The 54,877-nt window shown below is 67.8% G+C and carries 55 protein-coding genes, 1 tRNA gene and 4 pseudogenes; 34 read left to right on the top strand and 26 right to left on the bottom strand.

Going from position 1 to position 54,877, the window contains the following annotated elements; all coding sequences use genetic code 11:
• Positions 1-265: 265 nt before the first annotated feature.
• Positions 266-1,468 carry an IS110 family RNA-guided transposase gene (locus IF78_RS0137790; RefSeq protein WP_031487584.1) on the top strand — a complete coding sequence of 401 codons (1,203 nt, stop codon included), beginning with the start codon at positions 266-268 and terminating at the stop codon, positions 1,466-1,468.
• A gap of 253 nt (positions 1,469-1,721) precedes the next feature.
• Here IF78_RS0137790 and IF78_RS0137795 read toward each other — a convergent pair whose 3' ends face one another.
• Positions 1,722-1,943, bottom strand: coding sequence for a hypothetical protein (locus IF78_RS0137795; protein ID WP_031487585.1), 222 nt, complete (start codon positions 1,941-1,943; stop codon positions 1,722-1,724).
• Between the two features lie 319 nt (positions 1,944-2,262).
• Between IF78_RS0137795 and IF78_RS0137800 the strand changes: the two genes are divergently transcribed.
• Positions 2,263-3,294, top strand: coding sequence for an SCO1860 family LAETG-anchored protein (locus IF78_RS0137800; RefSeq protein ID WP_051828495.1), 1,032 nt, complete (start codon positions 2,263-2,265; stop codon positions 3,292-3,294).
• A gap of 136 nt (positions 3,295-3,430) precedes the next feature.
• Here the strand turns inward: IF78_RS0137800 and IF78_RS50725 are convergent.
• From IF78_RS50725 to IF78_RS0137815, 5 genes and pseudogenes are all read right to left on the bottom strand, one after another.
• Positions 3,431-3,599: pseudogene (locus IF78_RS50725) on the bottom strand (cold-shock protein); the annotation flags it as partial.
• Positions 3,600-3,710: 111 nt separating this feature from the next.
• Entirely contained in the window at positions 3,711-3,908 is a 198-nt protein-coding gene (locus IF78_RS49015; RefSeq protein ID WP_078662739.1) for a helix-turn-helix domain-containing protein, read from the bottom strand.
• Entirely contained in the window at positions 3,905-4,321 is a 417-nt protein-coding gene (locus IF78_RS50730; protein ID WP_324617306.1) for a recombinase family protein, read from the bottom strand. Before IF78_RS50730 ends, IF78_RS49015 begins: the two co-directional genes overlap by 4 nt.
• Complete coding sequence (locus tag IF78_RS44270) at positions 4,312-5,055, bottom strand: recombinase family protein (RefSeq protein ID WP_234439978.1); 744 nt, start codon at positions 5,053-5,055, stop codon at positions 4,312-4,314. The genes IF78_RS50730 and IF78_RS44270 overlap by 10 nt, the downstream gene beginning before the upstream one ends.
• Positions 5,056-5,434: 379 nt before the next feature.
• On the bottom strand, positions 5,435-6,778 hold the full coding sequence (locus IF78_RS0137815) for an erythromycin esterase family protein (protein ID WP_051828513.1): 1,344 nt from the start codon (positions 6,776-6,778) through the stop codon (positions 5,435-5,437).
• Between the two features lie 122 nt (positions 6,779-6,900).
• Here IF78_RS0137815 and IF78_RS0137820 point away from each other — a divergent pair, with 122 nt between their 5' ends.
• Together IF78_RS0137820 and IF78_RS46960 are read left to right on the top strand one after the other, a co-directional pair.
• The gene (locus tag IF78_RS0137820) at positions 6,901-7,491 is read left to right on the top strand and encodes a TetR/AcrR family transcriptional regulator (RefSeq protein ID WP_031487588.1); all 591 of its coding nucleotides are present in this window, start codon (positions 6,901-6,903) and stop codon (positions 7,489-7,491) included.
• A gap of 12 nt (positions 7,492-7,503) precedes the next feature.
• Positions 7,504-7,770: pseudogene (locus IF78_RS46960) on the top strand (IS5/IS1182 family transposase); the annotation flags it as partial.
• A gap of 17 nt (positions 7,771-7,787) precedes the next feature.
• Here the strand turns inward: IF78_RS46960 and IF78_RS0137825 are convergent.
• The gene (locus IF78_RS0137825; protein ID WP_037642200.1) at positions 7,788-8,150 is read right to left on the bottom strand and encodes an antibiotic biosynthesis monooxygenase family protein; all 363 of its coding nucleotides are present in this window, start codon (positions 8,148-8,150) and stop codon (positions 7,788-7,790) included.
• Between the two features lie 267 nt (positions 8,151-8,417).
• Between IF78_RS0137825 and IF78_RS46965 the strand changes: the two genes are divergently transcribed.
• The 3 genes from IF78_RS46965 (at position 8,418) to IF78_RS0137845 (ending at position 11,989) form a co-directional block, all read left to right on the top strand.
• Positions 8,418-9,959, top strand: a complete 1,542-nt coding sequence (locus tag IF78_RS46965) for an ISL3 family transposase (RefSeq protein WP_107050097.1) — start codon at positions 8,418-8,420, stop codon at positions 9,957-9,959.
• 131 nt (positions 9,960-10,090) lie between these two features.
• On the top strand, positions 10,091-10,777 hold the full coding sequence (locus tag IF78_RS0137835) for a hypothetical protein (protein ID WP_158751604.1): 687 nt from the start codon (positions 10,091-10,093) through the stop codon (positions 10,775-10,777).
• A gap of 540 nt (positions 10,778-11,317) precedes the next feature.
• Positions 11,318-11,989, top strand: a complete 672-nt coding sequence (locus tag IF78_RS0137845; protein ID WP_031487591.1) for an SMI1/KNR4 family protein — start codon at positions 11,318-11,320, stop codon at positions 11,987-11,989.
• Positions 11,990-12,049: 60 nt separating this feature from the next.
• Here the strand turns inward: IF78_RS0137845 and IF78_RS0137850 are convergent, their stop codons facing one another.
• The 7 genes from IF78_RS0137850 to IF78_RS0137885 form a co-directional block, all read right to left on the bottom strand.
• Complete coding sequence (locus IF78_RS0137850) at positions 12,050-14,029, bottom strand: hypothetical protein (RefSeq protein ID WP_031487592.1); 1,980 nt, start codon at positions 14,027-14,029, stop codon at positions 12,050-12,052.
• 323 nt (positions 14,030-14,352) lie between these two features.
• Entirely contained in the window at positions 14,353-14,742 is a 390-nt protein-coding gene (locus tag IF78_RS48690) for a hypothetical protein (protein WP_158751606.1), read from the bottom strand.
• Positions 14,743-15,381: 639 nt separating this feature from the next.
• A complete protein-coding gene (locus tag IF78_RS0137865) occupies positions 15,382-15,906 on the bottom strand; it encodes a P-loop nucleotide/nucleoside kinase family protein (RefSeq protein WP_031487594.1) in 525 nt (174 codons plus the stop codon).
• A 298-nt stretch (positions 15,907-16,204) separates the two neighbouring features.
• Positions 16,205-17,002: a hypothetical protein gene (locus tag IF78_RS0137870; RefSeq protein WP_234439979.1), complete on the bottom strand. Its 798-nt coding sequence runs from the start codon at positions 17,000-17,002 to the stop codon at positions 16,205-16,207.
• 193 nt (positions 17,003-17,195) lie between these two features.
• A complete protein-coding gene (locus tag IF78_RS0137875) occupies positions 17,196-17,651 on the bottom strand; it encodes a hypothetical protein (protein ID WP_244889807.1) in 456 nt (151 codons plus the stop codon).
• An 89-nt stretch (positions 17,652-17,740) separates the two neighbouring features.
• Entirely contained in the window at positions 17,741-18,343 is a 603-nt protein-coding gene (locus IF78_RS0137880; RefSeq protein WP_031487597.1) for a hypothetical protein, read from the bottom strand.
• 109 nt (positions 18,344-18,452) lie between these two features.
• Entirely contained in the window at positions 18,453-18,644 is a 192-nt protein-coding gene (locus IF78_RS0137885) for a hypothetical protein (RefSeq protein ID WP_031487598.1), read from the bottom strand.
• Between the two features lie 359 nt (positions 18,645-19,003).
• Here IF78_RS0137885 and IF78_RS0137890 point away from each other — a divergent pair, with 359 nt between their 5' ends.
• Positions 19,004-19,480 (top strand): hypothetical protein, encoded by a 477-nt coding sequence (locus tag IF78_RS0137890; RefSeq protein WP_037642203.1) that lies wholly within the window; start codon positions 19,004-19,006, stop codon positions 19,478-19,480.
• A 291-nt stretch (positions 19,481-19,771) separates the two neighbouring features.
• Here the strand turns inward: IF78_RS0137890 and IF78_RS0137895 are convergent, their stop codons facing one another.
• Entirely contained in the window at positions 19,772-20,401 is a 630-nt protein-coding gene (locus IF78_RS0137895) for a hypothetical protein (RefSeq protein ID WP_031487600.1), read from the bottom strand.
• A gap of 264 nt (positions 20,402-20,665) precedes the next feature.
• On the opposite strand from IF78_RS0137895, the gene IF78_RS0137900 reads away from it, so the two are divergent.
• From IF78_RS0137900 to IF78_RS0137905, 3 genes are all read left to right on the top strand, one after another.
• Positions 20,666-21,148 carry a resistance protein Rx N-terminal domain-containing protein gene (locus tag IF78_RS0137900; protein WP_031487601.1) on the top strand — a complete coding sequence of 161 codons (483 nt, stop codon included), beginning with the start codon at positions 20,666-20,668 and terminating at the stop codon, positions 21,146-21,148.
• A gap of 317 nt (positions 21,149-21,465) precedes the next feature.
• Complete coding sequence (locus tag IF78_RS50535) at positions 21,466-21,783, top strand: ATP-binding protein (protein WP_280514420.1); 318 nt, start codon at positions 21,466-21,468, stop codon at positions 21,781-21,783.
• A 171-nt stretch (positions 21,784-21,954) separates the two neighbouring features.
• On the top strand, positions 21,955-22,401 hold the full coding sequence (locus tag IF78_RS0137905; protein WP_031487602.1) for a peptidoglycan-binding domain-containing protein: 447 nt from the start codon (positions 21,955-21,957) through the stop codon (positions 22,399-22,401).
• Between the two features lie 235 nt (positions 22,402-22,636).
• On the opposite strand, the gene IF78_RS0137910 is transcribed toward IF78_RS0137905, so the two are convergent.
• Entirely contained in the window at positions 22,637-23,044 is a 408-nt protein-coding gene (locus IF78_RS0137910; RefSeq protein ID WP_031487603.1) for a hypothetical protein, read from the bottom strand.
• A 232-nt stretch (positions 23,045-23,276) separates the two neighbouring features.
• A pseudogene (locus IF78_RS0137915) lies at positions 23,277-24,293 on the bottom strand (ISAzo13 family transposase); the annotation flags it as partial.
• Between the two features lie 112 nt (positions 24,294-24,405).
• On the opposite strand from IF78_RS0137915, the gene IF78_RS0137920 reads away from it, so the two are divergent.
• Positions 24,406-26,289, top strand: a complete 1,884-nt coding sequence (locus IF78_RS0137920) for a serine/threonine-protein kinase (RefSeq protein ID WP_051828517.1) — start codon at positions 24,406-24,408, stop codon at positions 26,287-26,289.
• Between the two features lie 946 nt (positions 26,290-27,235).
• On the top strand, positions 27,236-29,161 hold the full coding sequence (locus IF78_RS0137930) for a serine/threonine-protein kinase (protein ID WP_051828520.1): 1,926 nt from the start codon (positions 27,236-27,238) through the stop codon (positions 29,159-29,161).
• Between the two features lie 229 nt (positions 29,162-29,390).
• Here the strand turns inward: IF78_RS0137930 and IF78_RS0137935 are convergent, their stop codons facing one another.
• Both IF78_RS0137935 and IF78_RS0137940 read right to left on the bottom strand, forming a co-directional pair.
• Positions 29,391-30,977, bottom strand: coding sequence for an ISL3 family transposase (locus IF78_RS0137935; protein WP_078662742.1), 1,587 nt, complete (start codon positions 30,975-30,977; stop codon positions 29,391-29,393).
• A 62-nt stretch (positions 30,978-31,039) separates the two neighbouring features.
• Complete coding sequence (locus IF78_RS0137940) at positions 31,040-31,462, bottom strand: helicase associated domain-containing protein (protein ID WP_031487608.1); 423 nt, start codon at positions 31,460-31,462, stop codon at positions 31,040-31,042.
• 35 nt (positions 31,463-31,497) lie between these two features.
• On the opposite strand from IF78_RS0137940, the gene IF78_RS0137945 reads away from it, so the two are divergent.
• The 4 genes from IF78_RS0137945 to IF78_RS0137960 are packed head-to-tail and all read left to right on the top strand — an operon-like array spanning position 31,498 to position 32,912.
• Positions 31,498-31,866, top strand: a complete 369-nt coding sequence (locus tag IF78_RS0137945; RefSeq protein WP_031487609.1) for a peptidoglycan-binding protein — start codon at positions 31,498-31,500, stop codon at positions 31,864-31,866.
• 3 nt (positions 31,867-31,869) lie between these two features.
• A complete protein-coding gene (locus tag IF78_RS0137950) occupies positions 31,870-32,094 on the top strand; it encodes a hypothetical protein (protein WP_031487610.1) in 225 nt (74 codons plus the stop codon).
• Positions 32,091-32,465 (top strand): hypothetical protein, encoded by a 375-nt coding sequence (locus tag IF78_RS0137955; RefSeq protein ID WP_063762246.1) that lies wholly within the window; start codon positions 32,091-32,093, stop codon positions 32,463-32,465. The genes IF78_RS0137950 and IF78_RS0137955 overlap by 4 nt, the downstream gene beginning before the upstream one ends.
• Positions 32,466-32,525: 60 nt before the next feature.
• The gene (locus IF78_RS0137960; RefSeq protein WP_031487612.1) at positions 32,526-32,912 is read left to right on the top strand and encodes a hypothetical protein; all 387 of its coding nucleotides are present in this window, start codon (positions 32,526-32,528) and stop codon (positions 32,910-32,912) included.
• A 131-nt stretch (positions 32,913-33,043) separates the two neighbouring features.
• Here IF78_RS0137960 and IF78_RS48695 read toward each other — a convergent pair whose 3' ends face one another.
• On the bottom strand, positions 33,044-33,217 hold the full coding sequence (locus IF78_RS48695; protein WP_158751608.1) for a hypothetical protein: 174 nt from the start codon (positions 33,215-33,217) through the stop codon (positions 33,044-33,046).
• Between the two features lie 103 nt (positions 33,218-33,320).
• On the opposite strand from IF78_RS48695, the gene IF78_RS48700 reads away from it, so the two are divergent.
• Together IF78_RS48700 and cutA are read left to right on the top strand one after the other, a co-directional pair.
• Complete coding sequence (locus tag IF78_RS48700) at positions 33,321-33,518, top strand: hypothetical protein (RefSeq protein WP_158751611.1); 198 nt, start codon at positions 33,321-33,323, stop codon at positions 33,516-33,518.
• 9 nt (positions 33,519-33,527) lie between these two features.
• Positions 33,528-33,851 (top strand): divalent-cation tolerance protein CutA, encoded by a 324-nt coding sequence (gene cutA / locus IF78_RS0137975; protein WP_031487613.1) that lies wholly within the window; start codon positions 33,528-33,530, stop codon positions 33,849-33,851.
• Here the strand turns inward: cutA and IF78_RS0137980 are convergent.
• Positions 33,848-35,155 (bottom strand): helix-turn-helix domain-containing protein, encoded by a 1,308-nt coding sequence (locus tag IF78_RS0137980; RefSeq protein WP_031487614.1) that lies wholly within the window; start codon positions 35,153-35,155, stop codon positions 33,848-33,850. The genes cutA and IF78_RS0137980 overlap by 4 nt on opposite strands.
• 181 nt (positions 35,156-35,336) lie before the next feature.
• On the opposite strand from IF78_RS0137980, the gene IF78_RS0137985 reads away from it, so the two are divergent.
• The 11 genes and pseudogenes from IF78_RS0137985 to IF78_RS0138040 all read left to right on the top strand — a co-directional run bounded on the left by IF78_RS0137985 (position 35,337) and on the right by IF78_RS0138040 (position 45,486).
• Positions 35,337-35,981, top strand: a complete 645-nt coding sequence (locus IF78_RS0137985; protein WP_234439980.1) for a hypothetical protein — start codon at positions 35,337-35,339, stop codon at positions 35,979-35,981.
• Positions 35,978-36,529 carry a hypothetical protein gene (locus tag IF78_RS0137990; RefSeq protein WP_031487616.1) on the top strand — a complete coding sequence of 184 codons (552 nt, stop codon included), beginning with the start codon at positions 35,978-35,980 and terminating at the stop codon, positions 36,527-36,529. The genes IF78_RS0137985 and IF78_RS0137990 overlap by 4 nt, the downstream gene beginning before the upstream one ends.
• A complete protein-coding gene (locus tag IF78_RS0137995; RefSeq protein ID WP_031487617.1) occupies positions 36,516-37,073 on the top strand; it encodes a DUF6415 family natural product biosynthesis protein in 558 nt (185 codons plus the stop codon). Before IF78_RS0137990 ends, IF78_RS0137995 begins: the two co-directional genes overlap by 14 nt.
• Positions 37,074-38,001: 928 nt before the next feature.
• Positions 38,002-38,835 carry a DNA glycosylase family protein gene (locus tag IF78_RS0138005; RefSeq protein WP_031487619.1) on the top strand — a complete coding sequence of 278 codons (834 nt, stop codon included), beginning with the start codon at positions 38,002-38,004 and terminating at the stop codon, positions 38,833-38,835.
• Positions 38,823-40,370, top strand: a complete 1,548-nt coding sequence (locus tag IF78_RS0138010) for a B12-binding domain-containing radical SAM protein (RefSeq protein ID WP_031487620.1) — start codon at positions 38,823-38,825, stop codon at positions 40,368-40,370. Before IF78_RS0138005 ends, IF78_RS0138010 begins: the two co-directional genes overlap by 13 nt.
• Positions 40,367-41,023, top strand: coding sequence for a dTMP kinase (gene tmk / locus IF78_RS0138015; RefSeq protein WP_031487621.1), 657 nt, complete (start codon positions 40,367-40,369; stop codon positions 41,021-41,023). The genes IF78_RS0138010 and tmk overlap by 4 nt, the downstream gene beginning before the upstream one ends.
• Entirely contained in the window at positions 41,020-41,463 is a 444-nt protein-coding gene (locus tag IF78_RS0138020; RefSeq protein ID WP_031487622.1) for an NUDIX hydrolase, read from the top strand. Before tmk ends, IF78_RS0138020 begins: the two co-directional genes overlap by 4 nt.
• A 256-nt stretch (positions 41,464-41,719) precedes the next feature.
• Positions 41,720-42,040, top strand: coding sequence for a DUF6624 domain-containing protein (locus IF78_RS44280; protein WP_199921465.1), 321 nt, complete (start codon positions 41,720-41,722; stop codon positions 42,038-42,040).
• A 573-nt stretch (positions 42,041-42,613) separates the two neighbouring features.
• Positions 42,614-44,175 (top strand): annotated as a pseudogene (locus IF78_RS44290) (site-specific integrase); the annotation flags it as partial.
• A gap of 259 nt (positions 44,176-44,434) precedes the next feature.
• Positions 44,435-44,523: transfer RNA gene (locus tag IF78_RS48705), tRNA-Ile, on the top strand.
• Between the two features lie 717 nt (positions 44,524-45,240).
• Positions 45,241-45,486, top strand: coding sequence for a hypothetical protein (locus tag IF78_RS0138040; protein WP_031487623.1), 246 nt, complete (start codon positions 45,241-45,243; stop codon positions 45,484-45,486).
• A gap of 163 nt (positions 45,487-45,649) precedes the next feature.
• On the opposite strand, the gene IF78_RS50015 is transcribed toward IF78_RS0138040, so the two are convergent.
• From IF78_RS50015 to IF78_RS0138065, 5 genes are all read right to left on the bottom strand, one after another.
• The gene (locus IF78_RS50015; RefSeq protein ID WP_234439981.1) at positions 45,650-45,970 is read right to left on the bottom strand and encodes a hypothetical protein; all 321 of its coding nucleotides are present in this window, start codon (positions 45,968-45,970) and stop codon (positions 45,650-45,652) included.
• A 564-nt stretch (positions 45,971-46,534) separates the two neighbouring features.
• Entirely contained in the window at positions 46,535-46,804 is a 270-nt protein-coding gene (locus tag IF78_RS44300; RefSeq protein ID WP_234439982.1) for a hypothetical protein, read from the bottom strand.
• Between the two features lie 116 nt (positions 46,805-46,920).
• On the bottom strand, positions 46,921-47,643 hold the full coding sequence (locus IF78_RS0138055; protein WP_031487624.1) for a CHAT domain-containing protein: 723 nt from the start codon (positions 47,641-47,643) through the stop codon (positions 46,921-46,923).
• A gap of 255 nt (positions 47,644-47,898) precedes the next feature.
• Positions 47,899-48,279, bottom strand: coding sequence for a hypothetical protein (locus tag IF78_RS0138060; RefSeq protein WP_031487625.1), 381 nt, complete (start codon positions 48,277-48,279; stop codon positions 47,899-47,901).
• 45 nt (positions 48,280-48,324) lie between these two features.
• On the bottom strand, positions 48,325-50,238 hold the full coding sequence (locus IF78_RS0138065) for a hypothetical protein (protein ID WP_158751613.1): 1,914 nt from the start codon (positions 50,236-50,238) through the stop codon (positions 48,325-48,327).
• Between the two features lie 625 nt (positions 50,239-50,863).
• Between IF78_RS0138065 and IF78_RS0138070 the strand changes: the two genes are divergently transcribed.
• The 4 genes from IF78_RS0138070 to IF78_RS0138085 all read left to right on the top strand — a co-directional run.
• Positions 50,864-52,672 (top strand): Hsp70 family protein, encoded by a 1,809-nt coding sequence (locus IF78_RS0138070; protein WP_158751615.1) that lies wholly within the window; start codon positions 50,864-50,866, stop codon positions 52,670-52,672.
• Between the two features lie 3 nt (positions 52,673-52,675).
• Complete coding sequence (locus IF78_RS0138075; RefSeq protein ID WP_031487628.1) at positions 52,676-53,539, top strand: hypothetical protein; 864 nt, start codon at positions 52,676-52,678, stop codon at positions 53,537-53,539.
• 11 nt (positions 53,540-53,550) lie between these two features.
• A complete protein-coding gene (locus tag IF78_RS44310; protein WP_031487629.1) occupies positions 53,551-54,540 on the top strand; it encodes a diguanylate cyclase regulator RdcB family protein in 990 nt (329 codons plus the stop codon).
• The coding region (locus IF78_RS0138085) for a patatin-like phospholipase family protein (RefSeq protein ID WP_031487630.1) at positions 54,540-54,877 on the top strand (338 nt) is incomplete at its 3' end. The genes IF78_RS44310 and IF78_RS0138085, both read left to right, overlap by 1 nt.

The following is a 54,877-nucleotide window of genomic DNA, read 5'->3' on the forward strand; positions in this document are numbered from 1 at the left end:
TCCCCCGTTATGTTTTCCGCGGTCCTGCAACGGGACCGCTGGCCTCCGGGCCCGGCATGGCTGGTCCCCCCTGTCGAACGGATGACCTGGGGGGTGGTGCCACCGGGCCCGAGAGGCGCCGTTGGAGACGCTGATGAGAGGTCCGACTACCGCCCGGCCGAGCGCAATGCCCGGCCCCTTGCGGGCGGCAGGTCTGCATAACGTGGATGCGCGCACGACGCCAACGCCCAGGCCAGCACGCACGACATCCGTTCGGGAGGACGGCTTGAACGAGCACGACGAGATAGGCGTCTTCCTCGGCCTGGACGTCGGCAAGAGCGCCCATCACGGGCACGGGCTCACCCCGGCCGGCAAGAAGGTCTTCGACAAGCAGCTGCCCAACACCGAACCCAAACTGCGGGAGGTCTTCGCAAAGCTGAAGACCAAGTTCGGCACCGTCCTCGTCGTGGTGGACCAGCCCGCTTCGATCGGAGCCCTGCCGTTGACGGTCGCCCGGGACGCCGACTGCAAGGTCGCCTACCTGCCCGGCTTGTCGATGCGCCGGATCGCCGACCTCTACCCGGGCGAGGCGAAAACCGACGCCCGCGACGCGGCCGTCATCGCGGACGCCGCCCGCACCATGCCGCACACCCTTCGCTCGCTGGAACTCACCGACGAGATCACCGCCGAACTCACCGTCCTCGTCGGCTTCGACCAGGACCTCGCAGCCGAGGCCACCCGCACCAGCAACCGGATCAGAGGCCTGCTCACCCAGTTCCACCCGTCCCTGGAACGGGTTCTGGGCCCGCGTCTGGATCACCAAGCGGTCACCTGGCTGCTGGAACGCTACGGATCCCCGGCAGCCCTGCGAAAAGCCGGACGCCGAAGGCTGGTTGAAGTGATCCGGCCCAAGGCTCCGCGCATGGCGACACGGCTGATCGACGAGGTCTTCGACGCCCTCGACGAGCAGACCGTCGTGGTCCCGGGCACCGGCACCCTGGACGTCGTGATCCCGTCGCTGGCCCGCTCGCTCGGCGCCGTTCATGAACAAAGACGGGCGGCAGAAGCCCAGATCACAGCCCTGCTGGAGGACCACCCTCTTTCGAAGGTCCTGACGTCGCTGCCCGGCGTCGGCGTCAGGACCGCCGCAGCCTTGCTGGTCACCGTCGGCGACGGCACCAGCTTCCCCACCGCCGCTCACCTGGCCTCCTACGCCGGCCTCGCCCCGACCACGAAGTCGTCTGGGACCTCGATTCACGGCGAACATGCGCCCAGAGGCGGCAACCGGCAGCTCAAACGCGCGATGTTCCTGTCGGCGTTCGCTGCCCTGCACGATCCCGTCTCGCGCACCTATTACGACCGATGCCGGGCCCGCGGAAAGACCCACACCCAGGCCCTTCTCCGACTGGCCCGACAGCGGATCAACGTGCTGTTCGCGATGCTCCGCGACGGCACCTTCTACGAACCCCGAACCCCACGCCTCACTTGACCAAAGACATAGAGGCACCCCCCTCGACGCCGCCACTCGGTCGGGAATCAGGAACGGTAGAGCAGTAGCCCTCGGTCTCGGGTAGCCTCCGGAGCGACAAAGCCCAGGCGACGGCGACGAACAACCGCCACGCCGTCCGATACGGGCCGTTGCCGAACGAGACTTGCAGTAGACGGACAACTCTTCGGGCATAGCCTGGGCAGCCAGACGCTTCCCGCCTCAGTGCCCGACCAGTCGAGCGCCGCGTACACGGTCACTGGCCTGGCCGGGCCCTGCTGCCGGTCAGGAGCCTGTTGGCGCACCAGGCGGCCCACGCGGTCACGGCCCGATAGAAGGGCATCGAGGTCCAGAACATCACGCTCTGGGCGCTGGGCGGGATGACCGAGATGGGCAGGCGGCGCAGGGCCGGCGCGCGGCCTTCCTCGTAGCCGTGCGTGGGCCGCTCACCAGTCTCCTCGTCGGCGGGATCGGGCACTGATGTCGTAGGTAGCGTCGACCTCGGGCGACTTCGAACCCACGGGCAGTGGCTGTGCGTAGAGCATTAAGGGGTTCGTCCGGGATGCGCCCGGGCGGCTGTAACGAGTTGCCGGGCCACAGGTTGCGTGACAGGCAAGGAGCGGGCGAGGAAACCGCCCGTTGGAGTGATCCCCTGTCGGATTGTCGCACCACCGGTATGCGTGCGGCCATGATCTGCGGGTCGAGGTCGTCGGCGGACACGCTGTACCGAGCACGGCAGGCGCCGACGGCTCCAAGTCTCTGTGGGGGTTTCTCAGTTGCACACGAACGTCTTCAGCATGCCCGCACGCCCAGCCGCTCTCCTGAGCGTCTCGGCTCTGGCGATCGGCGGCGCACTGGCCGTCGGCCCGGCCTATGCCGGACCCGCCAACGAACGCTCCGGGTCCACCGGCAAGGCGACCGCCGTCGCAGCAGCTGCCGACCTCGGCGTCTCCGTGGAGGGCGTGGGCGACGTTCCGGTGAAAAAGTCGCTCGGCGACCTGAGCGCGCCCGGGGACGCGGAACAGACGCTGCTCACCGCCGGGGTGAACGGTGCGAACAAGGGGCAGCCCACAACTCTGGTCGAGGCCGAGGTCGCGCATTCCAGCGTCAAGGCGGACGCGCACCGGTCGGTGGGCGACGTCAAGCTCGTCGGCGTACGGGCCTACGCACCCGGCCTGCCCGCCAACCCGCTGCTGAGCGCCGACCTTCTGAAGGCCACGGCCCTGTGCGAGACGGGCAAGAAGCCGACCGCGAAGGCCGCGCTGGCGGACAACGTGACCGTCCTCGGCAAGCCCGTCCCCGTGAACGGGCCCGGCGACCAGCACGTCGAGGTGCCCGGCGTCGGCACCGTCGACCTCGTCCTGGAGCACGCGACCACGACGGACAGCACGGGGGCCGCCACCGCGCTTCGGCTGAAGTACACAGTGACCCCTGCCAAGTTGGGTGTGGTGAAGGCATCCGGAGAGATCGTTCTCGCCGAGGCCACCTGCGCGATGCCGGACGGCTCCGGCGCCGCCCATGACGGTTCGGACAGCGACGGTTCGAACGGTGAGGGATCCGATGGTGCCGGATCCGGCAGCGGTGTGGCCGAGGGCGGCTCGTCCGACGGCCAGTCCTCCGGCGAGTCCGCCGGTTCTATGGGCGCCGAGGACGTCGGCTCCGCGGGCAATCAGGCCAGTGCACAGACCGGCGACGACGGCTTGAACCTTGCCGAGACCGGCGGCAACTCTGCCACACCCTTCATCGCCGGCGCGGGCGGGGCACTCCTGCTTGGCGGCGCTGCGGCCATGTACCTCGTCCGTCGCCGCCGCACCACTCAGAACAACTGACGCGGGCCCGGTCGCGGGCGGCGCTCCCGCTCGGGGACCGGGGCCGGACCTCGTCGAAGCCCATCGCCGCCGGGACCTGCGGCTGCGATGGGCTTCGGCCTGCCGGGGCCGACGAAGGAGAGCTGTACGTGCGGTAGACCTGCTCCGCCTGCGGTCCTTTGGTCCCCTGGGTGACCTCGTATTCGACCTTGTCGCCCTCGTGCAGCTTCTTGAAACCGGCGCCCTGGATGGCGGAGTAGTGGAGGAACACGTCCGGCCCCGTTGTCCGGCTGGATGAAGCCGAACCCTTGTCGGCGTTGAATCACTTGGCCGTGTCTGTTGCCGGCAGTCCCATCCGGGGCCCCAGTAGTTCTCGCCGAAGAAACAAAGCTAAGCGGCTACGGTCCAGGTCAGCGGCCGTTTCGGTGCCGTGATCGTCACTGGGAGGGCTCGGCGGGGCCGGGCAGGACGAGCGCGGGCTCCGCCTCGGCGAGCGCGGCGTGTCCGCCCTTCAGTCCGGGCACGTACTTGTAGATGGTGTTGCGGGAGACGCCCAACAGCTTGGCGATCGAGGAGACGGTGTTCCTCGGCCTACTGAGCAGGTCGCGGGCGTGCTGGATCTGTTCGGGTGTCATGGCGGTGGCCGTCCGAGGCGTGCGCCGCGGGCGCGGGCGGCGTCCAGACCCTCGTTAGTGCCCTGGACGATGAGTTCGCGGATGAACTCGGCGAGGGCGGCGCAGACGTGGAAGACGAGCCGGCCGCCGGGGCTGGTGGTGTCGAGGTTCTCGTGCAGGGAGGTAAGCCGATGCCGCGCTCGCGAAGCCCGGCCACGATGGAGATCACGTCCTGGATCGGTTATCGCCGAGGTAAGCCCAAAAGCCGCCAGTAGTGGATCTTGAAGGGGAGTCGGGACACCGGACGGTCTCCTGTTCAGCCCGGGGGCCAGGAACCTCGCCGTCCTGGAGGGCGGTGAAGTCGGTGTGGGCCTGCTCGATGGCTTCGGGGAGCCCTTCGCGCTTGGCGTGTTCGGCGAGCGCCCTAGATGTATTGATCACGAGCGTTGTTGACGCTGGCCACGGAAGGGCTCTGTCCCTTGCGCTTGCCGGTGGGGATGATGAGGTCGGGCTGGATCTGCTCGACGGACTCGCCGCCCGCGCGGCGCCGCAGCACAGTGTGGAACATGTCCTCGGTGATGACGGGCGGCCGGCCGCCGTGCTTGCCCTTGCCAGCCGCGGTGTCGAGCCCTTCGAGCGCCGACTCCCGGATGTTCTCCCGCTCGGTCTCCGCCATCGCCGCGAAGAACGCGAACAGCAGCTTGCCCGGGCCGGTGGGGTCGTAGATGCCGGGCAGGGGCCCGGCGAGCATCTCCAGGACCAGACCGTGGGCGGTGAGGTGGTCGGCAAAGGCGGTGAGTTCGGCGGCGCCGCGGCCGAGCCGCTTCATCTGGTACACGGTGAAGATGACCCGGCAGTGCGGGGCATGCGCCTTGACCTCCCGCGCCGCCCTCAGCGCCTCCTCGAACCGGGGGCGGACCCGCACCCGGGTGCCGATCTTCTCGCTGAAGATCTTGTCCCTCGGGATGCCGTGCTTGCCGAGCGCGTCGAGCTGGGAGTCGAGCTCCTGCCCGAGCGTCGAGCAGCGGGCGTAGCCGATGCGGATGTCCGCGCTCGGCAGGTCCGGGTCGATCGGCGCCGGCGGCGGGGTGCCGGGCCGCCACGGCCGGCCCGGGCCGCGGTCGGCCGGGGTGGGCACCCGCAGCGACTTCCTCAGCCGGGGCACCATGGTGAAGCGGCGGGTGTGGTAGGCGGAGGCGACCGCGCCGCCGCGCGAGCGGCAGGGCGAGCCGGGCTGGGCGCCGCACTTCGGGCAGGCGTGCTATTCGACGTCGTCCGCGTCCGACCGATCGGACGGGAAGGGCTGCCGAGGGGCCGTCATGGGCCCGGATATTCGCACAATGCAAGTCTCAGAAATGGGTTCGTCCCGCTTTTGAATGAGAACGGGTTCTGCGAACGAATCCGGGTTCGGCGGGGGCCTGGCAGCCCGTTTCTGATCTTGCTCGCGCGGACCGTTTATGAGAGGCGTGCTCTGCCGGAGCGCACCTCTTTCAGTTTGGCCAGGGTGGTGGTCAATCGTCGCTGACCTGGCTCCCGTGCCTATTGAGTCACCGGAGGATGTGGGCGGCTTCGACCTCGTGGAGGTGGATAAGGATGTCGTACGAGCGGCCGAGGGCAGTTGCCGGGTCGTCGGTCGACCAGTACAGGCCGTAGGAGCGGGTGGGGCGGGCTGCGGCGAGCCAGGTGACGGCTGCCGGGGGCGCAGCGCGCAGGTCGATGCTGAAGTCGCGGTGACGGAGCTTGTCGAGGGTGTGCTCGTTGTGGCCCTTCGGGGCCGGTGTGACGGTGTACTCCTGGGGCTGCTGTGCGGTGAAGTCGGGCAGGGCATTGACGGTGCCCTGGTTGAAGGTCAGGCCGATGCTGACGTAGTCCGGGCCGAGTTGTGCGCGCAGGAAGGCTCCGGTGGACTCCGGGAACTCGTCCGGGTTGTCGCTGGTGTAGGCGACGTGGCCGTTGTTGGAGGCGAGCAGGATGCGGCCGCCCTCGTGCCGCAGCCACCAGGCGGTGTTGGCGGCCATGGCCCGGTCGCGGTAGCGCATGCGCTCGGGGAACTGCTCATCGGGGAAGGCATAGCCGGTGAAGCTCTGGGTGATGGCGGCGGCGTTCTGCAGGGCCCGGGCGTGCGCCCGCTCGGCGTCGCGGCCGGCCGTGCGGGGGCGGCCGTGGTCACGGAGCAGTGCCAGGGCGGCGTCGGCCCGGTCGGCCTCGGCCCGGCGTGCCGGCACTTCCTTGGTCAGCTGGCCGACCATCCACGGTCCCGCCTGTGTCCCAGCCGCCGGCTTCAGCCCCGCGTAGAGGTCTCCGATGCGCCCGGCCAGGTCGGGGCGGTGCGCGGCGAGGTAGTCGGTGACGTGGTCGAAGGCGTCGGGTCCGGCGTAGCCGAGGTCGTTGCCCACGAACCGCAGCTGCGGCCGGTCGGGGTGGGTGAGGTTGTATCGGCGCATCCACTGGATCAGGTCGAGGTACTCCTGGGTGTTCCAGAAGACGTACTGGCCCTGGAACTCGTCCCGCATGATCTGCGCGGGATCGCCGATGCCGCGGGTGACGTAGGCGTCCAGGCGCAGGCCGGTGCTCCAACTCGCCTCCAGGGCGAAGGTGGTGAAGCCCTTGGTGGCGACGAGATGACGGAAGAGCCGCTGCTTGAGCGTGAAGAACTCGTGGGCGCTGTGGCTGGCCTCGCCCAGGCCCACGACGCGGGCGTCGCCGACCATACGACCGAGCCCGTTCAGGTCGCTCAGGGGCCGCGCGCTGCGGTTCAGGGCGTCGACCGGCTCGGCGGCCGAGGGGGTCGACGCTGCGGCGGTGCCGGCGCTCAGGGTCCCGGCGGCGAGGACGGCGGCAGTGGCCAGGCTGAGCAGACGGCGGCGGCTGACGGGGCGGGCGTGGCTCATGACATCTCCCTCGACTGGTGGGTGCGGCACGACAGTACTCAAAATTTGGGCGCTTGCACAAGACGAACGCCTCAGGCGTATGCCTCATGCACTCGCGCAATGCATCGGGTAGCGTTCTGGGCATGGGAAATCGCGAGGATCTACTGGCGGGGGCCAGGCGCTGCCTGGAGGAGAAGGGCTGGGCCCGGACCACGGTGCGCGACATCGTGACGGCGGCCGGCGGCGTGAGCATGGCGGCCATCGGCTACCACTTCGGCTCCCGTGAGGCGCTCTTGAACGCCGCGCTCATCGACGCGATCGACGAGTGGGGCACACGGATCGGCCGCACACTGGCCTCCTTCGGCGAAGCCGGAAGCAGCCCGGCCGTGCGCTACGAGGCGATGTGGGCGGAGATCATCAAGTCCTTCCGGGACGACCGGACGCTGTGGCTGGCCACGTTCGAAGCCCTGCTCCAGGCGGAACACTCCGACGATCTGCGCCGCTACCTGGCCGGAAGTCAGGCCCTGGGCCGCCAGGGTCTGGCCGCGCTGCTGCTCAGCACACCCGAGGACGAGGTCGGCGACACCGCCGCCCGCACCCTGGGCGCCGCACAGATGGCCCTGTTCACCGGTCTGATGACGCAGTGGCTCACCGACCCCGACCAGGCTTCCGACGCCTCTGAAATCGTCGCAGGTCTACGCGCCCTCACCCGCATCGTCGACGCACACGAGTAGCCAAGGCATCGACGCCACAACCGCCGATACCTGCGGCGACGGCAGATCCGGCACACGATCCCCGAACGCCGGGACCAGCGGGCCAACCGCCAACGCCGTGGAAGCCGCGGCGGCCGACCCACCGGCTTCGACCAGACCCGCTCTGCCCGCAGGAACGAAGTCGAACGAACCGTTAACGCCCTCAAGGGCTTCCGGGCGGTCGCCACCAGATACGACAAGAGAGCCTACGTCGTCCATGGCACGGTGACCCTCGCCGTGATCCGGCTATGGCTGCGGTAAGGACTCGCCGGACAGCCTTAGGGAGCGGTGAGTTCGACGACGACGTCGTACACCCCGGGGTTCGGCGTGATCGGCTGCTTGGTCTGCTCCCGTGCGGCCTGCGTGCGCGACGCGAAGTCGGGGTCGGCGGTGGCGGCCTCCCACGCCTCCTGGCTCTCCCAGTGGGAGACGTTGATGAGCTGGAAGCGGGAGCCGGAAGAACGGGCCCTGTGCATACGGGAGTCGATGAAGCCCGGCTTGTCCCGCATGAGCCTGGCCCGCTGCTCCCACTTCACGACGAACTCGTCGAGCTCGGCGGCGTCGATCTCGAAGACGTTGATGAATGTGACGGACGAGTCTGATGAGTCGGGGGCCTCGTTACGCTGGGTTTCTGTGGTCATGTCGGCACCCTAACGGCGCACCCCAACCGGACCTTGGCCGCCCCTGATCCACCGGACACGCCCTAAAGCGTTCAACGACGCTCCCAGGGGTCGGTGACGCGACGGTGTCGGCGTACACGTGAACGTGGCCCTGGCAAGATTTCCGTGAAGCGGGAGTGTGCCACCGTGCGCCGGTGACGCTCCGTCACGGGTGGCGGCAGTGTCAGCGAGTGTGATGACCTCGTACGAACGGTGGCTCCGCATCTGGATGCGGTGTTGGTGGAACGGGTGTGGTCGGAGGGCGGCGTGGTCCGCATCGCCGCTCGTACCCGCGAGTTGGCGGTGGCGTGTCCGGACTGCAGTCATGCGTCGGCGCGGGTGCACAGCCGATATGTCCGCACCTTGGCCGACGTCACTGTCGGTGGCCGCCAGGTGCTGATCGGACTGTCGGTGCGGCGAGTGTTCTGCGACAGTCCGAGCTGCAGTCGGCGGACATTCGCCGAGCAGATCGAGGGGCTGACGGTGCGCTACCAGCGCCGCAGCCCGCTGCTGCAGCATCTGGTGGAGATGGCTGGGGTGCTACTCGCCGGCCGCGGCGGCGCCCGGCTCCTGCACATCCTGAAGGTGCCGCTGTCACGGACCAGCGTCCTGTTCCAGCTGATGCGCATGCGCCTGCCGCCGGTCGCGACACCGCGGGTGCTGGGCGTGGATGACTTTGCACTGTACGCGGATGTCTACGGCACGCTGCTGGTGGACGCGGACACGCGGCTGCCGATCGCGTTGTGGGCCGGGCGCGACGCCGAGCAGCTGGCTGCCTGGTTGCGCGCGCACCCCGGCGTCGAGGTGGTGTGCAGGGACGGCTCGCTGGTCTACCGGCAGGGCATCACCGACGGGGCCCCGGGCGCGGTGCAGGTCAGCGACCGTTTCCATCTCTGGCAAGGTTTGTCGAAACGGGTCTCGGACATCGCCGCGGCCCACCGCGGCTGCCTGTCCGCCGCAGTGCCCGAGCCCGAACCGGCCGCACCACCACCGGAGCCGGAACCATCCGAGGCGGCCGATACTTCCGCCCGCCGCCATGCGAAGCGGCTGTTCGAGGCCGTCCACGACTACACCGGCACGGCCCGCAGCATTAGCGCGATCGCCCGTGAGCTGGGCCTGAACCGGCGCACGGTGGTCAAGTACGCACGCGCTGCCTCCTGGCAGGAGTGCGTACGGCGCACTCCGCCACGCCGGTCCACGCGTCTTGACCCGTATTTGGAGTACTTGCGGCAGCGGTGGGAGGAAGGCGAGCACACCGCGACGGTGCTGCACCAGGAGATCGTCGCCAAGGGCTACCTGGGCCACTGTCAGCGGGTCAAAATGGCCATCGCGCCGCTGCGTCGCGGTCTGCCGATCGGCACACCGCGCGAGCGGCCACCCTCGCCCCGCCAGGTCGCCCGGTGGATCATCACCACACCGCCCCGGCGCGGCCTGCACGCCGCCGAGACGCTGCGGCGGCTGTTCGCGCACTGCCCGGAACTGGACCGAACCCATGCCCTGGTTCAGCAGTTCTCCGCGATGCTCGACGCTCGCGATGCCGCCCCGCTGCCCGACTGGCTCGACCACCTCACGGCCTCCCGGCTTCCGGCGTTGGCCAGCCTGGCCAACGCCATCCGCGACGAGCAGCAGGCCGTCGTGCAGGGCATCACCACCCCGTTCAACTCCGGCGTCAACGAAGGCCGGATCACGGACCTAAAACTCCAAAAACGGATCACGGCCGGCCGCGCAGGAGTTCCACTTCTCCGCCAGCGCGTCATCCTCATGGCCCACCTACGACGCCGCTACCCGTGACGGAGCGTCACCGGCGCACGGTGGCACACTCCCGCTTCACGGAAATCTTGCCAGGGCCACTTCAACGAGTACGCGGACAGATCGTCACAGACTGTGCAGCGCAGCGCATCGTGATCATCCTGGACTGCTGCATGAGCGGACGGGCCTTGGGACTGATGGGCGGCGAGGATCTCCTGGCCGACCAGGCAGAAATCGACGGAAGCTACCTACTGGCCGCCGCCCCCGAGAACGGACGTGCGCTCGCCCCGCCCTGGGAGACCTACACCGCCTTCACGGGCGAACTCCTGCACATCCTGCAGCACGGCATCACCGGCCAGCCCCGCGAACTGGATCTGAACACCGTCCGGCCGACACCGCAAAAACGGGACCGCAACCCCGCCGGACGCCTCGTCCTGGCCCACAACCGGGCCTACCGCCCAACCCCCGCACCAAGCCCAGCAGCGGCCGGCGAGACGGCGTGGCCCAACCCGGACGACTGCCACACACCACTCGCCTTCCTCGACGCCCTCGCCGAAGCCAGAGCACTCACCGGCCTGACAATCCCCGCCCTGAGCGAGCGCACCGACCTGCCCGTGACACCAGCCACCATCAGCCGACTCCTCAACCGCACGACGCTCCCCACCACCTGGAAAACCACCGGCAACTACCTGGCCGCCTGCGGCCTGCTCCCCGAACAGATCAGGACATGGCAGTCAGCCTGGCAGCGGCTGCGCACCCAGGAACAGCAACGCCCGGATCCGCCGCTGACGACGCCCGCGCAGCCACCGGCGCAGACTTGGCGGGCCCGCCTGTCAGGACGCAGGCGCAAACATCCGTAGCCGCCCGGCTTCTACGGGATCCCGACTCGACGAGAGCACCCCGCCCTGCTGCAGGGCCGTATGCACGCATCAGCGGCCGGCGGACGACGAGACCGACGACGGCTCAGGCACCGGCTTGTCATTGCTGCTGGAGTCGGGAGAGAAGAACCCCATCCACGCCCCCACCACCAGCAGCCCCACGACCACGACTCCGGTCCGGGACTTCGTCGCTCGCGTGCTTTTACCTTCCGACCGGTTCACCCAGTGACCCGCCCGGTAGTACTGGCCAGAACGACCCGCCACGCAACACCCCCGAGGTCAGCCTCACAGCGACAGCCCACCCGCCGCAGTCACAGAGTGTCGCAGCGCATTGCGAGGCGGGGTACAGGATGAACCGAATTTGGCCGATACGAGCCGTGACATAGCGTGACGGTATCAATACGCCCTCAGTACACGTGAGTTGGCAGAGGAAGACAGAAGCCCGTGCCGCGGAAGCGTGCTGTGCCGACTGCGTGGGGCAGGCCACAGTTCTGCTCGCCGCAGGCCCGTAGGGTCGCGGGTATGAGTGACGACCAGCAGCAGGAACAGGCCGTTGAGGGCGCCTGGGGGAGGATCGAGGCGTGGCTGAAGCAGAACGCTCCGCGCTCCCACCGGTTGCTCCCCCCGCCCGCCCCAGAGGCCGACATCCACGCAGTTGAGCAGGAACTCGACCTCATCATCCCACCGGGCCTCAAGGCCTTCTATCGCCTCCGCAACGGCACGGGTCATCCTGCCGACTTTGGCTGGACACCTGAACCTGAGACCGGGCTCGCCCTGCAAGGCCAGGGAACGGCCTGGCTGCTGCCGATGAACCACGCGATCCCGCCGGTGCAGCATCTGCCGAACTGGGATGAAGGCCCCCACACTATCGGCCGGCCGGCCGACCCTGCGATGCGGTACCTCGCCTTCGCCGCGACCGACCGCAGCGGCCTGTACGGGCTGTTCACCGACTGCACGCCGGGACCCGGTTACGGACGGATCGGAACCTTCGAAGAGGCCGGCATCCCCGAGCTGGGGGTATGGCCGTCGTTCGCCGACTACCTCATTGAAGTCGCCGATGCCCTGCACGAGAACCGTGGAGTGGAGTACGCGGACGGACGCCAGGACACGACTGTGCCCGGTCTCGTTGATCGGGCCCTGGTGTGGGACGGGCCTGTGTATCCGCTGGACCCGGACTGGGAACGCTTCGCGTAGCGCTGTGGCCGGAACGCCACGCGGTGTTCCGGCCACAGGGTCGGTTCAGTCAACGGCCAGTCAGCCGACCTTCTTCCATGCGCAGACCGTGTCGGCGTTCTTGCAGTGCTCGAAGCCAGGATTGCTGATGAAGAACCCGTCCTTGTCGAGCAGCCGCATCTGAGGGACGAACTTGATGCCGAGGTCGCGGAACGCGCCCTCGTTCTGGTCCTCCGGCACGGAGGCGCGACCGCACTTTTCGTTCCACTTTGGGCCGGGGTAGCCGTTGCGGTTCTCGGCGAGCAGGCCCCAAGGCCCTCCGGTCATCGGCTTGGTGTAGAGCTGTGCGCACTCGTTCCCGGAGTTGACCTGGTTCGGGCCGCCGGGCATGCCGCCGCTCTGGTACGTACTCGCGGGCGCGTACTCGTCGCACGATCCGCTCGGGGTGGCGCTGTTCGGCGTCCAGCTACTGGGGCAGACCTTTCTGCGGCTCTTGGTGTTGGTCCAGTCGCCCCCGTTGGGGTCGGCATTGTTGCCTGGACCGAGGTAGGTGACGAGGGAGTCCCACTTGCGACTGCCGGGGTGGGAGGGGAGCTTCTCCTGCAGCAGCCAGTAGTAGGCGCCGGCCGCCGGGTAAAGGTTGGTGTCGACCGTCCAGGTGGGCTTGAAGTACGGGAAGACACAGCCGGTCTTGATGTTGCCCCCGGCGATGTCGTCACAGCGCGGCGCGAGCTCCCTGACGCGGACATCGCCGCTGCTGCCGAGACTCGTCTCGGCGTGCGCGTCTCCGGCGTCGACGGAACCGCGCAGGAGCCAGCCGAGGTCGAACTGCTCTTTGCCGGTGCGGTTCCAGATCGTCTGAACCTTGGCTGTCATGGCGTACTGGGAGCCGACTTCGCCGACTGCCCAGTGGGGCGTGGTGTTGAGCCCGTCGTTGCTCGCCCACTTGACCTGTGAGCGGGTGCAGTCCTGGCAGTTGTCGGACGGCACCCAGGTGAGGTGAACACCCTCCGTGGCGTCATCGATCTGCGTTGGAATCACGGTGAGCTGCTGGTCGAACTCCGCCCGGGGCGTGCCGGTGTCCGCCTGCTTGTTGTACAGCTTGATCTGCTGGTACAGCGCAAACGTGGCGGTGCCGAACTTCGGAATCTCGTCGGCGTCGACGAAGATCAGGGTGGCGTAGCCGACGTTCTTCAGGCACGCCTCGGTCCGGTTCATGTAGTCCTTGCCGTCCGGCTTCGAGGCACACCAGGCGACGAGATCAGCGGCTCGAGGAGCGTCCCTGGCCGCTCTCCTGGCAACCGCTGCGTCTTCAGGAGTCGGCGCATCGCGGCTGATTTCAATGCACACCTTCCGGCCCTTGGAGTCTGGGTCAGAGCACTTCCGTCCGGCGTCCTTGCTTCGCGCTCCCGCGACCGGGCCTGGATCGGTGCGCGTGAACTCGATCGGAGTCTGTGCGAGTGAGTCGATGCTGGACGTGGCCTGCGGCGCGGGGAAGGTGACGTACGGCTTCTCGGCCGGAGGAACGGTGATTTTGAAGGTGGAGTACGGGGACCAGTCGTCCTCGTAGACGTTGCTGGTGGCGTCGTACCCCGAGGAGCGAACGGCGTACGTGACACCGTTCTTGAGCTTGCCCGCGGGAACCGTCACTGAGGCCGGTTTGCCCGCGTCCACTTCGCCGGAGACGAGGACGCCCCATTGGTTCTCGTCGGTCAGCTTGACGACTGTGCTGGTGGGCTTGCCGTTGGCATCGGTGGTGTGGACCTCGAAGGTCGAGGTGGTCTTGTGGCCGCTGGTGGCAGTGACCGTGTTGCGTAACGTCGGCGTGGTGGTGTTGACCTGCCACACGCCGTCCGTCTTCGTGAACGGCGGGCCGGCCTCCGGAGCGTTGGGCGTGTTCGGCGCGGCGGCCGCGGCTGCTGCCCGTGCGCCGGGGCCGTGGACAGGCGGCGGGCTGTCAGAGTCGGCTGCGTAGCTGGTAACGGTGGCTCCCGATCCGAGGACAACCGCGAGGATCGTGCCGAGGACCGTCTGCCGCCGTTGTCTGGTGAGGACTAACAAACCTGCGACCTCCCTGTGGGAACAAATGTGCGAACAACCCCATCAGGTCCACGTCGCAAGGCCTATGGTCGAGATCACGGTTTAAGCGACGGCAGAAAGAGATGAGCCATCAGGAAGCCTTGCTGCTTCGTAAGGCGCAGGAGCGTTCAACTCATGGTCGACCCCAGCAGGTTGGAGAACCCCCGTGACCTTGAGTGTTGGGCGCCGGAGACACTTCAGGTTGCAACACCTGACCGTGTGTGCCCCGCCCGCCACGCGGTGCGAATCGTGGCCCCGCAGAACACAGGCGGCTCCGACACCGTTACTCAAAGAACGGCCACTGCTCAGCCGTCACAACCGTCGAGGTCGTCTTCACACCCCTCCACCGCGTCCCGGGCGATGGTGTCCAGGCGCCACAGGATCAGGCCGGTACCGTCCTTGACCGGGTCGACCCGTGCGGTGAACGGCTTACCCGCGGGGATGTTGAACTGGTCGGCTTCCCGGTCCCCACACTCGATCCCGTACGCCTGCTCCTGATCGCCTCGCGACAGGGTGAGGGTGAGTTCCCCGATCCCGTCTGTGTCACAGGTGATGCTGAGAAGGTACGGCCGGTCGCCGGGCGTCTTGTGCTTCTCGTCCATGCCGCTCGCGACGGACGCACTCGCGGTGTCGACGAGTTCCGGACGCGCGTCGCTGTCGAAGGCCGACTCCAGGGCCCGCTCAGCCCGCTGCATCGCGTCGTCCGGCTCCCAGGACCGGCCGCCGTCACCCGGCGGCTCGCTCTGCCGGCCCGCGGGCGCCGAGGGCTGGGGGGACGACCGGTCCGCTGCACCGTTCGGCTCGTCCTTCGCTTCGGCACAGCCGGCGAGCAGAGCGATCGTTGCGACGCAGACCGGCAGGAATTGGCGTGTACGTATGTTTCCACCGTAGGTACGGGGCCGGTGGCGGGGCCGTAGCCCCGCCACCGGCTCGACGCGGGTTGTTGCTTATTCGTCTTTGGTGATCCGCCGCAGCAGACCGGGGCCGCGCACCGAGTCGCAGGACTCTTCGGCGGCTGTCTCCCCTCCGGCGGGCCGACCGCTGTGCTGCCCGCGAAGGAGCGCGCTGCCCCTCGCGGGCGGGGGCACGAGCTGGTACTCCCGGCCCAGCGCGTCGGCCTGGACATTTTCCGTAGACCGCCACTTCTCCGTCCGACCAGCGGACGAAGAGGTCGTCCTCCCACAGGTTGCCGCCGAACTCGCCGGGCACAAGGACACGGGAGTGGGTCCACAACTGGTTCGCGGGCTTGAGCTTCCGCTCATTCTTCAGACCGTTGGCGCCGAGATCCTCGTACTGTTGTCACCTGCGAGGTTTGGCGCCGGACGGTCGTTCTCTCAACTCTTGACGGCCTCTGCGATCTGCTGGGCGGCCTGGGCGGGTGTGAGGTGCGTGGTGTCCACCACTTCGGCCTCGGCGTGCAGCCACGTGCGGGCCGCCTCGGCGTAGGGCTCAAGGTATTGGAGACGGAACGAGGAGTTTGGGCCAAGAACGGTGTCGCCCGCGATGCGCCCGCGGAGGGTGTCCTGGTCGGCATGGAGGACGAAGTGCCGGACCGGAATGGCGTGCTGGGCAAGGCCCGAGCTGATCTCGCGCCAGTACTGCTCGACTAGGACGGTCATGGGCATCACCAGGGTGCCGCCGGTGTAGTCGAGGACGCGTCGGGCGGTCTCGACCACGAGGGGCCGCCACGGCGGCCAGTGCTGGAAGTTGTCCGTCGCGGGCAGACCTGGCTTGATGTCCATGAGTGCCTCGCCGACCTTCTCGGCATCGAACACCCGTGAGTCCGGAATCAGCTGCTGCACGAGTGCACTGGTCGTCGTCTTGCCTGCACCGTGGGTGCCGTTGAGCCATACGATCATGGACTTGACGTTAGCGTCGTGCGGGCCGCAGGGACCGGCAGAGTAGAAGATCCGAGCAGAGAACCTCGAGTTCCCGACCTTCCCTTCTGGTGACAGGAGGACTGCTGAATGAGCGTGTGTGACAAGTCGGATGCCTCGCCTGTGACAACCAGGATGCTTCGACCGGTCCCTTTTGCCACCTCGTCCGGCCCCGCTGGTGACAACTCTTGAGCTTTGGCTCATCTTGTGACTGAGCGCTTCAATTGGCGGATGAGCGGTTGAGTTGGCGGGTTGAGCGTTCGGTGTCGAGGGCGGAGGCTCACACCCCTGCGACCACGGCGGCGAAGCCATCCGATGCGTCGGCCGGTCGGCCGTGCTCCCAGATGCTGTCGAATTCCGTCTGGAAGTGTTGGAACCACTCGCCGTCACGGTGCGGGAGAACGGTGAAGGTGGCATCCCCGCTGGCCGAGCTGTGAGAGTAGATATCGACGTGGATGCGGCCACCAGGACGTTGCGGGTCGAGCAGGACGAGACCGAAGGCCGGGACGAAGTCGAGAAAGCGCACTTCCACCCTGCCCTCCGTGCCGGGCGTATCGGCGAGTTCGCGGAGCAGGTCGACGGACGAGCGCAGCCGGTTGCGGTACATCCCGGCCCGGCCGGGGATGGTGCTGCGGCGTGCTGCCTCGTCGGCGGTCGAACCGGCCGGGTCGATGAGTGCCACCTTGACCACGGCGCCGGCCACAGCCCTGCGCTGGAGTTCGTCCACCAGGTCGCGCAGCGTGCGCGACAGCGTCACACCTACGATCCGGATGTCCTGTGCGGCGCGCACCTGCTCCGGAAGGTCTGCTTTGTCCTTGCCGAGGAAGTCCTCTACGGAGAGCTCGCCCTTGCCGCGGGCGCGCACCTCGGCGGTCAGCTTCGCCACCTGTCTGCGGCTGCCGAGCATGCCGCTGGCTAGCAGGGCGAGCGTTGCGAGCGTGGCGGCGGCCAGCACCTCGCCTCCGACCGTGCCGAGAACCCCGAGGACGGCCAGCACCAGGGACAGCAGTGCCGTCATGTAGATCTCCAGGTTCTCCCCTGCCAGCAGATCCGCGCGCAGTTGCCGAAGTAGACGCATGAGAGGCATCGTTGATACCCGCTTGATGGCGTGTCAATGAGCCGGCGGACGCAGGACTGCCGATCTGCCGGAGGGCACCCAAGCGAATCCCTTTGGTCAGATGCGCGAATCGCTCGACTCGCCAACTGAAGCGCTCGGTCAGACATTCCAGCTGAGCCGTGGCACGGTAGTTGTCACAAAGGCAAGCTTGTTGTCACTCGGGGGCGTCGGCCGACTCTAGGGGGGTGGCGGGCCGGCGCCCGCCGAAGCAGGCCACCACTTCTGTCGCCGTGGAGTTCAGAAAGATCGTGAACCTCGACGACTTGTCCACAGCGTCGATGCATCCGGTACGAAGCGGCTCTTCCCCGGCCCGCTTGAGGATGTCGACGCTGTCGGCGAGGCCATCAATCGTGTGGTCACGCCTCAGGGCGTGGAGCATTCGCCTTCGGAAGACGCCCGCGTGCCGGTTGGCAGGGACCAGGCCCTCCCAGACGACGAAGTCACCCCCGGCGATCAAGGCGTCGCGTGCAGATCCGCATGCCGGGGTCTGTTCGCGGAGCATGGCGATGAGGTCGTCGCGAGTCACACTGCGACCCGATGACAAGAAGACCGGCGACCGACCGCGTGTGACAACTACAGCGCCTCTCTGGTGACAGTCCGACTGCTTCAACCTGGTTCCTTCGCAGGCTATCCGGTGCCGTCGGTGACAACTACCGAGCCTCGGCACACCAGCTGCCGGGGACAGAGCGCTTTCGCATCCTACGAGGACGCCTGGGCCGCGCGGCGCCGCGCCCACCAGGACAGGCGCGGTGCGGTGGCCGCGCGGACGGCCTGCCCGAACGCCTCGAGGGCCGCCTCGAGTCGCTCGGTGTTCTCCACGTCCCCGCAGGCACTCAGCAGCTGTTCGGTGGCGGCGGCGACGGCCGCGTCGGGGGAGCGCATCAGCGGAGCCGCCGCGGCGGCGACCCGGGCGATCGGCTCCCGTACGGCGGCCGCGGACTGCTTGCTCGCCCGTCGTTCCCAGCTCAGCAGTTCCGCCGCCTGCCCCATGCCCACCTGGCCGCACTGCGCGTCCGTGCCGCCGGCGATCCGGGCCCGTGCAGCGCCGCCGCAGAACGCCAGCGTGGCCAGCAGGAACGACCGTGCCCGCTCAGTTGGCCCTTCCCACACCAGGCGGTTCGCGGCGGCCGCGCCCTGCAGTTCGGCCACCGCCGCCGTCATGGCGTCGGCCTGCACCCGCAGGGCGCCGATCTCCTCCTGCTGGTCCTGGCGGTTGCGGGCGCGGACGGTCAGCCACGACGCGAGGACGGCGATGACCGCCCCGGACACGAGCGAGCTGGCCAGCTCGATCAACTTCTCCATGGCCGCAGGCTGGCCGCTCACCCGCCCCCGGTGGCAGGCCCGTTGCGCACCTGACGCACAACCCGCACACAGCTGTTGCCCCAGGTCACCCCGGAGAGTGAACGTCACGTCAGCCGCTGTCGGCGCGTACGGCGCGGCGCGCGATGAACGCCAGGATGTGGTCGGCGACGTCGAGGTAGTCCTGGCGGGTCCGGTCGGCGTCGGCAACCGCGTCGAAGCCGTAGACCAGGCGCGAGAGCTCCTCCCGCAACTGCCGCCCGGTGTCCTCGGGAACCCGCAGGTCCCGGTAGCTGTCCCCCATTGCCCCTCCCCAGCTCAGGTGCCCACCCTCAGCATCGCGGGGCGGTGTAGCGCTTATGTCGCACGCCCGGCCCACGGCTCCTGCGGCATGCAAGCCCCCCTAGTGCACTACGAAAGCGAGTGGCTCCGCCGCTTCACCATGCGAGAGAACCAAGCAGCACACAGGGGCGGCGAGGCGGATGCCGGTGCGGTCCACGTGGGACAACCGACGGAATACACTGACCTGCTGAATCATGGCTTCCGCGGCTCTGGTGAGTCCCGCCATGAAGTGCGGAGATTCCCGGTGAACGTCTGTCCATCTGCATCGCCGGTCTGGGCGGTGAGACGTCGGCAGGGTTTCTCCTCGGCAGAATGAGCCACATGGCCGCAGACAAGGACGCAGCGTTCACGCTGCCGCGAGGCGCCACGGGCTTCTTCCGACCGAAGGACGGGCCGCTACCGGAAACCGACCAGCGGACGTTCCGGGCAGCGCTGTACGCAGCCGCCCGGGCGGCCAAAGGCCATGTGGGCGAGATCGAGGAACAGACGTATCCTCGTACGTTCCACACCGCGACGGTCATCGAGGGCACAGGCGAGTGCGTGATCCTGTGTCACGCCTACCACCCCTGGATCGCATTCGCTCAGGAACGCCGGGACTGGTACACCGAGGAGTTCCTCGCACCGCCACCGTGGGCCCATCCCTTTGCCGACCTGGGGTTTGTAGTGCTTGATCGCGCGCAGCTCACTCTGTCGCTCTTGGACATCGACACCTCGGTCCTAACCCAGGGCGAGTGGCGCGAAGTTCGCTTCTACGGCATCACCACATTGGGCGGAGTGCTCTTCAACGCATGGGACTGACGTCCAAGCAAGACTCCGTGCTCGACGCTGGACGATAAATGTCAAGCTAAGGCGGCCCTGACGTGTCGCCCTTCGTGCCCCGGAGCCGGTGGGGCGGCTGGAGTTGTGTCCCGCGCTACGAGCCGGACGCAACCGGGAGGATGCGCAGATCCTCCACCTCGAAGTGCGCACCTGGCGCCCGCGCTGATCAGCCCGCCGCCAGCCAGCGCCCGCGTCAGGCCCGCCGGAGTTTTCCCGAAGAGGGAATCGCAACGAGCGCAGCGCCAACAACTCCGTCCACGACAGGGTGGCTTATCCAGCAGTTTCGGCCTGAGGCTCGGCCTCGGGTGCTGCCGTGGGTTCCGGCGGGTTGGGAGCGGTGTAGAAGACGGAGCTGCCCTGCTTGGTGCGCTGAGCCTGGTTCCTGGCCACAAGATTTTCGAGGGAGGTGCGCACAACGGTGGTTTTGATGCCGCGGTCGGGGTGTGCCTGGCTGAGTGCCGTGGCGATCTCAGCCGCAGAGCGCGGTTCGCTCTGTTCGGTCAGGTGGCGGCGAATGAGTTCGATCAGCGTGGGCTGAGCCGTCTTCGCGACAGCCTTCTTGTCCGCGGGCCCTTCGGCGCCTTGCTTCTTGGCCGCAGGCTGTTTGGCAGCTGCCGTCTTCGTCTGCTTACGAGGCCGAGCCGTGGCCTTCTTCCGCGGGAAAGGCACAGTGGTGCTTTCGGCGTTCGCAGCGTCAGGGGCTGTTGCCGCGACGCCGAGTGCCTGTTGCATGCTCACCAGCACGGTGTGGTCATGCTGCAGAGCGGCCAACTGCTGCTGCAGCGCGGTGATTTCCGCCGTGATGCGTTCTTGCTCCTTGACGTTGTGCTCGAGGTCGCTGGCTACTTGGTTGATGTACTGCGATGTCAACTCAGTGGCTGAAGCCGTGCTTTCAGGCATCCGTTTCTCCTCGGTTCGTGGCCCAGTGAAGCCCGTGGCCTTGCAGCGAGTCAGGACAGGCGTTCCCGCTGAGGTTGCTTGAGGCAGTGATAATACGGGTGGGTAGGCCTTTTTCTGTTCGTGAGCCGTGCCTTCGGTCGGCCTGAGAAGCCATCCGCTTTCCGAATGTGATTGTTGGGTTCCTGCTGGTCAGGCATGAACTCCGGCTGCGGATGGGGGAGTTCGGGCGTTCGTCTGCTCGCGTCCCGTTCGTGGGGGTGGCTGATGCCGTCGGTGCTCGGTCTGCTGGAGGCCCGGGAGAAGAAGGTCCGCGAAGAGGTGGCCCGACTGAGGGAGGAGGCCGAGCGAATCCAGGCCGCGCTCGGCGCTGCGGAACGGCAGCTGGAGCGGCTCGGCCAGGCCCGCGAGACCGTCACCGAAGTGCTGGCCGGGGCGGTCGCCGAGGGGCCGGGTCCGGTTCGGGCCGCCGCGGTGATGAGGGCGACAGTGCCGCATCGCGTCGAGGGCATCGGCGCGGAGGCTCTCACGACGGAATACCAGCGGATCTTGGCGGCCCTGGCCACACCGGAGGCCGACGGCGGAATGCGGGCGAAGCAGATCGCGCTCACCCTGGGCGCGCCTACGGTTCCGGCCCGGGTGGAGGGGGTGCGTTCGCGATTGAAGCGGCTGGCCGCGCGGGGCTGGGCCACCGAGGTGGAGCCGGGACTGTTCACCGTCTGCAAGGAACGGTTGCCGGTGGCCGCGTGAGGAAGGCGTCCCGGCGGCGCCCGGCTAGGTCACGCGGCCGCCGCAAGAGCCAGCCGCGGATGGTCCCGGCAACGACTCGTTGCGGCCGACGAGCTCGAGGTCGAACAACGGCCGCTGGACACCTACGACCGGATCTTCGGCGTCATCGACGGCGGCCTCAGCGCCGGCGAGGGAGTCGCCTGATGGCCACCAGGCAGACCTCGAACGGCCGCGACGTCTGCTCCGAACTCGTCTATCTCACCAAGGCATTGAAGGCGCCACGCTGCGGGACGCGGCCGCGAGGCTGGCCGAGCGGGCCCGCGATGAGGGCTGGAGTCATGAGGAGTATCTGGCCGCCTGCCTGCAGCGGGAGGTCGCCGCCCGCGACTCCCACGGCGCCGAGGGACGGACCGGGCGGCCCGTTTCCCCTCCCGCAAGTCCCTGACCATCGCCCACTTGGGACGCTGGACTTCGTCGTCGGCAACAAGAACGCGATCTTCCTGGGGCCGCCCGGCATCGGTAAGACCCACCTCGCCACCGGGCTCGGTATCCGGGCCTGCCAGGCCGGCGCAACCTCGAACTTTGCAGGTACCCCGCGAGATGAGCTCCCGTCCAGACTGGGCTTGGGGGCCGAGGGTTCGCAGGGCTGGGCGTAAAAGCCTGTCCTTGCAGAGAGAGGAAGCGGCATGCGAGGCATGCGGAGGAAGATCGGTGCTGGCGCTGCTCCTAGCCTGCGGTTTCGTTGTCGAGCTGGCCGGTGCGGTCGGCTCCGCAGTCTCATTGCAGGGTCGGCCGGTGATCGGCTCTGCTCATCGGGAGGGGAACGAATGCGATCCATAACGAGGACGCTCGTCACTGTCACTGCCGTCGTCGGGATTGCCGCGGGGGGCCTGGCAACTGGTGGCGTCGCTGTGGCCGCGTCGGCCGAGAAGCCCGCGGCGAGTTCCGAAGCCTACGGCGCGCTCGCGGTGGTCAACCTCGGCCTGAACGCGGCGGAAGCCAAGAATGTGCAGCGCGGACTGCGAGACGACTGGGGTTACACCGGCGACATCGACGGACAGCTCGGCCCGGAAAGCTGGAAGGCGATGCAGCGCGCACTCAAGAAGCACTGGGGATATACCGGCGCCATCGACGGCATCGTCGGAAGCGGCACAATATCGGCCTTGCAGCGCGCTCTGAAGTCGTACGGGCACTACACGGGCGCCATCGACGGCATCGCCGGCCCGGCGACCCAAGCCGCGTTCCGGGAGTACGCCAACGCCCATGACTGGTGAACTGGTGACTCGTAACGTGGCTTCCGCGCCCTCGCGGAACAGGACGGGCACCATGACCGGCGCAGGCAGCAATTTCGCCTGATCGTCACCGATCAACAGGAGCCCGGCGGCCTCCGGCCGCTTAGCTCCTCACGGATTGGATCGCTCGGGCGGTTCGACGGCATGCTCCGGTGTGCCTTGCGCGATGCCTGGCCCCTGACGTCTTACCGCCGGGGCCAGGCCGGAGCAGTGGCGGTCAGGGACCCTCCAGCTCCTCGTGCCGGTGCCCCACGATTCTCAAGTGCCGCAGTGGTGCTTTTGCGGTTACCTTCCGGGCCCACGCGCGCTCGTACTCGACGCGGTGGAGGCCCCCTTTTTGGTAGCCCCCGCTGGAGATGACGATCCTGTCGAGCGTCGTTTCGACCTTGATCCTTCGGCCGTGTGCCCAGGAGCTGACCAGATAGCTGTTGCCGCCGCAGGACACGATGCCCTTCGGTGAAGGCACCGTTCTAGCTGCAGCAACAGAGGGCCGGTCGAGGACGCCAGCAAGCCGTTCACCGGGTCGCAGCTGCTTGGGCTCATATGTGAAAGTGTTCTCGTCCACCATGCGCGCTCCCAGAAACTCGTCAGGCCGCAGCATCCCCTGCAACTCCTTGTCCCACATGGACCGGACCTCAGCACGTCCCCCGTTGTTGGACCAGGAGCTCAGCTGGGCGTTGAAGTCGCCGGGCGACTGGAAGGACCGCCCAGCGAGGAACCTCTCTCCAAGATCGCGGCGTACGGTCTGAAGTTCGGGAAGACGTGCTTCAGCCTTGAACGACTGCCCTCTGAGGCCAAGACAGGCCTCATACTCGTCGATCGTCCTCCAGTCGGAGTCCCTAAGGGCTCGCAGAGAATCAACATGCTGATTTGATCTCTGTGGGGCTGCTGTGCGCGAGGAACGCGGTGACGTCAGCGGGCGTGCGGAACCTGGCGGTCGAAGGCGGAATGGTGTAGCCGTGCTCGGCCAGGAGGGGCTGGACTTGGTGAACGGCCCTGGTGAGGGTGCTGCCGTTGACTCCGAAGAGCTGGGCGAGCAGGTCTCGGGTGCCGAGTTTGCGCAGGTAGAGCACGGTGGCCAGGACTCTGTCGGCGGTGGTCAGCTTGTCCTTGGCCCCTGCGCCGCGAGCACGGATGCGCTCACCTCCTCGCTGCTGGAGCCGCCCTTGCTCACGTAACTCGTCGAGTTTCGACGTGAGTTGGTCGACGAGTTCGTCCAGCGCCGGTTCGGGCATCCCGGTCAGCTCCGGGTTGCGCAGACACCCAGTGCCGGGCTGTGGGGATGGGCCGGCTGATCGCGGGTTCTTGGCCGCATCGGCTGTGGCTGTGGTGCCGCGAGGGTGCGGGTGGAGGGTGTAGTTCCAGTCGCCGTGGAAGCGGTGCCGGTGCATGGGCAGGGCTTCGATGTCGCTGTCGGTGACCTTGATGCCGGTGTCGTAGGTGCCCAGGTCGAGTTCGGCGTGGACTTTCAGCCCGGTGCGGGTGGTGGTCGCCGCGATGCTGTTCACGATGACGTCGTGGCTGGTCAGCGGGCGGCCGCGCCAGTTCAAGGAGATGTGGGAGAAAAGCCGGTGCTCGATCTTGTTCCACTTCGAGGTGCCCGGCGGCATGTGGCAGACCGTGATGTCCAAACCCGTCTCAGCGGCCAGAGCAGCGAGTTCAGTCTTCCAGGCGCGGGTGCGGTAGCCGTTGGAGCCGCCCGCATCCGCGGTGATCAGCAGACGGGTGGCGGCCGGGTAGTCGTGCCGGCCTCGGGCCTGCCACCACCGGCGAATCGAGGCGACAGTGAACGCTGCGGTGTCGTGATCCGTGCCGACACTGACCCAGCCGGTATTCGCGGCAATGTCGTAGATCCCGTACGGGATCGCCTTGCCCGGTCCCTGCCGGTCCAACACGTTGATTCTCTGCGAGCCCTTAGTTTCGGCAATTTGTGGTTTTTGCCCAATGATCATACCGTTTCAGAGCGGGGCGTTGTGGAGGTCTGCCATGACGGAGGGTAACGGTGCCGAACGCCTGGTAGCGGACCGGTACAGGCTGCTGCGCAGGCTCGGGGCAGGGGGCATGGGGCGGGTGTGGCTCGCCTACGACGAGCTCCTTGAGCGCCAGGTGGCGCTCAAGGAGCTCGCTCTTCCCGTGGGCATCCCAGAGCAAGAACTGGGTGCCCGGATTGCACGTGTTCGAGTCGAGGCCCGGCATGCTGCCCAGCTGCGCAGCCACCCGCACGTGGCCACCGTGCACGATGTCGTGGAAGACAATGGCCTGCCCTGGATCGTGATGGGGTTCGTGCCGGGGGCGAGGGATCTTGCCGAAGTGGTGCGTGATCGCGGTCCGCTGTCGCCTGCGGAGACTGCGCGTATCGGTGTGGCCGTCCTCGACGCGTTGATGGCAGGCCATCGGGTGGGCATCCTGCACCGGGACGTCAAGCCGGCCAACATCCTGCTGACCGGGTCTGGTGCACAGGCCTCATGCGGTGAAGAAGGCGGGCAGGTGTTGCTAACCGACTACGGCATCTCGCTGCAGCCGGACTCGGGCGAGACACAGCTCACCGGAACGTCCGGGATTATCGGAACACCAGGATTCCTGGCACCGGAGCGCAGCCGCGGAGTGGCACCAAGCCCGGCATCCGACCTGTTCTCGCTCGGTGCCACCCTGTACTACGCCGTGGAGGGGACCGGGCCCTTCGACCGTCCCACGCCCATTGAGACGCTGACGGCCTTGCTCTTCCAGGAGCCCCCGCCGCCGACCCGCGCTGGAGACCTGGGGCCGGTCCTGGTCGGCCTGATAGCCAAGGATCCCGAACAGCGGATGGGGGCCGACGAAGCGAGGCGCAAGCTCGCCGAGATCGCCGCCACACCACATGCAGAACCCCGGATGCAGAAGTCGGCCGCCCCGACGGCGAAGACGACGCCGTTGCCGGAAGAGCCGCCCATCTCACAGCCTCTGCCTGCCGCCCCGCCGGCAGCAGAGGCCGCCCAAGCTGCGGAAGCTGCTTCCCAGCCGCGGCACCCGTGGCGTTCCCGGGTCCCTGCGGCCCGGGTTTTGGGCGTCATCGCCGCCGTACTGCTGCTCATCGGCGGCGGCATATGGGCAGGTGTCGCATTGTTCAACGACCCGAACAGCAAGACCGCCGAGAACGGCCAGGCCCTGCCGTACGGGGACGAGGTCGGAGTGACTCGTGAGCTGAAACCGGGAGACTGCCTCCACGCCTCCTGGCCCGCGGAAAAGTTCAAGGGCCTGCCCGAACTGAAAATTGTGGACTGCAAGAGCTACCCGGATGCCCAGGTCCTGGACGTGAACGCAAACACTTCCTTGAACGACGCGAGAACCTACGGCCCCGGGATCTGCACGGGCCTCCTGCGGGACACGGTGCGCAAGATGGTCGACGTCCAGTCCTACGCGCTCATGCCCAGCGAGGCAGGCTGGGACAACGGCGTGCGGAACACCATTTGCCTGCTCTTCGGCAAGACCGTCGCCCTCTACGGCCCAGTGGGCGACTACCGGAAGATCGGTGACGGAATCTCTATCGAGAACAGCTCAATTGGCGACTGCATCAACACCAAGGTACTGGCCGAGGGCGAATATGCCTTCACCCTTGCGGACTGCAACAAACCGCACAACCTGCAGGGCCTGGGCTACGTCAGGGCGCCCCAGAGTATGCAGTGGGACCCCACCGGGCCTTGGCAAGCGATTTACGATTTGTGTGTCAATCAGTACGGGTCCTACAAGAGCAACACTCGCGAGCTTTTCGCTTGGGCCGACGCAGAAGATACCTGGAATCAAGGCTTTCGATTTGTGATGTGCCTGCTCAGGATGCCCGACGAGACCCAGAAGCTCCCGCCCGGCTCAGAGGTACCCACATCGGGTAACTGAGCCATCTGCCGCGGCTCCACCCGCTTACCAGCCGGATGGGGCGATCATTGTCGCGGCATGCGGGCAGATGTCAAGACACGAAATCCCGTAGCTTCTCGTACCCTCCAACGGGCGGCATGGTGGATCACAAACGACTCAAGAAAGTTGTGATCCAGAAGGGGATGAAAATGTTCAGGCCTATTAGGAATACCAGAGTTCGGCGGGGAGTTTTCTGGCTCATCTGCGTAGCTGGTGTCGGTACTGGGCTCCTTGTCACAGTAGGAGCCACCCCGTCCCTGGCGGCTCCGCAGTCGCCAGTGGGGACATCCATCACAGCCCCCAGCCAGGAGCCCATACGCTCTGTCGGCACCGCGGAGCCCTGCACTGACGTACCACCGGGTCCGGACACTGTGGCTTGCGCAGTTGGCCAGCTGCCCAACACGCTTTCCCAGTGGTTCGACCAGTGGAAAGCGACCAACGGGTAACGACGAATTGGCAGCACTCGTTCTATAGGACAACGAAAGGCGAACGACCCCTGTGCCCCGGACATCGCCGGGGCACAGGGGCCGTGTTGTGGGGTCGCCGACTGGGGTACTGAGGAAGGGGCTGCGGTCCTTGAGGAACCGCGCCTTATTGAGGCCCATGGGTCAGGACGCGGCTGGCATACACCGTCGGATCCTCGTGCCGCTAGTGCGCCGCAGCCTCCCGCCCAGGATCCGCAGCGGCGGTGTCGGGTTGCTTGTGCTCGCGCCAGGCGGCCACGGGCATGGTCAGGCGGCGGGTCATCAACATCATGACGGTCCAGTCCAGGTGGGCTTCGGCGTGCTGGGGCAGGCGCTCGCAATCGCGGCAGTTTCGGCGGGATTCCGCGATCCATGATATGGATCTTTCAACCATCTTGGGTGCATTTGTAGTCTTCGATCAGAAGTCATACGGTTTTTGGTATCGGGCAGCGTGGAGGTCTGCCATGGCGGAAGGCAACGGTGCCGAGCGCCTGGTAGCGGGGCGATACCAGCTGGTGCGCAGGCTCGGGGCCGGGGGGATGGGGCGGGTATGGCTGGCCCAAGACCAGATCCTCGACTGTGAGGTCGCCCTCAAGGAGCTTGCTCTCCCCCCAGGTGTGCCCGAAGACCGCCTGGGTGCCCGGATCGCCCGTGCGCGGGTCGAGGCGCGGCATGCTGCCCGGCTGCGCGGCCATCCGCACGTCGCCACCGTGTACGACGTCCTGGAGGAAGACGGCCTGCCCTGGATCGTGATGGAATTCGTGCCCGGCGCGAAGGATCTCGCCGAACTGGTGAGTGATCATGGACCGCTGTCACCCGCAGAGACCGCGCGTATCGGTGTGGCCGTGCTCGATGCGCTGACGGCGGGCCATCGGGCCGGGATCCTGCACCGGGACGTCAAACCGGCCAACATCCTGCTGACCGGGCCTGGTGCACAGAGCCCAGGCGGCACAGCGGGCGGGCAGGTTTTGCTGACTGACTACGGCATCTCGCTGCAGCCGGACTCGGGCGAGACACGGCTGACCACAACGTCGGGGTTCGTCGGAACCCCAGGATTTCTAGCGCCGGAGCGGGCCCGCGGAGTGGCACCAAGCCCGGCTTCCGACCTCTTCTCACTCGGTGCCACCTTGTATTACGCCGTGGAGGGGACCGGGCCGTTCGACCGGCCGACGCCCTATGAGACCCTGTCGGCGCTCCTCTTCGAGGAACACCCACCGCCGAACCGGGCCGGAGAACTGGGACCGGTCCTTGCTGGCCTGTTGGCCAAGGAGCCCGAACAGCGGATGGGCGGCGACGAGGCGATGCGCACTCTGGCCGGACTCACCGACATACCGGGTGCGGAACCGAGAGGGCACAGGTTGGCCGTCCCGGAGTTGGAGACGACGCCGCTGCCGGAAGAGCCACCGGCCTCGTGGCCGGCTCCCGGCCCACCGGCGGTCGCAGAACGCTCTAGGCCCCCGGGATTTCCGCCGCGGCCACGGCGTCGTTGGAACGCCAAGCTCCCTTCCGGCCGGGGGTGGGGCATCATCGCTGCTGTTCTGGTGCTTATCGGCAGCGGCGTGTGGGCGGGGGCCGCACTGCTCGACAGCCCGGACACCAAGGCCTCGAAGACCGGCATGGTCGCGCCGTACGGGGACCAGGTCGGACTGACCCGCGAACTGAAACCCGGCAACTGCGTCTCGGCTTCCTGGCCCGCAGAGCGGTTCAAAGATCCACCCAGACTGGAGATCGTCGACTGCAGAACCTACCCGGACGGCCAGGTCCTGGACGTCAACGCAACCACGTCCCTGAAGGACGCGAAAACCAATGGCCAGGGCGTCTGCAGGGGGCTCCTACGCGACACGACGAGCAAGATGGCCGACGTCCAGCCCTTCGCACTGACACCGAGCGAGGCTGGCTGGGACAACGGCGTGCGGAACACCGCCTGCCTACTCTTCGGCAAGACCGTCGGCCTCTACGGCCCGGTGGATGACTACCGGAAGCACGGCGAACAAATCTTCGTCGAGAACAGCTCCATCGGCGACTGCTACAACCTCAAGAAACTGGAGGAAAACAACTATGCTCACCTGCTTGTGGACTGCAAACAGCCGCACGAACTGCAGGGATTGGGCTACATCAAGGCACCAGAGAGCATGAAATTCGACTCCTGGGGCGCGATGTACGACCTATGCGTCAAGCGTTACGGATCCTACAAGAGTTCCACGCGCGACCTGTACGCGTGGAATCACGCAGAGAGTACCTGGAATCAAGGGTTCCGATTCGTCATGTGCCTGCTCGCCATGCCCGAAGAGGGTCAGAAGCTCCCGCCCGGCTCAGCCTCACCCGCACCCTCACCAGCCAACATCGACCTGGCGTGGGTCCCTATCGCAGCCGGCCAGAACCGCCCCTGACATACCTCCTCTGCCCTGCAGAGCCTTCTTGCCACGTCACCCTCTATCGCGAGGAAAACACGGAACAGGAACCAGGCGTTGCGGAGGTCTGCCATGACGAAAGGCAATGGTGCTGAGCGCCTGATAGTGAGGCTGTACCGAACGCTTTAGGTGGGGAATTACGTGACGGCCGATCATGCAGATCGTGAGGAATTGTTTGGTTCAGGCCGTGATTCCGTGAATCCCCGGCTCATGATCGGAGCAGGACGCGGGTGCGGAGGAGGCGGAACGAGGCTCGGCCGTACATGGCCCGCTTGATCGTCTTGATGCGATTGACATGACCTTCGACGATGCCCGAGCTCCATGGAAGGGTGAGGCCGGCGGTGACGGCGTCGAGGTCAAGGCACAGACCCTGTGCGAAGGACCGGATGGGGGCCGGTGAGTCGTGTTCGGCCTGGCGTATCCACGTCAATAACTGGTAGCCGCGCCGGTGTTGGAGCAACTCGTGGAAGGCTCGGGCGAGGTCACATGCTCGGGCGATGTCGGGGCAGGCCAGCCGCACTTTCAGGAGCTGTGCTTCTTCGCGGGGCTTCAGAGCTCCACGAGGAAGCATGATCCACGTGGTGATCTTGCGTGGGCTGGGGATGGCTCCGCGGGCGGGTTCGACCGTCCCGGTTCTGAGCCCGGCCACGTAGCGGCGCACGGGCAGATCACTGCCCTGGCAGCCGCGTTGGCGGATCTCGTGGAAGAGGTCGGTCGGGCTGGTCACACCCTCGGTGAATCGATCGGTCAGGTAGGTGGTGAACGGCTCCAGCACCCCTTTGGGGCGTCCGCGCCGGGCGGAGGCCAGCAGCTCGTTGAGGCCGGTGTCGCGGAAGCGGCGGACGGTCTTGCGGTCCAGGTGCAGGCGCCGGGAGATCTCGGAGACGGAGTGCCCCTGCCCGAGCAGGCGGTGGATGTCCGAGTACCGGTCGAGGGTGCGGACAGCGATCTTCGTGGGCGGCAGCGTTGGCGGAGGCAGCGGGTTGATGATCCGCCGGGGCTCCGCATCGCGATCGGCTTCGGCTTGTTTACGCAGGCAGGAGCGGTGTTGATGGCACGTCTTCTCGACCGCGGCGGATAGGTTGCTGAGCAAATGCCAGCGATCGGCGATCTCCTGGGCGCCTGGGGCGGCTTCGCGGATGGCACTGGAGTAGGCGCTGGCCCGATCCCTGCAGATGATCTCCGCGCAAGGGTGTTCCCGCAGCCAGGTGGCGAAGGTGGCCGCGTCCCGGTCTGGGAGGACATCGACCACGCGGGCCGCTTCGATGTCGACCAGGACGGTGCCGTAGCGCCAGCCCTTGCGGAAGGCGAACTCGTCGACACCCAGTACCCGCGGCGCCTGCTCGGGCACCACTGGGGCTGTGAGCAAGCCCAGCAGGTGGGTGCGGCCTGTGGGTAACTGGAGGACCCGGCACAGGCGTTCACCGGGGCGACCGCCCAGGAACGTCGCGACGGTCTGCAGCCATCGCCGCAGCCCAACGCTGTGACGGCGGTATCGCTCGCTCAGGTGCGGGACCTGCTCTACGAACGTCCGCCGACGGCACGACGCCCGCTCGCAGAAGAAGCGGCGCACGCTGAGCCAAATCACCAAGGCCCGCCCCACCAGGGGGCGTTCGGCCACGCGGCGCACATACCGGGAGTGCACGAGACGTCCCGCACAACCGCAGTCCGGGCAGGCCGGCGGCTGCCCACACGACGACGCCTCGACGGCGATTCTCTCCTCTGTGACGTGCACCCCCGTGACACGCACATCGATCCCGGGAAACAGCACATCCTCGACCGCGGAAGCCCCCATACCGGGGCAATCCCCGCAAGAAACGTTCCCGCAGTCGTGCGCCGACCTGGGGATTCACGGAATCACGGCCTGAACCAATTACCTGACCGCCGACACGGGGCCAGCAGGTGCCCGTTTTCCTCAGTCCACCCGCGCGCCGCGGCGAGGCCCTCCTCCCACGCGACGTCGTAGTGCGACCACACCATGCCGAGCCGCTCCAGCTGCTCGACACGCTCTTCGTCCAGCGAACCGCGGGCGTAGAACCTCCGGTTGTCGGCGATCCATTGCCCCAGCGGGAAATTGGCGAGCGAGGCCGGCCACCCCTCAGCCTGAGCCTCCTCACCCGTCGGCCGGTACGTGAACGGCACCTTGAGGTCGCCCACTTCGCGGGCGTAGATGACGGCGGCCTCGATGCCGCGCCGCCAGTGCTCGTGCTCCGGGTCGAGGACCCGGAGGTTGATGAACAGCGCCAGCTGCGCCGGGTCACGCGGCGTGGAGAACTTCAACAACGCTTTCGCGGGCCCCGACGTGCCAACCTCGCATGCGTGAGCGGATCGGCGCCCGGCTGGGGTCGGCCGCCCCGTCGAAGCCGCTGCCCGCGCCGAAGAGGTCGAAGGTCTCGCTGTCCCGGCTCATCGAGGCCGCGAGGACCGACCCGGGTAAGCCGGGGACGCCGCAGTCGTACGGTGCTGGCGTGCGGATCGTAGAGACGGCCCTCATCGATGAGGGGCTGTTGTCCAAGACGCGGCTCGACGGCCACTACGGGACCGACACGATCGACGCCATGAGCAAGTGGCAGGAGCGATGCGGCTATCGCGGCCGCAAGCCCGGCCAGGCCGCCGACGGCATCCCCGGGCCGGATTCGCTCGCCCAGCTCGCCGCGAAGCACGCGTTCGATGTGGAGGCGTAAGCGGTGAGCACCGACACGAAGCGCGCGCTGCGCACCGTTGTTCAGACCGCAGTCGGCCTGGCTGTCGCCCTCCCGGCGATCGTCGCGGCCCTCGGCATCCAGACCCTTCCGTGGTTGGCCGTCGTCCTGGCGGTCGCTGGCGGGTTCGCCCGCGTGATGGCGCTCCCACAGGTACAGGCACTGCTCCCGCGCTGGCTGCGCACCGATGCCCCGGAGCGTGAAGGGTGAGCATCGACGGGACTGGTATCTCGGCGCTGGACACGGCCCTCGTGTGGGGAGGCGCGATCACCATCCTCGCCGGGGTCCTCACGATCGTGTGGCGGGCCGTCCGAGGCGTGCCGCACCTGGGCCGCCGGGTCCATCAGGTCATTGACGACTGGTCCGGCGAGGAGGAAGGCCCTGGCGTTCCAGGCCGTCCCGGACTCATGGAACGGGTCAGCGGCATAGAAGACCGTTTGCGCAGTGTCGAGCACGAGCTGTACCCCAACAGCGGCGCATCGCTGCGGGACGCCGTCGACCTGGCGAACGACCGGCTGGCGCGACTCCTTCCGGACGAGGAGGAACCGGCCCCGCCGGACGCCTCGCCGACGTCCTCATGACCGAACGCCCGCCCTCCCGCTCCGGGGCGGGCGTTCTGCTGTCTCTGGGACGCTGGGCGCATGACGCCTGACCCGGATCTTGACGCCCTCCTCGCCCGGCTGCCGCAGAAGTCGCCGACCGAAGCGTTCGCGGAGATCGAGGCCGCGCGGCGGGCGGCCGAGGCCGCGCCCTGGCCCGAGCCGAGCATCATCCCCATGCCGTCGTACCCGTACGGGCTGCGGCATCCGCTCGCTGGCACGGTCCGCTTCGACTGCCCGCTCGGCTGCGGCTGGCATCACGACGAGAACCCCGCCCTTGAGCCGCTGGGGCCGCTGCTCCTGTCCGTCGACACCGCGAAGCTCAGCGAGGCGATCACCCAGCAGGCGAACGCCCGCGCCGAAGCGCTCCGGACCCGCGTGGAGGAGGTCATCACGGAGCACTTCGTCCAGGCACACCCCGACCGCTGACCTGCTCCAGGCCGATGTCGGTGCCGCGCCGTACGGTGGGCGGCATTCCTATCCGTTCGCTCCTGGCTGTTGCGTTCTGGTAGGGCCTTGGTGCGCCCCCTGCTCGACGGCCCGAGCGGGGGGGCGACTCATTACGCGGCGGGTGCGACGTTGTCTCGTCCGACCTCGGCCCACTGGGCGAGGAGCTCGGCGTACGTCGCGGAACGCTGCTCGTCGGCGGGCTGGTCCATGAGGTCGCGTATCACCTCGTTGACATCGTCGAGGGCCGGCGTCACCTGGCCATCAGGCCGGGGCGAGAAGGGCATCCCCACACCGTACGGCGCGGCACTGACAGAGGGCCGCGAAGCCTCTGTTCTGTTCTGTTCTGTTCGAGGCGATAGTCCTCGCCTGAGCAGAACGGACGCAGCCATGGCCGCACCTACTGAGACCGAATCTTCGAACTATCCGGCGTTGGTGTGGGACTCCTCGGAAGAGGGCCTGTGCTGCGAGTGCTACGCCAAGTGCAAGCGGTACGGCAACGGAGCCAATCCGCTGTGCCGGGACTGCTTCCCGAAGCGCGCGGCCCAGTGGGGGCCGGGCGTGCGGCAGAAGGGCTACAACGCCTAGTCTCGCGGCATGACTGACTACGTGCAGGTCGCGACCGCCACGCCGGCCCGTGAGCAAGCAGTGGACCTTGCGAAGGGGGCGGTCAAAGGCCGACTGGCCGCAGGCTCGCAGATCATCGGTCCGGTGGGGTCTGTTTTCTGGCACCTCGGCGAGTTCGGTGAGGGCGAGGAATGGCGGCTGCTGCTGACGACGACCACCGATCGGTACCCCGAGCTGGAGAAGTACCTGCTGGAGCACCACCCGTGGGATAACCCCCAAGTGATCGCTGTGCCGATCACGCAAGGGGCCCCGCGATGCCTCCAGTGGATCGAGAACTCCGTGTGCGAGTCCTAGTAAGCGGCTTTCTCCAAGACGTTTTGGACGGCGCCCAGATGTCCGTAGGGGCGGAGCTGGTCCAGCACGGGGTTGAGGCGCTGCCGTGGCCGTACGGAAGCGACTCCGACGGACAGGTCGAGGGCTCGACTGGTCACGGCGGCGGCTGCTTCAACCTCGTCGGCGTTGAGGTATGCGTCAGCCAGCCACGACATGTACAGGGCCTTATCCCGGGCATGGGCGTCGTCGTAGCGGGCCAGTGCCCTTTCCAGGATGGGAACGGCACGCAGTGGCCGACGTAGCTCGGCCCAACACCGGCCGGTCATGATGTCCAACTCGGTTTCATCTACCCATGCGGCCCAGTCCGGTTGCGGTTCATCGGTCTGGCGTTTGTCCAATGCGGTCCGGGCGGCTTCGAGGGCCTGTTCCGCAGCTGTCGGTTGGTTGGCGACAGCGCAGGCCCATGCCATTCGCTCATGGAGCAGCGCTCGCACACCGGACGGTGTGCCGGGGGTTATGGCCTGGCAGGAGTTCGCCGCGATCTTCACGGCGTCGCGGGGATCGGCGGTCTGATAGGCGAGGAACGAAAAGCTGTTTCCCAGAAGATCGCCGTCACCCGCCTCCCTGGCCATGACCTTGCTTTCCTCGTACAGCGCTTCGGCTTCCGCCTTGCGGCCCCCGTCGAAGGCGGCCCAGCCAGCCTGCTGGGCCTGTTCGGCGAGCAGGGACAGCAGACTCCGCCGGGAGTCGTCGGTGAAGGAGGCGGTGCGCAGGAGACTCTTCGTGGCCTGGAACTCGCCGAGATAGACGCGGTGGGTGTCGCCGCCGCCGAGGATGTGATCAAGCCGTCGTAGCCGTGCGGTCCGATCCCGAAGGCTGTCGACGTGGCCCACGGTGACACGTTTGGGTGCCGACGGCTGGTGGAGCGTGGGCAGGGCGGCTGCGAGCCCTGTGGTCGTGGCAGCTTGGAGGAACGCTCGGCGGCGCACGCTAGGTGATCCATTCTCTGTGCTTGACGCTGGCACAGGAAGTTCGATCGCCTCCCATGGGCGCGACGCCAGACCGACCATGTGCCCGGGCACGCGTAGCGCGTCCGAGATCTGAAGGATCTTGTCGAAGCTCGTGATCCTGCCTCGGCCTCGAGCGAGCGTACCGACCCGCTCAGGCTTGATGTCGCACTCGGTGGCGATCCGCGAGTAGCTGATCCCCGCCTTGTCTCGCGCGATCCGGAAGACCGTTCCGAAGTCGTGTGTGGCCAAGGCCTGTTGCATCTCCTCCTCTTCAAGGAGGGGCCGCGGGAGGGCGGTCGGTGGCTGATAGATCATGCGGCACTTCCTGCTCGCCTGAGTCTGGGGGATAGCTGACAGCGGGGTGTACCCATCATGGGTATACCCCTCGGCGGGACGCGTGCTCTTTCGCAGAAAACCACTCTGTGCAGGAAAGTGCCCCAGAGGTCGGGTGTGGCTCCGACCCCAGGGGCGTGGCCGACTGCGAAGGAGTCGAACCGTGCCCGACACTACCCAAACCGGCGGTCAGTCAACGGTGTTGGCGGGCGCTCTCCTACGAGTTCAGCCACTGGAAGATGCGTCCTCGTCCGAAACTGTTGATGGCGAGCCGGGTGAGGAGGCCGCTGGCGTGCTTGAGGCATCGGGCCTGACGACCCTGCCAGAGCGGCAGTTCGCCGCTACGTCCTGGCTTCTCGGCGCGGCGGACGACCGGGAGATGGCGCGTCGCCAGTGGGAGGACCAGGGGATCGCGCTTCTCTGTTGCGGCGGCATCCTGTCCGCCGTACGGATCCCCGCTCGCATGGTGTGGGCCACGGCCAAGTCGGATGAGCTCGGGGAGGTCGACGCCTTCCTCGCGCGGTGGTTCGACGGCGGCGCCGTGTTCATGGACCTCCACGCCCAGCAGTATTACGCCTTGGTGCCCGGCACGGCCGAATGGCCGTTGAAAGAGCGCGACTTCCCCGGCGTGAGCTACCTGGGCCGTGACAACTTCCTTGGCGTCCCCGAGATTCGGCGCACCGAACCGAAGGGGTGCGGGTACTGGTGCCTGCCGATGCAGTCCCCCGGAGACCTCTGTTACCCGGATGAGGTGGAGTCGCTCGTCCTTACCGGGCGAGCGGCCTTGGCCGAGGGAGGCGGCCGGTGAGCGTGGAGACGCTGCGGGGTGCGCCTCCGCTCCCCGGGCAGCGTCCGATACCGAGCGGGGAGCGGACGGCCCCTGCCGTGGGCCCGATGCCGTGGCTCACGGCCACCGGGCGCCTGGACCAGGTCCTCGACAGTTGGGGCCGCGGCCAACTCGCGGAGGTCCCTGTTGGTCTCGGCTTCGATGTCCTTCGGACCCCTGGCGCCGTGGCGGAGGACACCGTCCAGCGGATGCGTGAGGCCGGCCGACGGATGGGGCTGGTCATCCTCGGCCCGTCCGGCGCAGAGTTCCTCCTCGAACGGGGCTCCGCGCCGCGCTGGTCCGCGCCCCGTTCCCAGCTCCTTGTGCCGGGGACGCTGGTCCTGCTGCCCCCGCCCACCGTGTGCCACTCGGAGGCGGTGGCCTGTCGTGGCTGGCTCGTTCCGCCGGCGCATGAGGAGACGGGAGCGCCGCTCTGTGCTGAGGTGACGCCCGGGGGTGCGCTCTTGGAGCCGTACCTCGCCGCCGTCCAGGCCGCCGAGGACGCGGAGGCCAGCAGTGAAGGGTGGTGAGCGCGCGCCGATCGATGCGGAGGCGATCCGGCAGGCGTACATGGCCGGTCTCGACGTGTGGGGCTACAGCTACAACCCGCCGAAGCCCGAGGAACTCGCGCAACTCCGCGACCAGCTCACCGAGTACGCACATCTGCTCTTCCCCGAGGTCAAGGGGCTCTGGCCGCGTATGCGCAGTGAGACGCGCCAGGCCGCCTTCCACGCCCTCAGACACGCGCACTACCGCATGCAGGAGCCCGTCACTACCAACTCCGTGCTCGCGGAGACCTGGAACATCCAAGACCTCGCTGTCGTCGTAAGGGCTCTCCTGATCTTGTACGAGAAGCCGGGCCCGCTCGGCGCGCCGATCGGTAGGAACGAGATCGAGGAGGCCCTGCGGCAGAGGGAGTGCGGCTCGTGCTTGCAGCCGATCGCAGACGGCGAGGGATACGAGCGGGCGGTGTACGCGTCGGACGCAGGCCCCTGTATCCGCGGCTACCGCCACACCGACAGCTGTGTCCCTCTCGCTGACGAGCGGCGCGTGCAACTGCGTGCCGTGCCCTGACCGGCACCACAGCCCCCAGGGGCGACTTGTGCGGGGTGCCGTGCGCCCCGGCCCCTGGGGTGAACGCTCCGGCCGCCGTTTTCCCCTCTTTGTTGGCGGGCGGCCGGAGCCACCCGAACACGACGCCCCCCCACACACACCTTCGCGAGGACATCCCAGATGCAGACCATCACCCCCGCCTACGAGCCATGGCAGGTGTACGGGGCGCCGGTATCCGCCATCCCCTGGTGGGGGTGCGGCTACCTGATGCGCTGGACCTGGCGCGTAACCCGATTCCTCGACGACCGCGTGTACGAACACGTCGCGAACAGCTTCCACGCCTGGGGCGTCTCCGCCTCCTTAGCGGACCTGCTCGGCGAACTCGCGGTCGACCACACCAACGACGTCCGCAAGCTGGCCCCCTGCCGGTACGTAGCCGTGAGCGCCATGATCGAGGGCTTCCGCGTCACCGTGAGCGTGGCTCCCGCTCACGGCCCAGCCGATCCGCACGGCGCCCCGATGCCGAACCGCGGCCGACCTTTCCTCGAACGTCGTGGGGGCGCGCTGGCCTGGAGACGGGCCCGTGCCTGTACGCAGGCATCAACCTCGCCAACGTCACCCCCATGTAGACCCCGGCGGCGGGTTCGGACGTCACAACCCGGCCGCCGTCGGCCCAAGCGGTCCTGGAGACGCCCCCGTCGCCACCAGGACCACGGCCCCGCCCGGTATCCGGCAACGGCAAGACCGGCCGGGCGGGGCCACGCCGCCCGCCGCCCAGAACGGCGGGCGGCCCCACACAACGACAACATCAACCCCCGTGCTCTCGGCGCGCGGGCGTCGAGAAGGAGACCGCTCGGCTGATGCCTCGCCTTCCGCGACCTTCGCGCACGGAGCCCCAGTGACGCGAGAGGCTACGGCGAAACGATGCGCAATACATGAGGAGCAAACGATGAGCGGTGTCTTGACGACCGATCACCCCGCCTGGCATTCGTACGAGAACGGTACGCGCGCTCGTGCTGTCCGTACGGCGTCCGGCATCTGGGTCCTGTCCCACGACAGGGAAGGCCTGCACATGCAGTGCGCGCATGGCACCGAGGACGTGAAGCCCTCGTTCGTGCCGACGGACCCTGCATGCCTGCCCGCCGCGGCCCCGGCTGCGCTGCGGGCCGGGCTCGACGACCTCGGTGTCACCCAGCGCCTGGCGAACCCCTGGCTGTGGGACGCGATCAGCACGGCGATCCTGCGGCAGGTCGTACGAGCTGAGCAGGCCCGCAACCTTTACCGCGCCTGGTGCGCCAAGTTCGGCGTCACCGTCGAAGGCCGGTTCGGTGAGCTCGCCGTGGCGCCCACGGCCGCCGACGTCCTGGCTTTGGCTGATGAGGAGTTCGCCGGCGTCGGTGCGAAGTTCCACCGCACCGCCCTCCAGTCAGCTGCTGCGGCGTACGAAGAGCATCACGCCGAGTGGGAACGGCTGGACGCTGCCGACCTGGTCACCGCGTTGATGGGCATCCCGCGCATCGGCCCGTGGACCGCCGCAGCGGCTGCCTCCGACTTCACCGGCGACTTCAGCATCTACCCGCACGCTGATCTCGCCGTACGCACCTGGGCAGAGCAGATCGCCCCCGCGTACCCGTGGCCCGACAAGAAGAAGGACAAGACGTTCGGCCCGATGTGGACCGGATGGGCCGGAACCGATCGCACTGCCCTGCACACCCTGACCCTCTCCACCCTCACCTGGGGCTCACACGCCCGCGCTGATTCGGAGGATCCATGCGGCAGTTAACGCTGATCTCAGGCGCCGACGACACCCACACGCTCGACGCCCTGTTCGTGAACGCGCCACTGCGCGACTACGGCCTGCGGCCGCGCACGAACGACTACACGCTTCCCGTCCTCGGCATGGCCTACATAGCCACGTACGCCCAGCGCTGCGGCTTCAACGTGGGCGTCCTCGATGCCGAGGCGCACGGCCTTGGCATCGAAGAGACCGCGCAGATCGTCAACCAGGCCGCGCCCCGCTGGGTCGGCATGAACCTCCTGGCCCCCACGTACGAGATGTCCGCGCGGATCGCCGAACACCTCGATCCCGAGATCGCGCTTATGGTCGGCGGACACCACGCCAAGGCCATGCCCGACCGCATCCTCGCCGACCCCCGCATGCGGAACCTGCGCGCGCTCGTCCTCGGCGAGGGAGACCTGCGCGTCGCCGCCCTCCTGGACGACGAGAAGCGCCGGCGGGAACTGCCCAGCGTGCTGTGGCGCGACCCGATCAGCGGCACCCGCGCCGGAGGCATTGCCAGCGCGCAGACGAGCGCCCAGATGCTCGCCCCCAACATCAACACCCTGCCGTACGTGAACCGCGCCTTCCTGCCGCAGGACCCCTACCGGCCCACGCCGACCGTGACCGACAGGCGTCTCGCCGCGAGCGGTCGCGCCGTCTGGCTGAGGGACGCCGTCCTCTTCGGAACCGGGTACGAGGAGGCGAACATCGTCGGGAGCCGCGGCTGCCCGTACGACTGCGGCTTCTGCGGCGCCGCCGTCAGCGCCAACCCCGACCTCAAGATCCGCGTGCGCAGCCCTGAGAACATCATCGGCGAACTCGACCAGCTCAACGACGAGTACGGCGTGACCGCCTTCCGGTTCGTGGATGACCTGTTCCTCGGCGTCCGCAACGTCATCAAGCAGCACATGGACGTCTTCGCACGGCACGGCATCGGCGAGCGGTATGTATGGGACGCCACCGGACGCATCAACGTCCTCGACCGCCTCAGCGACGCCGACCTGGACGTGCTCGTCGCCAACGGCCTGCGCGAAGTCGCCCTTGGTATCGAATCCGGCAGTGACCGCATCCTGCACGCGATGGACAAGCGGATCACCGCCGAGATGACCGAACGCGTCGCCCGCCGGCTCGTCGCCCACGGCATCGGCGTCAAGGGCTACTTCATCCTCGGCTACCCCGGCGAGGAGCGCGAAGACCTCGACGCCACCGTGCGGCACATCCGGAACCTGTGGGACATCGCCGACCAGCACCCCGGCGAGATCCGGGCCAGCGTCTTCGAGTTCCGCCCCTACCCCGGTACGCCCATCTGGAAGACCCTCATCGACACCGGCCACAAGCCTGACAAGCTCCTCGCGTACGGTGACGTCGACCTCACCCAGGAAGGCGCCGACGAATCCATGCGGCAGCGCGACGAGTTCAACTTCTCTGTCGGTATCCAGTTCGGTGGCGTACCGCTGGAGGACCTGAGGGCCACGCTCGCGACGCTGACGGGCGAGCAGCACGAGCGGAACCAGGGCGGCCAGGAGATCGCCGCGTGACCGGCGAGCGCAAAGGGTGGTTCGTCTCCATCGACGGCCCCAGCGGCGTCGGTAAGTCCACCACCGTGCAGGCCCTCCACGACCATCTCACCGCCCAAGGCCGTCCGGCGCGGCGGACCGTCGAGCCGACCACCAGCGCCCTGGGCCAGTTCACGCGCAGCCACGCCAACGAGATCCACGGCCTCGCGCTCGCCTGCCTAGTGGCCGCCAACCGCTACGAGCACATCGAGACCGAGATAGAGCCGGCCCTGCATGCCGGCGAACTCATCATCAGCGACCGCTACCTGCCGTCGACGCTCGTCCTGCAACAGCTTGACGGCGTCCCGCTGGAGTTCCTCCTCGCCGTCAACGACCGCGCAGTGCTGCCGGACCTGGCCGTGATCCTCACCGCCGCTCCTGGTCTCATCGCCCAACGCATCGCGGCACGCGGCATCACCCATCGCTTCCACCTCGACCCCACCGGCCCCAGCCGGGAAGTCGAGCTGTACGGCGACGCGGCGGCCTACCTGATGAGCAGAGGGGTGGAGGTACTTCTCCTTGACACCGGCAGCTACGCCCCTTCGGACGTAGCGCGCCGAATCGCCGACGACATCCCGAGGCTGCCGCTAGCGTCGGTTGCCTCCCCAGCCCACACAACCCCCCAGGAACCATGAGCGGAAAACCAGCACAGCCAGTCATCGACACCCACGTCTTCCTCCGCGACGGCGACAAGGTCCTCTTCTCTCAGCGCGGCGGGCCGTACGGTCGCGGCCGATGGCACATGCCGTCGGGCAAGCTCGATGAGGGGGAACCTCTGTCCTCCGGCGCCGCCCGCGAGTTGTATGAGGAGACCGGTGTCATCGTGGACCCGGCTCACCTGCGTCTTGTTCAGGTCGTGCACCACCGCCAGGACGACCGGACGACGCGGATCGGGTTCTTCTACGAGGCCACCGAGTGGGAGGGCGAGCCTGTCAACAAGGAGCCCGAGAAGTGCATGGCCCTCGCGTGGTTCAGCGTGCACGAGCCGCCGGACGACGTGATCGAGTACCCGAAGGAGGGGCTGCTCGGTTACCTCAACGGCGCCGGTCCTCTCGCTGAACACGGCTGGCGGTAGGGAAGCCCCCGGCCTGTGACCATCGTCAGCTGACGGCGCTCGCCCCAACACCGGGCGGGCGTCTTGTCGTGAGGAGCACGAGATGCAGCCCAGCCACCCGACATCACCGCCGAGCTGCTACGCCGGCGCGAGGCAGATCAGACGGCACGCCTGCGCCGTCCCATGGACGGGAACGAGATCCTCGCGGTGGATGCGGACAACACCGCGTGGCTGAAGCGCATCATCGCGGATCACGGTTGGCCTGGAACGTCACTGGTTGGCGAGGAGGACAGAGGCCGGGTGGATTCTGGCGCAGCACGCCGACCGGGACCCCGAGTTCCAGCGGCAGGCCCTGGAGTTGTTGATGGCCGCGGTAGATGCCGGGGAGGCTCCCGCGTGGCAGCTGGCCTATCTGACCGATCGGTGCCGCGTCGCCGCCGGTCAGCCCCAGGTGTACGGCACCCAGTACGACAGCGACGGATTCGCGGACAACCTGCGGCCCTACCCCATCGAGGACCCAGAAGGGCTCGACGCACGGCGAGCTGCGGTTGAGCTGGAGCCGCACGCGGAGTATGACCGGCGCATGCGAAGCAGCTGACCCGGCCACCTCCCCGACCTCGAAACGGGAGGGGTGGAGGCGCAAGCTCTGCCCCTGGCCTCCATGCGCAGCGCTCGCCTGGTTCCCCCTGGGCGTGGCAGCAGGCCCGGCCTCCGGAGGCGGAGTGGGAGGCCGGGCCCGCTGATGGGGGGATGGGCAGTGGTCTGAGAGACGGCGGTCAGGCCGCCGGAGCGTGCTCGGTGTTCTCCTCGACGCCGAGGACACGGCGGAGGTCGGCGGTCGCAACGCGATAGGTGCGGCCGGTCCTGACGATCTTGCACGGGAACTGGTCTGCCACCAGCTCGTACGCCTTCGTGCGGCCGATTCCGAGTGCCCTCGCGGCCGTCTCGACGTCGTCGGCGGAAGGCTGAGCAGATCGCCGACGGTGAGCTGGGGCTCCGTGCTCGTTCCTTGGGTCATGTTCGCGCCACTCCCGCAACGTGGATTCTTACTGCGCATCGCTGCGCGTACTGCGCACGGTACGGGTTGATATGAAGCAACAGGTGGCGTACTTCGCCAGCATCCAGCGCACGCGTAGTTGTGCGTAGTGCGTAGTGATCTCGGAGGACGCGTATGTCTGGAGCACGGCGCGCTGGCAGCCTCACGAAGCGATGCGAGTGCCGCGGCCCGAACAACAAGAGACTCGGCACCGACTGCCCGCAGCTGTCGAAGCGCAACCACGGGAACCTCCAGCTCCGCCAGGAGCTGCCCGCGAGCGCGAAGGGGGAGCGGAGGACGTTCCGCCGCACCGGCTACGTACAGGTCAAGGACGCCCAAGGCGATCTGGACAAGCTACGCGCCATCCTCGACCTGGTCGGCGATGACGACCCGACGCGCGGCCACCAGATCAGCGACTTGCTGACCAAGGTCATGAAGGACCGGGAGCCGATACCCGACGCGGCCGAGGTGAAGCGGCGCCTGGCCGGCGGCGTCGCCCTCGACAGTGACATGACGGTCGGGGAGTGGCTTGATGCCTGGGTGGCCGCGAAGAAGACGAAGCGGCGCACCACGTCCGGCTACGAATCGCGCATCCGCGTCCACCTGAAGCCGGGCCTTGGGCACTTCCGGCTCGACCGCTTCAATGTCGCGCACGCGCAGGCGTTCTTCGACGCCATCGATGACCAGAACGAGGTGATCAGGGCCGAGAACGCGGCACGCCATGAGCAGGAGGCACGCTGTAGGTGGCGGCCAGGGACCAAGGGCGGCCGGCCATCGCCGGAGGTGTCCGAGCGGCTGGCGGCCGAGCGGAAGAAGCTGAAGGCGATGCCGCCGTACCGGAAGGTCACGGGTCCGGCGACGAAGCAGCGGATCCGGGCCACTCTGAGGGCTGCGCTCAACGCGGCGATCCGTAAGCAGCTCATCACCTTCAACCCGGCCGAGTGGGTCGAGCTGGAGTCGGGCAAGCGGCCGAAGGCGAAGCTGTGGACGGTGCAGAACGTCGCGCACTGGAAGCGCACGGGGGAGAAGCCGTCGCCTGTGATGGTGTGGACGCCGGAGCAGCTTGGCGTGTTCCTCGACGAGGCCGAGGAGTCGCGTCTGTACTCGTTCTTCCACCTGATCGCCTTCCGCGGCCTGCGGCGCGGCGAGGGTGTCGGAATCGAGTGGACGAACATGGACCTCGACGCCGGGCTCATCACCCCGTCGCGCGCGCTCGTCGTCGACAACTGGGAGGTGTTCGAGGACGACCTGAAAACTGAGGAGTCGTCGTCGACGATCGCCCTCGACTCCCTCAACGTCGGCGTGCTGCGCGAGCGTCGCGCCCAGCAGCTCGCCGAGCGGGACGAGTGGAACCGGCAACCGCGCAGGAGTGCGCGAAGGGCAAGGACGTCGCGGACTGGGCGGACACCGGCAAGGTGTGGACCGAGCCCGACGGTACTTGGCTCCACCCTGAGAAGGTGTCCGACGAGTTCCGCCGCATCTACAAGCGGGCCGGGCTGCCACCGATCAACCTCCGCGACCTCCGGCACCTGGCGGCCACGCTCACCCACGCGGGCGGCGGCGACATCTTCGCCGTGAAGAAGGTGCTCCGGCACTCCACCATCCAGCTCACCGGCGACACGTACACCGAGCTGTTGGAGGAGGTCGACCGGGACATTGCCGAGAAGGCGGCGGGCCTTGTGCCGCGTGCCCGTCGGGTCCCAGGTGATGAGCCGCCCGCAGTGGAGGCGTCGGCCTCCGAGGGCGTCGAGGACGCCGACAACGGGGAGGTGGCGAGTAGTGTTCCAGGCGCGGGGCTCGGGTATCGCCGCAGGTGGCAGGGGGCTTCTGCTCGCCCCGTGCTCGCCCGAACGTCCCGGAAGTGCCCGGCCGAAGGCGGAAGTACCTGACACTCGTTCGAGGGGGACGCTGCGCCGGATAGGCTGCTGACCTGCACAGTTCGGCAGTGGCCGACAGGGGGAGGCAGTCTCCGGCATTGCGGTCCACGGTTCGGCAGCGGACTCATAATCCGTCGGCCGTGGGTTCGAGTCCCACCCGCCCCACCAGTGCAGGGCTGTGACCTGCAGAAACGTCTCTTCTGAGGTGTTGGAACGTCAACTCGGGCTCAACGGACTGAATCCGCTGCTCGCGAGTTCAGCGGCGAGTCGACGGATGACGGTGCACGCTGCGCTGACCTGCGTGAATGCGCCGGGATCATGGTGCGGGAGAGTCCCAAGAGCGGCCTCAACGAGGAGCCCGAGCCAAAATTGAGGACGCTGTGTGGACACAGGTATTACGAAGGCCAGCTTCGAGGTCGCCTCGGCCGGCTCCACTCAGCCTGTGGTCGGCCGGAGCAACGGCGCTGTGACGTGAGTGTCGAGAGAGGCAGGCCTGGAACCTGCGGTTGGCTCCGCGGCTCTTTCGAGGCGCCGGAGTAACGGCCCGTACTGGAAACGGCCCAAGGAGCCCCCTGAGTGACCCGAGGATCTCGGGCCGTCGGGCAGGATCGCGCTCACCGTGGTTCATGCCCCTACTCGAGACGGTCTGGCACCGTACGGGCCCAGCGCCATGCGGGCGAGGCCCGTACCCCGTTCGACAACCTCAACGCCCCTGCTCCGGAACGGGCTCAGGTCAGCGGGCCGGGCATCGAGCGGCGCGTCGTCCTGCTGTGTTGGCGGCATGTGGTCACTTTCGGAGGACGGGAACGTTGACGTCGTCCACGGTGATGTGGCCCCAGCCGCCCGTCGCTCGGTCGACGACTTCGACGTAGATCCGCTCACCGTGTGGGCGGACAGGTCAAAGACGACGCGGTGGTACTGCTCGGTGCCGCGACCGGGTGCCTTGGCCAGCACCTTTCTGTCGCCGGCGCGGACTACGGCCGAGTAGAGGCGGTCGAGGTCGTTGCCCACGGGCACGAGCCGATCGACCACACCGACTCCGCCGAGGACCACGGCAGCGGAGCGGAGTACCCCGGTGGCGTCGTCGCCACCACCGTGCCGGTGCCGCCTGGCGCTTCCCCAGCCGGATAACGAACCACTGGCCGCATGTCCGGCTGGTTGCGCGTGCATGCAAGCCCGGCCACGACGGCGTCGAGGTCTTGGCCGAGGCCGTTGACAGAGCCGTGCAGCGCAGGCAGACCGTCGGCTTGGACAGCGTCGATTCATGGGCCCAGCTGTCGGCCTTGCCGGTTGTTCAGGCAGCCTTGCGGACGATGCGGTTGATGTCACGGCCGACCCGAGGATCGGGCAAAGCGTCGATCGGGCCGAGACCGAGTTCGTTCACCAGTCTCCTGAGATAGACGTCGACCGCTGCCTCCGCCAACTCGGCGTGTGACTCCGCGGCCCGCCGACCGCGCCGCCACGACACGACCACGGTCACGGCGGCACCCACCGCCGCGGGCCACCAGAAGCAGCCGAGCACGCCGTAACAGGCCGCCCACATGAACAGGGTCGGCGCAGCGTCGCAGCTGGCCCGCGAGGCGCGCAGTTCCGTCCTGACGTCGTCCGGCAGCACCAGCCACAACCGGGACCAGCAGCAGGCCAGGTCAATGCCGTACTGGTGGCGCAGGCGAGCGTCCAGGGCTGCGAACTGGTCGCCGATGTGCGTGGGGCGGCTGGGCGCGGCCGGGGTGATCCGGTCCCGGAGGGCCGTGTGCTCGTCGATCTCCTGCTGCAGACGTGCCGAGCGGTCCCGCGGCAGAGCCGTTGATGCGCCTCCAGCGTGTGGTGCGGTGTGCGGTCAATCGCAGGGCCAGCGGGCGGGCTGGTGCAGGCCAGTTGCCGGTCCAGATCCGTTCGGCACCCGCGGCGCACGCCCGTACGAGAGTTCCCACGGCGACGGCGCGAGGACGGCCAACGCGACAGCGGTGAGCTGACCGACCGTGGACCACCCTGACGCCGCCGTCGCCCAGTGCCTCACCTGCACACCCAGGGCACGCCAGTCGAGAGGGCGGGCCGTGGCCCAGGGCCACGGTGGAGACGGCCGCCCCGACGAAGAACAGGCCGGGCGCGGCCACAGTGGACAGCCATTTCTCGGCCAGCTTCGCGCCGAGACCGTCGAGCATCGGGGTCACGGGCTTCAGGCCTCCACGATGCGCAGGGGCCGGTCGCACAGCCAGCAGCGCCCTTCCGACGGGAGCGGGCCGCCGGGTTCACGTAGCTGGTTCAGGCTGCACCACCCGTCGGGGCAGCGGTAGATCTCCCCAGCCGGCCGTGGGCTCGGCAGGGGGATCATGTCCCAGGGTTCGCCCCCACGCACGGCTGCCGCCTCCTCGTCCAGCTCGTGTTCGGCAAAGCCCAGCCGCGCGATGACCTGCCGTACCGGCGTCTCGGCGAGTACCGTCTGCATCGCGGCGTGGAGTTCCGCGCCTCGGCCCCTTCCCTCGAATTCCTCCCTGAGCTAAGTGAGCGCCGCACGCCGCCGCCCATCACGCTCGTCGTCCATGGTGCTCCCCTCCCTTTCCCTCAGCCCTCACGGCCCGCTGTGGAATATCGAGCCCCAGAACAGCGGCTCCCTGCGCGCGGATGCTGCCGCAGTGGCCCGATCGCGTGAGGCAGGGCGTACGCGGCTCCCGAGCTGTCGGGCGCCGCGAGGGCCCGGTAGACGCCGTGGGCCAGCAGCGGGGCCATGGCGCCCTCAACGGTCAACAAGCTGCCGATGACCTGCCGGTAGCCGCACAGCTGGAAGGCCGACGCTACGGAGATGACCTCGTCGACCAGCTCCTGACCGGGGGCGGCGCTGTGGCAGGCGGACAGGTAGGCGAATTCCGCCTCGGGCAGCCGCTCCGCCGTCAGCTCGCTTGGCGTGAGATCCCCCGTGTGCAGCAGCAGCCGACTGCGTGACGGACCCCGCCGGTCGTGCACACCGTGGCAGGCGAGGTGGGCGTGGGTGTGGGAGCGCAGCGCCGCGAGCACTGCCTGGGGTGCGGCCTGCGCGTCCCTGAGCTCGTTCCGGCGTGCGGTCAGCTCTTCCGTTGCGGCGAATTCGTCGTCCAGTGCGGAGAGGCGTGGATACGCGTCACCCGCGTCGACCGCGATCAGCGAGGTGTCGCCGGGGGCCGGAGCGGGTCTGTGCCTGGCGTACAGCAACGAGCCCGGCGTCGGGATGCAGGAGGAGACGACGCGGTCGTGGGTGTAGAGGTCCGCCTCATCCAGCAGCGCGGCGTGCAGGGGCAACAGGGCGAGCACACCGGTCGGGCACCACGACAGCCGCGGCAGTTCGGAAGACGTCGGCCCGGCGACCGATCACCTCCTGCGTCACGCCGTCCAGCGGCAGTACGTCGATCTCGCTGCGGTCGCGCCCTGGTTCTATGGCGGGCTGCGGTGGGACCACACGGGCAGCGGTGCGCCCGGGCGTACCAAGCCTCAGGTGCGGACCCGCGTCCCCCTGTCTGCATGCGTGTTCCGGCCGGTGCCGCGAGAGAGGCCTTTACACCGCAAGGTTCACTCCGGCGTTGACGGGAGGTGAGCGCGCAGTGCTGCGGCGATGGCGACGGCGGTGGCCTCGGGGTCTTGTGTGGCGGGGGCGGCAGTGCCTGGTGCCAGGGGATGGAGGTGGATGGTGACGGAGCCGTTTGGGCCGGGTTCGATGACGATGCCGGTGGGGTGCGTTGTCCTGGCTTGTCGGGCGGTCAGCCATGCGGTGAGCAGTGGGACCCCAGCGGCAGCGAGGGACACTACCGCAGTGACGAGTTCCATGGTTCCGTGGTCGGTACCTCGCTCGTCCTCGTCAGTCAACTGTTCTAGGCCGGGCAGCTGTTCCTCCAGCTCGTAGAACTCCGCCCAGTGAAGTCCGTTGATTGTTAGTCGGGTTTCCTGGCTCATTGTGGCTCCAGTGGAGTCTTGGTTAGCGCAAGGGCTACAGACGGTTCAGAGGAAGCACAGGACGTGGGCCGGTGTGCAGGCGTCTCCCCTGGTGACTAGCGGGGCAGGTGGGAAGCCCCGGTCCTCCCAGGCGGAGCGGAGCTCGGCCACGGTAAGGTCGAGGTTGATCCCCACGGATGCGGCGTCTTGCGGGGCGATAGCATCGCCGCCGGCAGCGAGGAGGCCCAGCACGGCTGCCCGCTGTACGAGATTGGGGGAGCCGAGCAGCGGACGCAGTCCTCCCCGTTCCAAGGCTTCGGTCGCTGCTTCCCTTGCGGCTGTGTCCCGGGCTAGGTAAGTCGCCATGGCGCCCCAGGCTCCTTCACCTCGACTGTCGAGCTCCTGGCAGGCCACCCTCACGTTATGCTCCAGCCGGGGGTACTCGGCGACGATCCACTCGATGGCCACGGCCATCGAAGCTGCGCCGAACTTGGTCGCCTCTCGATCCTCGAAGGACCATTGGAGCAGGCGCCGACGCGCCTCGCTGTCCCGGCCCGGTCCCCACCTCCGGTGGGCCAGCACTCTTCTGTCGCGGCTCACCACGGCGGCCCGCCCAAGATATGTGTTGCTGTCGGCGGCCATGTCGATGACTATGTCGAGCACCGCTGCGCCGTCGGCGATGGGCTCGCCGCCCCATGCGTCCGCCAATTCGGCGTCCTTGTCAGGGGGCGCCTCAAACAGCACCTGTCCCTGGTGGAGGACCTCCAGGCTGGCGTGGCGAGCGCGGCGTACGTTGACGGGCACCGAGCAAACGCTCAACAGTCCACGAACGTCCAGTAGGCGCTTCAACTCCCCCGAGACCAGCGTTCCTCCTTCCGGGAAGAAGCGCGCGCCCATCGGCGGCGACGCCTCGTGGTCTATGAGACGACTCAGTTGGGCTCGGTCTCGACGGTCCTCCTCCTCGGTACGGCGGATGCCCGGCCTGTAAAGCCCGGTCGCCGAATCCTGTGGCCCCTCGACGATGCACTCCTCGAAGGCTCGGATGTCGGCGCGGGTCACTTCTTGGAACTGTGCGAACCGCTCCACCAGCCGATTTTCGACGGCCAAGGCCCCGGCCATGCCGTCCCCCTCCGGCGCGGCGAGGATCAACGCTGCGAGTCCCAGGTCGTCGTAGAAGAAGCTGCGCATGTACATCAGCGCCAGATCGGTCTCGGAGGAGAGTCGGTAGTCGCGGCGGCATAATTCTCGCCACAGGCTTTTGACCGTCAGATAGCCCGTGAGATAGCCGCCGTGGTTGCCGCGGGCTGGACGCATGAGCACGCCTGCCTTGGTCGCGCAGGCGTGTGGCGATGTCCGGGCCCGTCGAAGCAGGGCAGTCGAGAGGTCTGTCAGGCCCATCCTCACGGGATGGCGCCGAGCCGTGGCCCCGCCGAAGTGGGCAACCAGGCAACCAGCGAGGGGACTCATGGACTGGGTGCCGGGACCGCTGACAGCGTCGAACTCGGCGAAGAGCGCAAGCCCTTCGGCGAGCGGCCGCAGTAGTTGGACCGCCGCCTTACGGCGGATGCTGTCTGCCTGAATGTGCCGGGCCAGCTGCACGCGACGACGCATCAGTTCACTCGCGTCAGCGACGCGCGGATCCCCGAACTCCCTCATGCCCCTCGCGAATTCGTCCACCGGGTACGAAAAATCGCCGTTGGGTGGATCGTCCCGGAGGGCGAGCATGGCATAGGCATTCGCCCCAGCTCGTCCAGTGAGGTGGAGCAGAGCATTGCCGACAACCGAACGGAAGCACCAGTGGTGAGTGCCTTCATGCAGCAGTGTGAGTACCTGGTCCGGGGCGCCATCGCATAACTCGCCTAGCCACGGGCGCGGGTCCTCGTCCTGCGGGCGTGCGATCCGGGTCGCGTTGCTCAGCAGGTCGGTGACCCCTCCTCGATCGAAACTGCAGTGCTGGTCGCCCAACTGTTCGTTGCCCACGAGCTCCCCCCGATGTCGCGCAGAGACAGGGTGCCATGGAGCAACCCAGCCATGCGCCCGAATGGCGGATCTGCCCGCCGCCCCGCTGCTGGCTGAGCCCGAAGTGCGGGTCCGGACCTGTGGGGTTTGGCCTGGACCACGAATCGCAGTAGCCCGGTGATCACCACTCGCTGCACGGCCGCCTTGAACAAACGCCTCACTACGGCGAAGAAACGGCCAACAAATTGATCGCCACCCGGACACTCCGCTTGCCAAGACGCCTTCGTCCACCTGACCACAGGCACATCCTGCAGCTCCGCGGATCCCGGGCGCATCACTCTCCTGCGGACCCCCGTGAGGTCACCGCTGACAGATGATCCAGGGCGCCGCTCACCCAGCGGCGTCGTTCGTGTTTTCCCGGCACCTCTTCGGGAAAGAAGAGCCCCGCACGGAACTGGCCACTGTACTCTCAAGCATGTCAGGGGTGGGGTAGCGGAATCGCACGCCTGTTCCCCGCTGGTCGAATCGGTGTTTGATCTTTTTCGCGACGGATTTTCCTTGGGTGGCGAGTGTTCGCCTGCGTGGTCCGGGTGGGGGGAATATGGGGGACCGAGCACGCCGCGGCGTATTCACGCCGAAGGTCGTCGTGGCCATCGATTTCGGAACGCACGGGTCCGGATTCGCGTGGGCGACGGTATCGAATCTGCAGGACATCACCAATCATCGCTACATTGCTTACCAGGACTTCGTTGCGGACGGTGGCAGCAGTTCCTACCCGAAGGACCTGACGGCTGTCCTGGTAGATGCGCACCGTATACCGATGGAATTTGGGTTCGAGGCTCGCAGGCGCTGGCAGAACGAACTCAGCCGGGGAAATCCGAACGGCTTGGGATACGCGACCAGGTTCAAGATGGCGCTACGGGCCGATGCCCCACCGGCCGACGTACCGCGATTCCTCGGCAACCTGGTCGGGGCCGACAGCCAAGTGGTGCGCGGACTGATCGCCGCCTACCTCGGCAAGGTGTACCGGACAGCACTCAGCGAAATCGAGGCGACTGGCTATCGGGGCATCGGCTTCGACGCGGACGACATCCGCTGGTGCATCACAGTGCCCGCTATCTGGAAGGACAACGAGAAGCGCGTGATGCGCGAGGCCGCTGAAGCGGCCGGCATGCCTCCGGGTGACGAGAGGCTCCTGCTGGTGAGCGAGCCGGAGGCCGCGGCTGTGTATTGCGCACTCACTCCCGGCACCCTGCTTGGATCGGAGCGGCCGGAAGGCGCGCTCGACGTCGAGAGGGCAGGCAGCCGCTTCATGGTGGTCGACTGCGGTGGCGGCACCGTCGACATCACCAGCTACCAAATCCGCTCCGAGGGCGTCGGAGACAGCCGCCTGACCGAAATCGGCATCGCCGACGGCGGACCGCTGGGATCGGCGTACATTAACCAGCAGTTCGTCGACCAGGTGCTCGCCGACCGCTTCGGGGCGGAGAAGTTGAAGGCGTTGAAGGTCTCGCATTCGCGGGAGATCGCCAGGCTGGAGGACCGCTGGGAGGAGTGGAAGGTCGGCCTCCACTCTGAGACTGCGCCCGATGGCACGCCATCGATCACCACACCCTGCGACATCGAAGTGCCCGGGCGGCTCTGGGAGGCCCTACCGAAAAGCACCAGGCAGCGGCTGACCGAGCTGGCGTTCGGCGACCCCTATCACATCGTCGTCACCCCGGAAGAGGTTACCGCGGTCCACGAAGTGGTGGTCGGACCGGTGCTGGACACCATTGAACGCCAGCGCCACCTCGTCATCGACGGTGGCCCAGTCAAGGGCGTGGACCAGATCGTCATCGTCGGCGGTTTCGCCCGCTCCAGCTATCTGCGCGACCGCATCGCCCAGCGGTTCGGCGCAAAGGTGAGGGTGCTGATGCCGCAGGACCCGGCGGTCGCCGTACTCGGCGGTGCCGTGCACTTCGCCTACGACCCGGCGGTCATCTGGGGCCGCCGCTCGAAATACACCTACGGCTTCCAGACCGCGATGCCCTTCCGCGACGGCGTGGACCCCAAGGGCAAACGCTTCGTCGATGACGACGGCGACATCCTGTGCGCTGACCGTTTCAATGTGGTGGTCATACGGGGCGAGCACGTGCGGGCCGACGAGGTGGTCGAGACCAGCCTGAGTGTGATGCGTCGCAGTGTTCGTACCTTCGACATCGGACTGTTCGCGACCTTCAGCGATGATCCGCAGTACGTGGATGAGGAAGGCTGCGAGCGCGTGGGAACCGTGACAGCGGACGTGAGTGGATCGGTGGGACTGCCGTCTTCCGAGCGGCAGCTCGACGTCTACTACGCGTTTGGCGGCACGGAGATCGTGGTCGAGACCCGGGACCGGGTCAGTGACGTGCGCCGCAAGGCGACGATCGAGTTCACGGAGTTGTACGGACGCCGTGGCAAGGCGGGGGACTAATCCATGGGCCACGACACGCACGATGTCAACGGTGACGACAAGGATCAGGATGAGCCAGCGGAGTCGAAGGTGAGTTTTAAGAGGCACCGTGGGAAGGAAGACGCGGCGCCATCATCGGGCAGCAACGACAAGTCGCAGCACGAGCTGGGAGCCGTGTTCGAGTCGCTGCGCAGCGAGATCGCCAGAAACGTTCAGAGTCGGATCGAGTCCCTCTACACGCGTACAGACGCCCGGTTTAGTGAGGTACTCCAGGAGATGCGCGGCCTTGGCCAAAAGCTCGAACTGGTCTTAGACGCCCTGAAGGACCAAGGGGCCCGCCACGCGATCGTCGAAGGCCGCGCCACCTCCGACAGCCACCGCCGCCACCTCGAGCTCGCGCAGGACTACCGCCGCCTAGTCCAGCAGGATCTGCGGATCCTGGTACGGCTGCTGTGCCCGAAACATGGCAACGAAGGGGAAATGGAGCTGACGCGGCGCCGGGCGAAGGTCGTCAGCCGACTCGTGGAGACGCTGTTCCAGCCGCTCGACCAGCCGCTGGCCACGAAGCCGGAACAGATCGTCGCCAAGTTGCGGGAGTGGGATCCCGGGCTGGCGGCCGATGAGGCCCAGTTTCGTGGCCACTTCAACATGGTGTTCCGCAAGGCGGCTGAGATCCGTGAGGGCGTTGTGCACCTGCCGCTCACAGCCCACCTGGACTTCGGCGTCGAGCTAGCCGCCTTGCCCCGGGGCCACTACCAGACGTGGAACCCTGAGCCGGCCGACGGCACGCGCCCGGAGTTCCTGATCGCTCCCGCGTACGTCGTAAACGCGGACTGGCCGCAAAGCCTTACGACGCCAATCGTGTTCGTAGCACCGGCGGTCAACTAATGAGCGGACCCATGAACCCGTCCGAAGTCGCCCGCGGCGTTCGACTGGTGGACGACCGGCTGCTGCTCGAAATGCTCAACGACCTGCATACCGCCGACGACCTCTTGCGGGTCGCGGTACGCGAGGGTTTCTTCGCGCGGCTGCTCGCCCAGGTCACCGGGCGTGGGCGCCGCCGAGGTCTCGCAATCACCGGCGGTCTGGTCGGTGCCCAGCGAGGCACCTTGGCGTGGCTGACCAGCCTCACCGACCGGCTCGCGGTCACCGACCTCGTTGTCGCCGAGGTCATGAACGAGGTTGCGCAGGTACGCGCACGCGTGGACCGCCTCGGCAACCGCCTCCAGTGGGCCGAGCAGAGCGTGCGCGACCTCGCGCTCGTCCTGGCTGAGCTTGCCGAAAAGACAGGGCGCGGACTGGCCGAGCACGACGAGCGGCTGCGCAGGGTGGAGAGCAGGCAAGCCATCGACGACGCGATGCGCAAGTGGCGCCACCCGCGCCTCGACCCGGCTCTGGGCTGGCTGCCAGGCGCCATGCTGCTCGCCCGTGAGGTGGCCGCGGGCCCCGCCGGGGAGTTCGCCGCCTCGGGGCATGGCACACGCGTTGAGCTGGAGGTCGTCGAGCGCATGCTCCAGGACCCGCCAACCCCGTGGTACGACGGCGTCAAGCCCGTTGCCGACCTGCTGGCCGCGGCTACCCGCCATCTGCCCAGCGACGACCACCGGATCATGCTGGCCGAGCTGCTGGGCGAAGGGCTACGGGACGAACTAGCTGGCGTCCGCGGGCCGTTGGCCTCCGCGCTGAGCAAGACGGCGCTGGTAACCGGCATGCAGGGCGTCGCCCCGGAGGCCGCAGCGAGGACGGCGCTGCGCAGCGCCATCGGTAACGGCAGCAGGTACGTCGCCACCAGCCTGACCGCAGAGGAGCTGCTGCGGCAGCTCGTCAGGGAGCAGTTCGCGGAAGCTGCATCGCGCAGATGCCGGCTGCGGGCACGTGAGAGCGCCTGATGACTGGCCCCGCGGACTTCACTCACCTCAGCCACAAGGCCCTGGATGTGGCCGGGCGCTCCGGGGACCTGCAGCAGGACACGCCGCACGGCCCCGCCGACGCACCCCAGACACCGCCAGCCCCAAATCGCCCCTTGCGTATCGGACTGGTCCTGGCCGGCGGCGGGGCCAAAGGCGCCTACGAGTTGGGCGTCCTGGACTGCATGGCGGAGATGGGTGCGCAGGTGTCCGCGATCGCCGGCACGAGCATCGGCGCACTCAACGGCGCTGTTCTTGCCAGCGAGGAGACGTTCTTCCACGGCGTCGAACAGCTGGCGCGATTCTGGGAACGCTTTTC

Source organism: Streptomyces bicolor, assembly GCF_000719285.1.
Classification (GTDB): Bacteria; Actinomycetota; Actinomycetes; order Streptomycetales; family Streptomycetaceae; genus Streptomyces; species Streptomyces bicolor.

What these genes read in the sequence shown, in the direction of transcription:
- cutA (WP_031487613.1), top strand. Translation starts at nt 33,528, where the DNA reads ATGACTGACTACGTGCAGGTCGCGACCGCCACGCCGGCCCGTGAGCAA.
- IF78_RS0137895 (WP_031487600.1), bottom strand. Translation starts at nt 20,401, where the DNA reads ATGCCTGAAAGCACGGCTTCAGCCACTGAGTTGACATCGCAGTACATC.
- IF78_RS0137885 (WP_031487598.1), bottom strand. Translation starts at nt 18,644, where the DNA reads ATGGGGGACAGCTACCGGGACCTGCGGGTTCCCGAGGACACCGGGCGG.
- IF78_RS44310 (WP_031487629.1), top strand. Translation starts at nt 53,551, where the DNA reads ATGAACCCGTCCGAAGTCGCCCGCGGCGTTCGACTGGTGGACGACCGG.
- IF78_RS44300 (WP_234439982.1), bottom strand. Translation starts at nt 46,804, where the DNA reads ATGCAGACGGTACTCGCCGAGACGCCGGTACGGCAGGTCATCGCGCGG.
- IF78_RS0137825 (WP_037642200.1), bottom strand. Translation starts at nt 8,150, where the DNA reads ATGACCACAGAAACCCAGCGTAACGAGGCCCCCGACTCATCAGACTCG.
- IF78_RS0137880 (WP_031487597.1), bottom strand. Translation starts at nt 18,343, where the DNA reads ATGGAGAAGTTGATCGAGCTGGCCAGCTCGCTCGTGTCCGGGGCGGTC.
- IF78_RS48690 (WP_158751606.1), bottom strand. Translation starts at nt 14,742, where the DNA reads ATGCAGCGGGCTGAGCGGGCCCTGGAGTCGGCCTTCGACAGCGACGCG.
- IF78_RS48700 (WP_158751611.1), top strand. Translation starts at nt 33,321, where the DNA reads ATGGCCGCACCTACTGAGACCGAATCTTCGAACTATCCGGCGTTGGTG.
- IF78_RS50535 (WP_280514420.1), top strand. Translation starts at nt 21,466, where the DNA reads ATGAGGAGTATCTGGCCGCCTGCCTGCAGCGGGAGGTCGCCGCCCGCG.
- IF78_RS0137865 (WP_031487594.1), bottom strand. Translation starts at nt 15,906, where the DNA reads ATGATCGTATGGCTCAACGGCACCCACGGTGCAGGCAAGACGACGACC.
- IF78_RS0137935 (WP_078662742.1), bottom strand. Translation starts at nt 30,977, where the DNA reads ATGGGGGCTTCCGCGGTCGAGGATGTGCTGTTTCCCGGGATCGATGTG.
- IF78_RS0137980 (WP_031487614.1), bottom strand. Translation starts at nt 35,155, where the DNA reads ATGATCTATCAGCCACCGACCGCCCTCCCGCGGCCCCTCCTTGAAGAG.
- IF78_RS0138075 (WP_031487628.1), top strand. Translation starts at nt 52,676, where the DNA reads ATGGGCCACGACACGCACGATGTCAACGGTGACGACAAGGATCAGGAT.
- IF78_RS0137910 (WP_031487603.1), bottom strand. Translation starts at nt 23,044, where the DNA reads ATGTGGGACAAGGAGTTGCAGGGGATGCTGCGGCCTGACGAGTTTCTG.
- IF78_RS0137960 (WP_031487612.1), top strand. Translation starts at nt 32,526, where the DNA reads ATGACGCCTGACCCGGATCTTGACGCCCTCCTCGCCCGGCTGCCGCAG.
- IF78_RS0137905 (WP_031487602.1), top strand. Translation starts at nt 21,955, where the DNA reads ATGCGATCCATAACGAGGACGCTCGTCACTGTCACTGCCGTCGTCGGG.
- IF78_RS0137845 (WP_031487591.1), top strand. Translation starts at nt 11,318, where the DNA reads ATGAGTGACGACCAGCAGCAGGAACAGGCCGTTGAGGGCGCCTGGGGG.
- IF78_RS0138005 (WP_031487619.1), top strand. Translation starts at nt 38,002, where the DNA reads ATGAGCGGTGTCTTGACGACCGATCACCCCGCCTGGCATTCGTACGAG.
- IF78_RS0137900 (WP_031487601.1), top strand. Translation starts at nt 20,666, where the DNA reads ATGCCGTCGGTGCTCGGTCTGCTGGAGGCCCGGGAGAAGAAGGTCCGC.
- IF78_RS0137835 (WP_158751604.1), top strand. Translation starts at nt 10,091, where the DNA reads ATGAGCGGACGGGCCTTGGGACTGATGGGCGGCGAGGATCTCCTGGCC.
- IF78_RS49015 (WP_078662739.1), bottom strand. Translation starts at nt 3,908, where the DNA reads ATGACACCCGAACAGATCCAGCACGCCCGCGACCTGCTCAGTAGGCCG.
- IF78_RS48695 (WP_158751608.1), bottom strand. Translation starts at nt 33,217, where the DNA reads ATGCCCTTCTCGCCCCGGCCTGATGGCCAGGTGACGCCGGCCCTCGAC.
- IF78_RS0137800 (WP_051828495.1), top strand. Translation starts at nt 2,263, where the DNA reads ATGCCCGCACGCCCAGCCGCTCTCCTGAGCGTCTCGGCTCTGGCGATC.
- IF78_RS0137920 (WP_051828517.1), top strand. Translation starts at nt 24,406, where the DNA reads ATGACGGAGGGTAACGGTGCCGAACGCCTGGTAGCGGACCGGTACAGG.
- IF78_RS0137815 (WP_051828513.1), bottom strand. Translation starts at nt 6,778, where the DNA reads ATGAGCCACGCCCGCCCCGTCAGCCGCCGCCGTCTGCTCAGCCTGGCC.
- IF78_RS0137820 (WP_031487588.1), top strand. Translation starts at nt 6,901, where the DNA reads ATGGGAAATCGCGAGGATCTACTGGCGGGGGCCAGGCGCTGCCTGGAG.
- IF78_RS0137945 (WP_031487609.1), top strand. Translation starts at nt 31,498, where the DNA reads ATGCGTGAGCGGATCGGCGCCCGGCTGGGGTCGGCCGCCCCGTCGAAG.
- IF78_RS0138020 (WP_031487622.1), top strand. Translation starts at nt 41,020, where the DNA reads ATGAGCGGAAAACCAGCACAGCCAGTCATCGACACCCACGTCTTCCTC.
- IF78_RS0138010 (WP_031487620.1), top strand. Translation starts at nt 38,823, where the DNA reads ATGCGGCAGTTAACGCTGATCTCAGGCGCCGACGACACCCACACGCTC.
- IF78_RS0137930 (WP_051828520.1), top strand. Translation starts at nt 27,236, where the DNA reads ATGGCGGAAGGCAACGGTGCCGAGCGCCTGGTAGCGGGGCGATACCAG.
- IF78_RS0137890 (WP_037642203.1), top strand. Translation starts at nt 19,004, where the DNA reads ATGGCCGCAGACAAGGACGCAGCGTTCACGCTGCCGCGAGGCGCCACG.
- IF78_RS44270 (WP_234439978.1), bottom strand. Translation starts at nt 5,055, where the DNA reads ATGGTGCCCCGGCTGAGGAAGTCGCTGCGGGTGCCCACCCCGGCCGAC.
- IF78_RS0137870 (WP_234439979.1), bottom strand. Translation starts at nt 17,002, where the DNA reads ATGCGTCTACTTCGGCAACTGCGCGCGGATCTGCTGGCAGGGGAGAAC.
- IF78_RS0138060 (WP_031487625.1), bottom strand. Translation starts at nt 48,279, where the DNA reads ATGAGCCAGGAAACCCGACTAACAATCAACGGACTTCACTGGGCGGAG.